The sequence below is a fragment of the Pandoraea sp. ISTKB genome (assembly GCF_001721285.1).
GTDB lineage: Bacteria > Pseudomonadota > Gammaproteobacteria > Burkholderiales > Burkholderiaceae > Pandoraea > Pandoraea capi.
Genome location: NZ_MAOS01000057.1, coordinates 1 through 44273 on the forward strand (window position 1 = coordinate 1; position 44273 = coordinate 44273).

The 44273-nt window shown below is 63.8% G+C and carries 36 protein-coding genes; 22 read left to right on the forward strand and 14 right to left on the reverse strand.

The genetic code is table 11. The features are described 5' to 3' along the window. Positions 1–334 precede the first annotated feature (334 nt). The 3 genes from groL to A9762_RS21065 all read right to left on the reverse strand — a co-directional run bounded on the left by groL (position 335) and on the right by A9762_RS21065 (position 5106). On the reverse strand, positions 335–1981 hold the full coding sequence (groL, locus tag A9762_RS21055; protein ID WP_039396571.1) for a chaperonin GroEL: 1647 nt from the start codon (positions 1979–1981) through the stop codon (positions 335–337). A gap of 48 nt (positions 1982–2029) precedes the next feature. After that, on the reverse strand, positions 2030–2320 hold the full coding sequence (groES, locus tag A9762_RS21060) for a co-chaperone GroES (RefSeq protein ID WP_069343957.1): 291 nt from the start codon (positions 2318–2320) through the stop codon (positions 2030–2032). Positions 2321–2598: 278 nt separating this feature from the next. Continuing rightward, complete coding sequence (locus A9762_RS21065) at positions 2599–5106, reverse strand: DUF4157 domain-containing protein (RefSeq protein ID WP_069343958.1); 2508 nt, start codon at positions 5104–5106, stop codon at positions 2599–2601. A gap of 757 nt (positions 5107–5863) precedes the next feature. Here A9762_RS21065 and A9762_RS21070 point away from each other — a divergent pair. Beyond that, positions 5864–7243 carry a DASS family sodium-coupled anion symporter gene (locus tag A9762_RS21070; RefSeq protein ID WP_069343959.1) on the forward strand — a complete coding sequence of 460 codons (1380 nt, stop codon included), beginning with the start codon at positions 5864–5866 and terminating at the stop codon, positions 7241–7243. A gap of 166 nt (positions 7244–7409) precedes the next feature. Then, positions 7410–8597, forward strand: coding sequence for a hypothetical protein (locus A9762_RS21075; RefSeq protein WP_139133332.1), 1188 nt, complete (start codon positions 7410–7412; stop codon positions 8595–8597). On the opposite strand, the gene A9762_RS21080 is transcribed toward A9762_RS21075, so the two are convergent. Then, positions 8581–10095 carry a HAMP domain-containing sensor histidine kinase gene (locus A9762_RS21080; protein WP_069343961.1) on the reverse strand — a complete coding sequence of 505 codons (1515 nt, stop codon included), beginning with the start codon at positions 10093–10095 and terminating at the stop codon, positions 8581–8583. The two genes, A9762_RS21075 and A9762_RS21080, sit on opposite strands and share 17 nt — an antisense overlap. Then, complete coding sequence (locus tag A9762_RS21085; RefSeq protein WP_069343962.1) at positions 10092–10844, reverse strand: response regulator transcription factor; 753 nt, start codon at positions 10842–10844, stop codon at positions 10092–10094. Before A9762_RS21085 ends, A9762_RS21080 begins: the two co-directional genes overlap by 4 nt. Positions 10845–11357: 513 nt before the next feature. Here A9762_RS21085 and msrB point away from each other — a divergent pair. From msrB to msrA, 3 genes are all read left to right on the forward strand, one after another. Beyond that, positions 11358–11801: a peptide-methionine (R)-S-oxide reductase MsrB gene (msrB, locus tag A9762_RS21090; protein ID WP_371443128.1), complete on the forward strand. Its 444-nt coding sequence runs from the start codon at positions 11358–11360 to the stop codon at positions 11799–11801. A gap of 168 nt (positions 11802–11969) precedes the next feature. Further along, on the forward strand, positions 11970–13856 hold the full coding sequence (locus tag A9762_RS21095) for a cytochrome c biogenesis protein DipZ (protein ID WP_069343963.1): 1887 nt from the start codon (positions 11970–11972) through the stop codon (positions 13854–13856). A gap of 112 nt (positions 13857–13968) precedes the next feature. Further along, positions 13969–14778 (forward strand): peptide-methionine (S)-S-oxide reductase MsrA, encoded by an 810-nt coding sequence (msrA, locus tag A9762_RS21100; RefSeq protein ID WP_083254159.1) that lies wholly within the window; start codon positions 13969–13971, stop codon positions 14776–14778. 329 nt (positions 14779–15107) lie between these two features. Here msrA and A9762_RS21105 read toward each other — a convergent pair whose 3' ends face one another. The 6 genes from A9762_RS21105 to A9762_RS21130 form a co-directional block, all read right to left on the reverse strand. After that, positions 15108–15482, reverse strand: a complete 375-nt coding sequence (locus tag A9762_RS21105; RefSeq protein WP_069343983.1) for a VOC family protein — start codon at positions 15480–15482, stop codon at positions 15108–15110. A gap of 215 nt (positions 15483–15697) precedes the next feature. Continuing rightward, positions 15698–16381, reverse strand: a complete 684-nt coding sequence (locus A9762_RS21110) for a YafY family protein (RefSeq protein ID WP_069343964.1) — start codon at positions 16379–16381, stop codon at positions 15698–15700. A 77-nt stretch (positions 16382–16458) separates the two neighbouring features. After that, positions 16459–17751, reverse strand: coding sequence for a cytochrome c (locus tag A9762_RS21115; RefSeq protein ID WP_371443129.1), 1293 nt, complete (start codon positions 17749–17751; stop codon positions 16459–16461). A 194-nt stretch (positions 17752–17945) separates the two neighbouring features. Beyond that, positions 17946–18665, reverse strand: a complete 720-nt coding sequence (locus A9762_RS21120; RefSeq protein WP_371443127.1) for a (2Fe-2S)-binding protein — start codon at positions 18663–18665, stop codon at positions 17946–17948. Beyond that, the gene (locus tag A9762_RS21125; RefSeq protein ID WP_069343965.1) at positions 18662–21628 is read right to left on the reverse strand and encodes a xanthine dehydrogenase family protein molybdopterin-binding subunit; all 2967 of its coding nucleotides are present in this window, start codon (positions 21626–21628) and stop codon (positions 18662–18664) included. The genes A9762_RS21120 and A9762_RS21125 overlap by 4 nt, the downstream gene beginning before the upstream one ends. Positions 21629–22258: 630 nt before the next feature. Next, complete coding sequence (locus tag A9762_RS21130) at positions 22259–22780, reverse strand: GNAT family N-acetyltransferase (protein WP_069343966.1); 522 nt, start codon at positions 22778–22780, stop codon at positions 22259–22261. 166 nt (positions 22781–22946) lie between these two features. Here A9762_RS21130 and A9762_RS21135 point away from each other — a divergent pair, with 166 nt between their 5' ends. Both A9762_RS21135 and A9762_RS21140 read left to right on the forward strand, forming a co-directional pair. After that, positions 22947–23537: a helix-turn-helix domain-containing protein gene (locus A9762_RS21135; RefSeq protein ID WP_069343967.1), complete on the forward strand. Its 591-nt coding sequence runs from the start codon at positions 22947–22949 to the stop codon at positions 23535–23537. After that, entirely contained in the window at positions 23537–24112 is a 576-nt protein-coding gene (locus A9762_RS21140) for an N-acetyltransferase (RefSeq protein ID WP_069343968.1), read from the forward strand. The genes A9762_RS21135 and A9762_RS21140 overlap by 1 nt, the downstream gene beginning before the upstream one ends. Positions 24113–24190: 78 nt before the next feature. On the opposite strand, the gene A9762_RS21145 is transcribed toward A9762_RS21140, so the two are convergent. After that, positions 24191–25348, reverse strand: coding sequence for an alpha/beta fold hydrolase (locus A9762_RS21145; RefSeq protein WP_083254160.1), 1158 nt, complete (start codon positions 25346–25348; stop codon positions 24191–24193). 703 nt (positions 25349–26051) lie between these two features. Here A9762_RS21145 and A9762_RS21150 point away from each other — a divergent pair. Beyond that, complete coding sequence (locus A9762_RS21150; protein ID WP_170836297.1) at positions 26052–26690, forward strand: GntR family transcriptional regulator; 639 nt, start codon at positions 26052–26054, stop codon at positions 26688–26690. Between the two features lie 123 nt (positions 26691–26813). Here A9762_RS21150 and A9762_RS21155 read toward each other — a convergent pair whose 3' ends face one another. Further along, a complete protein-coding gene (locus A9762_RS21155) occupies positions 26814–27356 on the reverse strand; it encodes a DUF4019 domain-containing protein (RefSeq protein WP_083254162.1) in 543 nt (180 codons plus the stop codon). A 137-nt stretch (positions 27357–27493) separates the two neighbouring features. Between A9762_RS21155 and A9762_RS21160 the strand changes: the two genes are divergently transcribed. Next, entirely contained in the window at positions 27494–28672 is a 1179-nt protein-coding gene (locus tag A9762_RS21160; protein ID WP_069343970.1) for a GGDEF domain-containing protein, read from the forward strand. 95 nt (positions 28673–28767) lie between these two features. On the opposite strand, the gene A9762_RS21165 is transcribed toward A9762_RS21160, so the two are convergent. Continuing rightward, entirely contained in the window at positions 28768–29487 is a 720-nt protein-coding gene (locus tag A9762_RS21165; RefSeq protein WP_069343971.1) for a glutathione S-transferase family protein, read from the reverse strand. A gap of 180 nt (positions 29488–29667) precedes the next feature. Here A9762_RS21165 and A9762_RS21170 point away from each other — a divergent pair, with 180 nt between their 5' ends. The 13 genes from A9762_RS21170 to aac(6') all read left to right on the forward strand — a co-directional run bounded on the left by A9762_RS21170 (position 29668) and on the right by aac(6') (position 43855). After that, positions 29668–30195 (forward strand): DUF2471 family protein, encoded by a 528-nt coding sequence (locus A9762_RS21170; RefSeq protein ID WP_069343972.1) that lies wholly within the window; start codon positions 29668–29670, stop codon positions 30193–30195. Continuing rightward, positions 30189–31910, forward strand: a complete 1722-nt coding sequence (locus A9762_RS21175; protein ID WP_069343973.1) for a 3'-5' exonuclease family protein — start codon at positions 30189–30191, stop codon at positions 31908–31910. Before A9762_RS21170 ends, A9762_RS21175 begins: the two co-directional genes overlap by 7 nt. A gap of 317 nt (positions 31911–32227) precedes the next feature. Beyond that, positions 32228–33208, forward strand: coding sequence for a LysR family transcriptional regulator (locus A9762_RS21180; protein ID WP_069343988.1), 981 nt, complete (start codon positions 32228–32230; stop codon positions 33206–33208). Continuing rightward, the gene (locus tag A9762_RS21185) at positions 33205–34713 is read left to right on the forward strand and encodes an NAD(P)/FAD-dependent oxidoreductase (protein ID WP_069343974.1); all 1509 of its coding nucleotides are present in this window, start codon (positions 33205–33207) and stop codon (positions 34711–34713) included. Before A9762_RS21180 ends, A9762_RS21185 begins: the two co-directional genes overlap by 4 nt. Then, positions 34710–35684: an ABC transporter permease gene (locus A9762_RS21190; protein WP_069343975.1), complete on the forward strand. Its 975-nt coding sequence runs from the start codon at positions 34710–34712 to the stop codon at positions 35682–35684. The genes A9762_RS21185 and A9762_RS21190 overlap by 4 nt, the downstream gene beginning before the upstream one ends. Before the next feature lie 62 nt (positions 35685–35746). Beyond that, positions 35747–36628, forward strand: coding sequence for an ABC transporter permease (locus tag A9762_RS21195; RefSeq protein WP_240493659.1), 882 nt, complete (start codon positions 35747–35749; stop codon positions 36626–36628). After that, the gene (locus A9762_RS21200; protein WP_069343977.1) at positions 36625–37659 is read left to right on the forward strand and encodes an ABC transporter ATP-binding protein; all 1035 of its coding nucleotides are present in this window, start codon (positions 36625–36627) and stop codon (positions 37657–37659) included. Before A9762_RS21195 ends, A9762_RS21200 begins: the two co-directional genes overlap by 4 nt. A gap of 86 nt (positions 37660–37745) precedes the next feature. Next, positions 37746–38744 (forward strand): ABC transporter ATP-binding protein, encoded by a 999-nt coding sequence (locus tag A9762_RS21205; RefSeq protein ID WP_069343989.1) that lies wholly within the window; start codon positions 37746–37748, stop codon positions 38742–38744. A 119-nt stretch (positions 38745–38863) separates the two neighbouring features. Beyond that, the gene (locus A9762_RS21210; RefSeq protein ID WP_069343978.1) at positions 38864–40438 is read left to right on the forward strand and encodes an ABC transporter substrate-binding protein; all 1575 of its coding nucleotides are present in this window, start codon (positions 38864–38866) and stop codon (positions 40436–40438) included. A gap of 15 nt (positions 40439–40453) precedes the next feature. Beyond that, entirely contained in the window at positions 40454–41851 is a 1398-nt protein-coding gene (locus tag A9762_RS21215; protein ID WP_083254164.1) for an acyl-CoA thioester hydrolase/BAAT C-terminal domain-containing protein, read from the forward strand. Then, complete coding sequence (locus A9762_RS21220) at positions 41848–42384, forward strand: CMD domain-containing protein (protein WP_069343979.1); 537 nt, start codon at positions 41848–41850, stop codon at positions 42382–42384. The genes A9762_RS21215 and A9762_RS21220 overlap by 4 nt, the downstream gene beginning before the upstream one ends. Continuing rightward, complete coding sequence (locus A9762_RS21225; protein ID WP_069343980.1) at positions 42381–42980, forward strand: peroxidase-related enzyme; 600 nt, start codon at positions 42381–42383, stop codon at positions 42978–42980. The genes A9762_RS21220 and A9762_RS21225 overlap by 4 nt, the downstream gene beginning before the upstream one ends. 371 nt (positions 42981–43351) lie before the next feature. Continuing rightward, positions 43352–43855, forward strand: coding sequence for an aminoglycoside 6'-N-acetyltransferase (gene aac(6'), locus A9762_RS21230; RefSeq protein ID WP_083254165.1), 504 nt, complete (start codon positions 43352–43354; stop codon positions 43853–43855). Positions 43856–44273: the final 418 nt, after the last annotated feature.

Consider the following 44273-nt stretch of genomic DNA (forward strand, 5'->3'; position numbering starts at 1 on the left):
CGCCTTTTGGGACTGGATGCAGGACGAGATCGCAGCCATGACGCCGCTTGCTGGCTCCCCATTCCCGCTCAGCCGCGACGATGGGGCAACCGAGACCGTCGCACCGCCGGATACCGCCGCCCGCCCGAAAGCATCGAGGAAAGACTGACGGCGAACGCCCGCTTCGTCAGGACTTGAACGTCAGCGCATAAAAAAACGGCAACGCATTCCGGAGAATGTGTTGCCGTTTTGGCGTCGGGCGACGGTACGTAGATCGAGGATCTTGCACCGACGCCCGGAGGCCAGACATTCGAAGCGCCTCGCGGCGCTCCGTGCATGCCGTCTCTTGCGAGACTTACATGCCCATGCCCATGCCGCCCATACCGCCCATGTCGCCCATACCGCCGGCCATCGGAGCATCTTCCTTCGGCAGTTCGGCAACGGCGCAGTCGGTCGTCAGGAGCAGGCCCGACACCGAAGCGGCGTTTTGCAGTGCGGTGCGGGTGACCTTCGTCGGATCCACAACGCCCATTTCCACCAGATCGCCGTACTCGCCCGACGATGCGTTGTAGCCGTAGTTGCCCTTGCCGGCAACCACGTTGGCCACGACGACGCTGGCTTCTTCGCCACCGTTGGTGACGATCTGACGCAGCGGCTCTTCCATCGCGCGCAGCACGATCTTGATACCGGCGTCCTGGTCAGCGTTGGCACCCTTGAGGTCCGACACGGCAACGCGAGCACGCAGCAGCGCAACACCGCCGCCCGGGACGATGCCTTCTTCCACGGCAGCGCGGGTAGCGTGCAGCGCGTCTTCCACGCGTGCCTTCTTTTCCTTCATTTCGACTTCGGTCGCAGCGCCGACCTTGATCACGGCAACACCGCCGGCCAGCTTGGCCACGCGCTCTTGCAGCTTTTCACGGTCGTAGTCGCTGGTGGCTTCTTCGATCTGGGCACGGATCTGCTTGACGCGTGCTTCGATGTTCACGGCTTCACCGGCGCCATCGATGATGATGGTGTTTTCCTTGCCGATTTCGATGCGCTTGGCTTGACCCAGCTCAGCCAGCGTAGCCTTTTCCAGCGTCAGGCCGATTTCTTCGGCGATGACCTGGCCGCCCGTCAGGATGGCGATGTCTTCCAGCATGGCCTTGCGGCGGTCGCCGAAGCCCGGAGCCTTGACGGCGCAGGTCTTCAGGATGCCACGGATGTTGTTGACCACCAGCGTTGCGAGGGCTTCGCCTTCGACGTCTTCGGCGATGATCAGCAGCGGACGGCCAGCCTTGGCGACTTGCTCGAGCACCGGCAGCAGGTCACGGATGTTCGACACCTTCTTGTCGAACAGCAGGACGAACGGGTTCTCCAGGATCGCGACTTGCTTTTCCGGGGTGTTGATGAAGTACGGCGAGAGGTAGCCGCGGTCGAATTGCATACCTTCGACGACGTCCAGCTCGTCTTGCAGCGACTTGCCGTCTTCGACGGTGATCACGCCTTCCTTGCCGACCTTGTCCATCGCCTTGGCGATGTAGTCACCGATCGAGGTGTCGCTGTTGGCCGAGATCGAGCCGACTTGAGCGATTTCCTTGTTCGTGGTGCAGGGCTTGCTGATCTTGCGCAGTTCTTCGATGGCGGCGGCAACGGCCTTGTCGATACCACGCTTCAGGTCCATCGGGTTCATGCCCGAGGCAACGTACTTCATGCCTTCGCGGACGATCGACTGAGCCAGCACCGTGGCGGTGGTGGTGCCGTCACCGGCGTTGTCGCTGGTCTTGGAAGCCACTTCCTTGACCATTTGCGCGCCCATGTTCTGGAGCTTGTCCTTGAGTTCGATTTCCTTGGCGACCGACACACCGTCCTTGGTCACGGTCGGGCCGCCGAAGCTGCGCTCGAGCACGACGTTACGGCCCTTCGGGCCCAGGGTCACCTTGACGGCGTTGGCGAGGATGTTGACACCCTCGACCATCTTGGCACGAGCGGCATCGCCGAAAACGACTTCTTTAGCTGCCATTGCTGTAACTCCTTGAATACTTTACGTAGATGTCTTTGGGGGAAAGACTTACTGGGCCACGACGGCCATGATGTCTTCTTCGCGCATGACCAGCAGTTCCTGGCCATCGACCTTCACGCTTTGGCCGGCGTACTTGCCGAACAGAACGCGGTCGCCCACCTTCACGTCGAGTGCGATCAACTTGCCTTGATCATCGCGCTTGCCCGGGCCGACGGCCAGGATCTCGCCCTGGTCCGGCTTTTCAGCAGCCGCGTCCGGGATCACGATGCCCGATGCGGTCTTCGTTTCGTTGTCCAGGCGCTTGACAATAACGCGGTCATGCAAGGGACGAAGGTTCATTACAAGCTCCTCTTTCTCTCAGTGAGATCGTCAAAACTAAATATGCAATCATTTGCATATTTGGTGAATTCATGGCGTTAGCACTCTGCGCCAACGAGTGCTAATTATAGGGACGGGGTTTTACGATTTCAAGACGCGGGGTTTTCCCGGAGGTGAAGAAAAGTGAAATTACTGACGAGATGCACTGAATTCCGGACTTTGCTCACTCAACTTTGAACTCGCCAGATCGACAGCCGACGCAAACCTTTTGAAATCAATGACATACCTGACCACCACAGTTAGAGGGTGTGGGGGATGCGGGGTACGCCAGGATCCAGCGCCGCCTGGAAGGCGGTCGGATCACCGAACAGCGGCGTGAAGTGATTGCCGGTGTGAAGGATCGTGATCACCGGGCCACCGCCGAGATTGTAGGTCTCGTAGCTCCAAAAACCCCCAGTCGCCGGATTCACGCTGACAACGTGCAGCGTGAACGCGCCAATCTGATTGACGATCATTTGCAGCACCGCCTGCCCACCGCCCTGATTCAGATCGAACATGTCGAGCAGCCCGACCAGACCGAGGTCCATCGCGTTCGCGCGGATATGGTCCACTTGCTGCTGTGTCGGATTACGCCCGGATGCCAGCAGGACCGCATAAATCAGGCAGTTCATGCCACGTCCGGGTGCGCGCCCGACGCCGAAATGGTGCCGGACGTTCTGCAACGAAACATCCATGGCCTGTTGCGCAGCAAAGACGTCGCTGTGTCGATGGCCGAGGTCGTGAAAGGTTAGCTGCTTGCTCGACGGATCTGGCGGTGTGTCGAGTTTTTCGCGTTTGAATCGACTGAGTTCGGGCACCGAGACCTTGCCGGCGTCGCGCGACGCCTTGACGAAATCTTCGGCACCCACGTCAGGCTGCGCTGGCAAATGGCCGCTGCCGAACACGGGAGACGCCAGATCGTAGCGAACGTTCATCCGAACGTTCCTCACGTTGTCGATGCCGAAACGTTGCACATACTCCAGCACGTTTCCTAACACCTGCTCGATTCGGCTCGTAGCGTCTCGGCCTTCCATCCAGGCCTGCCCCAGATTGCTGTTGACGTCGTAATTTCCAAGGTGCCGCAATATGGCGTTCCGATACTCGGTCGCCGATTCCCGGTATCGGACCGATATCTCGGTTAACTGCCCTTCGAGCGTACCCAGCGCCAGGGTCGCATCCTGCAGTTCCTGCGCCAGCGTATCGGGTGATTTTGGCGCCGAGGCGGGCATACGGAATAAGGCGCTGAAACGATTGGAATCGTTAACTTTCGCGAGATAAGCCCCCCGGTTTTCAACGTCAGATCGCTTCTGCGCGACCGACTGCCGTTGCGTATGGCACGCGCTGGCCAGCCGCGCATATTCGTCGCGAAAGCGTCGGAAATTCTCTTGCAGCGTGGCGACGGCTTCTTCTTCGCGGCCCTGCCAAAGAATGGCCATCGGTCCGCCGATACATTGGTCGGGATTGTGAAGCACGGCATTGTGTTCGAGAGCACCGCCGTTGGCTGACGCAAGGTGAATGCCGTCGGCGAATTTGGCACGGAACCACGTGTTGTCGCCTTCGCCCGAATTACGCCCGACGCCGCCTTCCAGACCATTTTTCGCGAGCCAGTCGAGGTACATCTGGCCGTTCATGTTCCGGAAAATCAGGTAGACGTTCTTGCCCACGGCAATGGCCGTTTGCGCGGCCCGCATGATCCCTTGCACCGCCGCGTTGCCTGCATATTCCTTATGCTTGCTCACAATGTCTTCAAGACGCCGCAAGACGGTATTCATGAAGAACAGCGCGAGATCATCGTCCTTGAGCAGATACCCATCGATGGTCTGCGCGACACGCTTGCCGGTATCGGTGGCAAATTTTGACGATACCTGCGTATCTGTGGACTTCATCCGATTCAACAAGACATTGCCTAGCCATTGCTCGACCGACAGTGAGTTGATGCCTTCGATCTGAAGTCGAATCTGCCGTGCATGCTCTTGCCGTACGGGCAGCGGCGTCTCGTGCGGCAGATCGAGCGGATCGACAGTGACTTGCAAGCCCGGCGGGGGACGGCGATTGCGCGCCGTCCACGCGTACCAGGTCTCGAACGTGTCTTCGAGAATCTCAAAGAAATGGTCTTCGCCGTCGAGTGATTTCTCCGTGTACCGCTGATCGATATCTTCGACGACCTCGCGCAGAATCTCGGGCTGCGCGATCAGCGGCCGGAAGCGCGCGTCGATGCGGGGGGAGGGAGTCTCCAGTTCATTCAGCACTGCTGCGATGGCCTGCTCCACCGAGTATTGATGCCCACTAATGTTCACCCGCTGGACGGTGGGGGTGGCCCGTGCACTTTGCAACGAACCCGGTGCGCCGGCGCGGCCGCGAAGTTGCAGCGCCCGCTCGCCCATGATGTCGGCTTCGCGTTCGAGCCCGGCGTCGTCGTTGAGAGCGGTGCCATTCCGGGTTTGCGCGTTGGGCCGGACTCGGCCTTGCTTCTGCTGGACGACGTGCCACGCCTCATGAGCAAGGTGCTTTTCCTGCCCCGGGGCGAGGTGGATCTGAGTGTCCTGCGTGAAGGCATGCGCCTGAAGCTGCGCAGGCTTTGTCGAATTGGCGTGGACGGTGACGTCGTCCATCGTGAATCCCGATAACAGCTCGATAGACGACTTCAACCCGCCCGGCAGACCGCCTTCGGGCGGAGACTCCGGTCCCGCCGATGTGTCGGCCGCCCGTTGCAGCGGCAGCATCGCGCCAAACTTGTCCCCATCGCGGTCCGTGCTGGCGTCTGCCATGCGTTGAATAGCGGCCGAGTGGCGTGTTCGCGGGCTTGCATCGGCCATGTCCTGAATCTGACGTTGGCGTAAGGCGCTGGGGCGATTGTCACTGAGCGCCTGGCCAGCGCGGCCTCCGCCAAGGCCTTGCTGCGGCAAATGGCCGCCGTCCCGTCTCGTTTGATCATCATGGGAATGCATCGCCCGCCCCCCGTATCCGACATGTAGTTGTGCCGTGTTTTGCTCGGCGATTCTCGGGGAGGATCAAAGGATTGTCAAAAGCAGGGGGGGGCGATCTCGCCCGGGCATAAAAAGAGCGCTGCGTACCGACATCTCGCAGCGCCGCTCCATCGCACAACAGAACTAACCCCGTGCTACCTCTTATGAATCGTTGTGGAATCTTGTAACGATGTCGGTTAGGCCATCGAGACCCAATACTTAGGCGGTTGCATGTTCGACGAATTCACGACGCCCGCCACATCGCTATCTCGCCATGCAAATCCATGCCCGCCAACTGTCAACGTTGACAGGCGAAACAGGGCATAGGCCCGAACTATCGCTCCCCACCCCACGTATGAGCGATTTCCTAAGGCACCGCAGCGGCATTCGCGATATCAAAGGCGGGCACGTAACCAATGGAGAGCGATGGACAGTCGTCTCGGAACGCCATCGGTGCCGGACCCCGCCGCTACCGGTCCGGCGTGTGCCCCGCCCCCTCGCTCAGTTTGTTACGACGGGAAACGCCAAGGAAAACTATCGCAACTCGAGGAATCAGGAGATGAATCAACTTGCTGGAACCGTCGCCCGGCAGTGGGCGATGTCCGCCCGCGACGCCTGGATACTGCTCGCCAATCTCGTTCTGATGGTGACGCTGATTGTCGTCCTGCCGTTCGAAGACAAGACCAATCGCGGGCTGGCGCTCGCCGTCTTCATCGCCGTGCTGTGGCTCTCCGAAGCCGTCCATCTGACGGCCACCGCGCTAATGGTGCCGGTGCTCGCCGTGATGCTCGGCATTCTCGATACCCCCGCCGCACTCGGCTCGTTCGCCCATCCCATCGTCTTCCTGTTCTTCGGCGGCTTCGCGCTGGCGACCGCCATGCGAATTCAGGGGCTCGACCGCTTTCTCGCCAACTGGCTCCTCCATCTGGCCGGCGGCCATATGGGGCGCGCCGCCTTGATGCTGTTCGGCGCGACCGCCCTGCTCTCCATGTGGGTGAACAACACCTCGACCACGTCGATGATGCTGCCGCTCGCCCTGGGCATCCTCTCGCAGCTCGACGCCAGCCGCGACCGCAAGACCGTGACGTTTCTGCTGCTCGGCATCGCCTACAGCGCGAACATCGGCGGGTTGGGCACCGTGGTCGGCAGCGTGCCCAACGCCATGGTCGCCACTCACCTAGGCATCGATTTCCTGACGTGGGCGAAGTTCGGCGTGCCGCTGGTCGCCGTGTTGCTCCCGCTCATGATCGCGACGACCTGGCTGGTGCTGCGTCCGCGTCTGGACCAGACGGTCGACATCGAGACCGAGCCGATGACGTGGACCGGCCAGCGCATCGCCGCCGTCGGCATCTTCGGTTTCACGGTCCTGTCATGGATCTTCAGCCAGCACATCTCGGCGTGGCTCGGCGACGTGAAGCAACTCGACACACTGATCGCATTGCTCGCCGCGATCCTCATCGCCACCACAGGCGTCGCCTCATGGAAGCAGATTCAGGCCCATACCGACTGGGGCGTACTGCTGCTCTTCGGCGGCGGTCTCACGCTTAGCGTGGTGCTGCGCGACTCCGGTGCCAGCGTCGTCATGGCACAAGGCGTGTCGAGCGTCTTCGCAACGAGCCCCGTCCTCGTAATTCTGCTCATCACGGCCGCATTCATCGTTTTCCTCACCGAGTTGACGAGCAACACAGCCAGCGCCGCGATTCTGGTGCCGATCTTCGCCGCCATCTCGCTGTCGCTGGGCCTGCCAGAGGCGTTGCTGACAATGGTGATCGGTATCGGCGCATCGTGCGCGTTCATGCTGCCCGTGGCCACCCCGCCCAACGCCATCGTGTTCGGCACCGGCAGCGTGCCGCAAAGCCAGATGGTCCGCGCGGGGCTCGGGATCAACCTCGTCTGCATCCTCGTCATTACCGCGTTTGCGTGGTTTCTCTGGCGCTAATGCGGTCGACCGAAGGCGCGCCGTAGCTCCCCCGTAGACGCGCCTTCGGCCCATCCCGGAACGGGCTGGCGCGGACGCGTCACACGGAGCCGGTACAATTGCGGAAAAACACCTCCGGCAATCCGTTGCGATGATGTCTGCTTCACCTGCCCGAACTGTCCAATCCATGCTTTCTTTACGTCCTGTGCGCGGTGCTCTGGCACTCGCCACACTCACCGCCGTGCTCGCCGGCTGCGCCAGCACACCGCCGGGCACCGCCCCGACCAGCCAGAAAGTGACGAATACGCCGGCATCGGCGCCCGCGAACGCGGCGACCCCGGCCAACGCCGTCGAAGCGGCTCAGCCCGTCACACCGCTGCCGTGGTGCGTGCAAACCTCCCTTCGCGAAGAAGACGACCTGATGCGCAACTTCGGCGGCATTCCCGCCGGCGTTCGCAAAATCGAGGAAACACGCTTCATCGCCAGCTACGACCGCGCGACCGGCAAGGTCGGCTCGCTCGATAACGGCAACCGCATCGTGATGGAGTTCGACCCGCAAGGTCATCTGCTCGCCAGCACCGACCGTGGCCGTTACACCTACGGCGCGGACGGTCGACTGCACAGCATCGACGGCGCAACCGTGGACTGGGACGGGCCCGACGCGTGGATCGTGCACGCGGTGCGCCATCCGGCGTGGAAGGAGCAGGTGCGTCAGGAGGATGGGCACCTGGAATGGACGCGCAGCATCGTCTCCGCGTCGAACAGCCTGCATCGCCGCCGTCCGGGCACCATTCAGGCGCGCCAGTTCGACGACGAGTGCTTCGCATTGTCGCGTCAGTGGGAAGCGCCGAACGAAGCCCGGCGGGTGATCACGGCGGATGGCCGGGCACGTCCCGCGCCGAAGATGGTGTCGTATCGCACCTTTGCCAGCGTCGAGCGCAAACCCGATGGTGGCCGTATCGTGCGTGATAACGGCGCTTCGGCCTTTATCGACGGGCAATGGCTGCCGCTGGCCTGGGACAACGAGGTCTCGGAATATTCACCGAATCATGAACTGATGCGCGTCACCCGCACCGATGCGGCGACCGGCGAGCGTCACGTCTCCGAGTATCACTACAAATACGACAGCCACGGCAACATCGTGCGCATCGTCATCACGTCGCCCGGCGACAGGGTCGACCCGTTTGCCAACGTTTTCGTGCGCAAGCTGACGTATTTCGACGCGGCAACCGGTGTCACACTCAACGGCTCGAATGGCTCGAACGGTGCATCGTCGGCCGCTTCGGCACCGGCTGCAACGTCTCCAGCCGTGACGGTGGCGTTGCCTGCGGCAGCTTCCGCCGCCACCGGCAACGCGCTTACGTCGGCAAAGTAAAGCGGAACGTTGCGCCCTGCCCCGCCTGACCGGTCGTATCCATTAACGTGATGCGCCGGTCGTGCAGTTGCAGGATGCGGTGCACGATCCGCAATCCGAGCCCGCCTTCACGGCGAGCGCCGCCCACCGTAAAGGGACGCTCGAAGAGCCCTTCGCGCGCATTCTCCGGAATGCCCGGTCCCGTGTCGCTCACGCGCACTTCGATTTCCGAGCCGACCGGCGCCACCGCCACCGTGATCTCCCCGCCCGACGGCGTATAGCGCAACGCGTTTTCCAGCAGGTTCGTGAACACGCGCTCGATCAGTCCGAGATCGGCACGGGCGGCCGGAATCTGCGGGGCCAGTTGTGCGCGCAACGCCACGCCGCGCGACTCGGCGCTCAGTTCGAATTTCTGGAAGACGTCCTGGATCAGATCCGTCACCGAGAACGGCTCCGCCTCGGGTTGCACGAACCCGTGCTCCAGACGCGCCAGTTCGAACAGCGACTGCGCCAGCGCGCCCACCTTACGGCTCTGATCTAACGCGATGCCCAGATAGCGCCGCCGCTCGGCGGGCGTGAGCGTGGCGTCCTTGAGCGAGAGCGTCTCCAGATAGCCATGCATCGACGAGAGCGGCGTTCGCAGATCGTGGGAGATGTTGGCGATGAGTTCGCGCCGCTCCTGATCCTGACGCGTCAACGTCCGCCACTGCGTACCCAGCCGTTCGGCCATCTGGCGGAAGGCACGCTCCAGCACCATGATTTCGTCGCTGGGCCGCGACTGCTGTGCCGCCAGTTCCTCGGCCGACATCGACGACATCGACACCATGGGCGCGGGCGCTGCCACCGGCGGCGCGGCGTCGATATCGAATTCGCGCACGGTATCGGTCAGACGACGCAATGGGCGGGTGATGAGCGCGAACGCCGCCAGACCGGCGATCAGGCACAACGCCGCCACCAGTCCGATCGACCACAACGCCGTGTTCAGTGCCGCGCTCGTCGCGCCACGCTCGGCGAAGCGATCGTGCGCCTCACCCAACAGCACCACGTACACGTAGCCGACCTCACGCCCATCCACACGCAACGGGGCCGCGCTGAACACTTTGCGCACATCGTTGTTGCGCGGATCGTCGCCGTAGATCGGCAGCGCTTCGCCGTCGATGAGCTGGTGCACAGGCCCGAGGTCGATCTGCGTGCGTCGCAGGCGTCCTTCCGGCGCGGCGTGTCCGGTGATGCGGCCCTGTTCGTCGAGCAGATAGACCTCGACGCTCGGGTTCACGACCATGAGTTGCCCGAACAGACGCCGCACGGCGTCGGGCTTCATGCCGTTCGCGTCCATCAGTTGTGCGTTCGCGGCGATATGTTCGGCCAGCCCGCGCGACAGCCCCTGAATGACTTCGGCTTCGTGCATGCGGTTCGCCTGCACCTGCATCCATGCGGACGTGCCGCTGCAAATCAGCAGCAGCACTGCGAAAACGACCGACAGACGTTGAGTCAGTGTGAGATTCCAGCGACGCATCATGCTGCTCCTGCTTCGCCACCGGTACTCCCCGAGCCATCGGGTGCGCCGTCGTTCGCGAACTTGTAGCCACGGCCCCACACCGTCAGGATGCGCGTCGGCTGCGCCGGATCGGCCTCGATCTTCGCGCGCAACCGGTTGATGTGCGTGTTGACGGTGTGCTCGTAGCCCTCGTGCTGATACCCCCACACGGCGTTGAGCAGATCCATGCGCGAGAACACCTTGCCGGGCTGGCGAGCGAAGAAATACAGCAGATCGAACTCGCGCGGCGTGAGATCCAGCAGCTTGCCGGCGAGCGACGCCTCGCGGGCGATCGGATCGATGAAGAGACCCGCGATCGCCAGACTGCCCGCTTCCATGCGGGCGTTGCGCGCCAGGGCGTCGACACGGCGCATGAGCGCCTTGACCCGCGCCACCAGCTCCAGGACGGAAAACGGCTTGGCGAGATAGTCGTCCGCGCCCAGTTCCAGCCCGAGAATGCGGTGCACCTCGCTGGAGCGGGCGCTCGTAATGATGATGGGGGTGTAACGAGTCATTTCACGCGCCCGGCGGCAGATTTCAAGCCCGTCGACGCCGGGCAGCATCAGATCGAGAATCAGCGCATCCCATCCGCCTTCGGCCAGACGGCGCAAGCCCTCGTTGCCGTCGGCGCAATGCACGACTTCGAAGCGCTCGTCGCGCAGATGCAGCGTGAGCAGGTCGGCGATATGCACGTCGTCTTCGACGAGCAGAACACGGCGCGGCGATTCCATCGAACGGGTGGCTCCCGAAAAGTGAGGGCTGTGGAGGATAACCGATGCTAGCAGCACTTTAGCGCCCTGATAGCAGCGTATTAGCGGATGCTAACGGCTCCCATTGTGCGCAGAACACGCCAGGAGAGGTATCACGAATTGTTTAATATTACGTGAGGACTTTGCCATGGCTCGCGCACTACCCTTCAGTCATCGATCCGGCGTGGATCCCCTCTGTGCCGTACCACCGCCGTCGCGCTCCCCGTTTTTGCTGCGGCGGGGCCAGCCCACCCCGGATCGTCCCACTGACCGGAGGATGTCATGAGATTGTCCGATTTGTACCCGCCCAAGCCACGTAAGCCGATCAAGACACTTGAGGCACATGGGGCACGTGAGGCGCACCAACCGCCGGCACCGCGCCAGACCGCGCGATCCGGTGCCGCCGACGCCGGGGCTACGCCTGCCCGCCGTCTCTTCCTGCTGAGCGCGAGCGCTGCTGCTGCCGCAGCAGCCGCCGGACTGGTACCGCGTCTGGTGCGTCCGGCCTTTGCCGACGACAGCCGCCGTGCGGGCGCATCGGCACATTTCGAGGTCGCCTTCAGCGACGCCGAATGGCGCAAGCGTCTCTCGCCCGGACAATACGAAATCCTGCGTCAGGAAGGCACCGAACGCCCGTATTCCAGCCCGCTCAACGACGAACACCGCGCCGGCACCTTCGCGTGCGCGGGCTGTGCACAGCCGCTGTTCTCGTCGCGCACCAAGTTCGACAGCCATACCGGCTGGCCGAGCTTCTGGACCCCGCTCGACAAGGCCGTGGGCACCCGCACCGACACCACGTTCGGGATGATTCGTACCGAAGTCCATTGCAGCCGTTGCGGCGGCCATCTGGGTCACGTATTCGACGACGGCCCGAAGCCGACCGGCCTGCGCTACTGCATGAACGGTCTGGCGATGACGTTCCGCCCGCAAGCCGCCTGACAGCCCGCACGGGTCCCGCCAGCCAGCCCGATGGCGAGCGACGAGACCCGCAGCGGCACTCAGACGATGAAGAGAAACACCGTCCCGGCTGAGGCCGGTCCCGATTCACCGCTCATCCTATAAAAACTCGCACCGTCCGAAGATCGGACGTCGCCCAAGGAGCGCTTCATGACTTTGCTCATCCTTGCCTACCTCGGTGGGATTCTGACGATTGTCAGCCCGTGCATTTTGCCGGTGCTGCCGTTCGTGTTCTCGCGTGCCGGCCAGTCGTTCTCGCGCAGCGTGCTGCCGATGCTCGCCGGCATGGTGCTGATGTTCGCAGTCGTCGCCACGCTCGCTGCCGTCGGCGGTAGCTGGGTCGTGCAGGCCAACCAGTACGGACGCTGGCTCGCCCTTGCGCTCGTCGCCATCTTCGGTGCGACGCTGCTGTTCCCGAAACTGGCCGAACGCCTGACGCACCCGCTCGTGTCGCTCGGCAATCGCCTGACACAGTCCGCACAAGGTGACGGCACAACCCCCGATGGCGAATCGAAGGGTGCCGGCCCCGGCGCCTCGTTCCTGCTCGGCATCGCCACCGGTCTGCTGTGGGCGCCCTGCGCCGGCCCGATTCTCGGTCTGGTGCTCACCGGCGCCGCCCTACAAGGCGCGAGCGTCGGCACCACGTTGCTGCTGATCGCTTATGCGGCAGGTGCAGCGACCTCGCTCGCCCTCGCGTTGCTCGTCGGCGGACGCGTCTTCGCCACCATGAAGCGCTCCCTCGGCGCAGGCGAATGGATTCGCCGTGTGCTGGGCGGTCTGATGCTCGCAGGCGTCGGTGCGATTGCGTTGGGTCTCGACACAGGCGTACTCGCCCAGTTGTCGACGGCGTCGACCGGTGGCATCGAACAGCGTCTCGTCGATCAACTGGGCGGCCGCGGCAATGCTGCGAATGCCGGTAACAGCGGCAATAGCACCAATAGCACCGCCACCGAAGCCCCGACGGCAGACGCAGGCAATGGCACGGACAGCACGAACAACGCTGCCGGTGGCCCCGCCATGATGGCCGCGAGCAATGCCATGGTTCGCACCGCAGCGAGCGAGCCCGCACCGCTGCCCGTCGAAGGCCAGTTGCCCTCGCTCGACGGTGCCGTGCAATGGCTCAACTCGCCGCCGCTCACCGCACAGGCACTGCGTGGCAAGGTTGTGCTCATCGACTTCTGGACCTACTCCTGCATCAACTGCCTGCGCACGCTGCCGTACGTGAAGGCTTGGGCACAGAAGTATCGCGATCAGGGGCTCGTCGTCATCGGCGTACATGCACCGGAGTTCGCCTTCGAGCGCGACATCGGCAACGTGAAAGCCGTGCACGATCTCGGCGTCGACTATCCGGTCGCCATCGACAACAACTACGCCATCTGGCGCGGCTTCAACAATCAGTACTGGCCGGCCCATTACTTCGTCGATGCGCAGGGCCGCGTGCGTTACCACCACTTCGGTGAGGGCAACTACGCCGAATCGGAGCGCGTGATCCAGCAGTTGCTGCGCGAAGCCGGCGCCAAGCAGGTCGCCGACAGCATCACGGACGTCAAGGCCAGCGGCGTGCAACAAGCCGCCGACATGGGCGATGTCCAGTCGCCGGAAACGTACGTCGGCTACGAACGCGCCGAGAACTTCGCGTCGCCGGGCGGTGCCGTGAAGGACGCCGTGAACGAGTACCGCGCCCCGTCGATGCCGTCGCTCAACAATTGGGGACTGGCCGGGCAATGGAAGGTCGGTCCCGAGCAGGCGACAGCCACGCAGGTTGGCGCACGCATCGTCTACCGCTTCCATGCACGTGACCTGCACCTCGTGCTTGGCCCTGACGCCAGCGGCAAGCCCGTGCGCTTCCGTGTGACCGTCGACGGCGAAGCCCCGGGCGACGCGCATGGCACCGACGTCGCGGCCGACGGCACCGGCACGGTGACCTCGCAGCGTCTGTACCAACTGGTCCGTCAAAAGGGCGATGTGCGCGACCACACGTTCAGCATCGAGTTTCTCGATGCCGGTGCGTCTGCCTACGCCTTCACGTTCGGGTGATCGAAAAACCGCGACTCACTAAAGCCGTACAAGGCCGCACAAGCCCATACAACGCCCTACAGGCCCTTACAACACCGCAACCGAGGCGTCCGTCGACGCCGGGAGTCTTCAAATGACCAAGTTCGATTCACAACAACGGCAACAACAGCAACAACCGCAGCAAGCGCTCCATCACGATGCCGTCACATCGCGCCGCAAGACGTCCTCGATCTCGCACTTGCGACGTGCCCTGATCGGCACGGCCGCCGTCGCCGCCGGGGTCTTCGTGTGGCAATCGGGGGCGTTCGCCTTCGGCGCCGAGGATGCCGTCGTCATTGCCGCACCGAAGCTCGACGAACCGTCGACGGGCGCCCGCACGGAAACGGCTGTCTTTGCCGGCGGCTGCTTCTGGGGCGTGCAGGGTGTCTTCCAGCATGTGAAAGGCGTGACGAAGGCCGAGTCTGGCTATGCCGGTGGCACTGCCAAGACGGCCGACTATGAGACGGTCAGCACGGGCTCGACCGGACATGCCGAATCGGTGCAGGTGACGTTCGATCCGCAGCAGGTGTCTTACGGCAAGCTGCTGCAAATCTACTTCTCGGTGGCGCATAACCCCACGGAGGTGAACCGCCAAGGCCCGGACAGCGGCACGCAATACCGCTCGGCCGTCTTCCCGATGACCGATGCACAGCGTCAGGTCGCCACCGCCTACATCGCCCAGTTGGACGCCTCGCACGCATACAACAAGCCCATTGCCACGAAGGTCGAGAAGTACACGGGCTTCTACGCTGCGGAGACGTATCACCAGGACTTCCTCACGGAGCACCCGACCTATCCGTACATCGTCATCAACGATCTGCCGAAGGTGAAGGACCTCAAGCGCATTTTCCCCACGCAGTATCGCGATTCGCCGGTGCTCGTGAAAACCGCGTCGACGAAGTAAATGTTGCAGTGGAGGAGAACGGTGGTGATCTCATCACAGAGGTCGCTGCCGTCGATATGGCAGGTGTAGTTGGCGTTGCAGTAGCTGTGTGCAGTTGATGGTGCAGTAGCAGTAGCAGTAGCAGTAGCAGTAGCAGTAGCAGTAGCAGTAGCAGTAGCAGTAGTAAGCGCAGTGCAATAGCGAGAGCAGGAAGGGCCCGGGTGCCGCTCATACAGGGCACCCGGCAGCCCCTGACTCACTGACGCTTTACTCACTGACGCCTGACGCACCGCCCAACTAACGCGACCGCCAACCTCAACGGTCGCTCAACTGAGCAGCGGATCAACGGATCAGCGATTCTCGGCAAGGCGATAGACACGCAGACGATGCCCATCCGGATCGGATGCGACGAACGTGCGACCGAAGTCCATCGTCGTCGGCGCCTGAAGAATCGTGATGCCTCGCGAACTCCAGTCCTCCCACGTCGCATCGACGTGTGCATACGACGCCACCGGGAACACCACCTCGCTGCCGCCGGGCGGCGCAATCGCCGTCGGCGCCACGGAGAAGCGCGCCCACAGGCCGAGCTTCATCCCCGAGGGAAAGGCAAACAACGCAAACCCCGGCGACGCTTCCACCGGTTCCAGATCGAACAGATCCGAATAGAAACCCGCGCTCTCGGGCGGGCTGGCAACGTACAAATTGATCATGTCGGGATGCAGCATGACGAGCTCCTGTCGTTCGTTATCGATGAAGTTTTTATGGACAACGCGGCGTCGATCGCTGGCGAATCGAATGCCGTCCTGCGTTGTCATGAACGTCATCGTACGAAGAGATGCTGTCAGTTTTTGTCAGCAGCAAAACACCGATTTGAAACGCATCAACGAACGGTTTTTTCGCCGTCCGTCACACCGCTGACACAGGCAAAACCGACGACGACTCAGTCCTTGCCCGTCGTCTCGCGCCATGCCTTGAGCAGCGCACGACGCCCGCGCGGGTAACGCGTTCCGGTCACCGCCATCGCTTCGATACGGTCACAGCGGAAGCTGCGAAAATCGTCGCGCAATTCGCACCACGCCAGAATCATGCGAACACGGTCGAAGAAACCGAGCGCGAACGGCCAGACAACGCGCTCCGACAGGCGCCCCGCTTCGTCGCGGTAGGAGAGATGGAGTTTGCGTTCGGCGCGAATGGCCTCACGAATGTCGGTCAGCTCGACGATCATCGGCGGCAACGGATCGCCCGGCCCGATGAGCAATGTCGACGCCTCCAGCGACGTGCGCAGATCCGACGGCAGCACGGCGGCGATCTTCGCCAGCGCGTTCGCGGCGGCGTCCGCCAGCGCCCCGTCGGTGCGCTTCGCGACCCAGCGCGAGCCGAGCACGATCGCCTCGATTTCCTCTTCCGAGAACATCAGCGGCGGCAGCATGAACCCCGGCTTGAGCACGTAGCCCAGCCCCGGCGCGCCTTCGATGTGCGCACCTTGCGACTGCAATTCGGCGATGTCCCGATAGAGCGTGCGCAAGCTCACGCCGAGCGAAGTGGCGAGCGCCGCCCCCGCCACCGGATAGCGGTGACGGCGCAGCAACTGCATCAGGGAAAAGAGACGTTGTGTGCGGGACATGGCGCGTCATTATGCGCCATGTCCTGCCACGTCCGGTATGTTGTGCAGCGTCACACGACGCCCGCACGGCTTGCGATTTACTTCTGACGCAGTTGCTTGACGATCTCCGAATTCACGTCGCCCGCCTGCCCGCCGTACGCCACGCGCAGGTAGTTCGACAGCTCCGAGATCTGCGCGTCAGTGAGCCGCTTGTCGAAGCCCGGCATGTCCTGCATCGCTTCGAGTCCCGGGAATTTCTGCGCCTCGACGCCATCGAGAATCGTGACGATCAGATTGCGCGGATCCTTCTGACGCACCGTCGAATTGCCCAGCATCGACACGGCCACGTGCGGCTTGCCGGTACCATCTGCCGCGTGGCAGCCGGCGCAAACGGCGAGATACAGGTTACGGCCCGCCATCAGCTTGCTCGTATCGGGATGGTCCGGCAGCGGCTTCGGGGCCGGCGGCGCATCGCCGAGCAGGTACGTCGACAATGCACGCAGATCGTCTCCCGTCAGATACTGCGTACTCAGATGCACGACCGGATACATCTCGCCGAACGCCGAGCCTTGCGGCGCGATGCCGGTGCCGAAGAACGTTTGCAGATCCTTCACTGTCCAGCCGCGTGCCGCCAGCGCGTCGGGCGTCAGATCGGGCGCCGCGATACGCGCGAGCGCCGCGCCGCCAAGCGGCTTCGCCTTGTCGAGCTGCCCGAAGGTGCCGCGCGGGGTGTGGCACTCCGCGCAGTGGCCGAGGGCGTTGGCAAGGTAGCGTCCGCGCAGCCAGTCGGCCGACTGGCCTTTCGATGCATCGGGCAACGTGTCCTTCAGGAACATCCAGTCCCACGCGCGCATCGCGAAACGCATGTTGTACGGGAACGAGAGGTCGTGTTTGCGGTTGGGCACGGCGGCCGGCTTCACCGACATCAGATAGGCGTAGATGGCATCGCTGTCCGCACGCGTCATCTGCCGGTATGACGTGTACGGCATGGCGGGATACAGCACCTTGTCCGGCGCCACGCCGTCGTGCAACGCACGGTAGAAGTCGTCTGCCGTCCATCCGCCGATGCCGTTCGTCTTGTCCGGCGTGATGTTGGTCCCGTAGAACGTGCCGAACGGCGACTTGAGCGGCACGCCACCCGCGAACGGCGCACCGTCTGCGCTCGTATGACACGCCGCACAGTCTGCCGCACGCGCCAGATACTTGCCGCGCGTGATCAGCTCGGACGGGGCCTGCGATGCGGGCGCGGACGTCGCGGCAACCATTGCCGACGACGCTTTCGCCGCAGGCTCGCTGGCCGATGCCGCAGGTGCCGACATTGCCGCAGATGCGGCAGACGCCGCCGGTGCGCTCGCCGAGGTCGGGGCGTCCGCTGCCATCGCGTTCGTCACGAGCGACGGGATCATCGACGTCTTCGGCTTCGGCGGTTGCGTCGGCTCGGGCGGCTTCGGCGTGTTCGAGTCGTTGCACGCGGTGACGAGCAACACAGCGGCGAGGCACGCCGCGCGCAGCCCCCATCGGGAGACGCGTGATCCGCGGGAGGCGCGAGTCGGATGCATGATAGTTCTTGTCATTTCGCGCCCCCTCACTTCGCGTCCTTGATGCAACCGGGTGTTTTAAGCACGACGTCGCGCACGGCCTCGTAATAGCGCACGTACCCCGTGCACCGGCAGATCTGATCGTTGAGCCCTTCGGTGATCGCGGCTTCAAGATCCGCCCGTGCAATCGGTTGACGCTTCAGACGCTCGATCAGCACCGTCGCCGCATTCACGAACCCTGGCGTGCAGTAGCCGCACTGGAAGCTGAAATGATCGAGGAACGCCTGCTGGATCGGCGCGAGCGACACTTTGCCGTCGGCGTCGCGCGTAGCGTGCCCTTCCACCGTGCGTACGGTCTTGCCGTCGAAATAGTTCGCGCCGGTGATGCAACTGCGTACCGTCTCGCTGCTGCCGTCGGCATGATCGACGATCACCACGCACGCATGGCAGATGCCCTGCCCGCACCCCAGACGCGAGCCGGTCAGACCCAGCGTCTCGTGCAGGAAGTCGATCATCATCAAGCCGGCGGGCACGTCCATCGGACCGTGCGACACGCCGTTGACCTTCACGGTCACGGGTAACGTTTCCCACGGTTTCTTGCCATTCGACGGCATCGAAATCGGTGCAGCACTCGCGCTGCTCATGGGTTGCGTCGCGGCGGCCGCAGACGCCGCAGACGCCGTAGAAGCCGATGCCGCCATCGCGTTCGCGTCTGACGCCGCCTGTGGTGCGCTCACCGTGGTCGGTGCGTTCGTTGTGTCCGTCATGCCAGTACCTCCTGGATCTTCTCCGGCGTCACCGGCAAATCAGTAAATCGATGGCCGATCGCGTGCGCGAGGCCGTTCACAATGGCGCCCACCACGGGAATCATCACCACTTCGGCGATGCCCTTGGGCACGTCGGTCTCGGAGATCGGCGGCAACACTTCGCCGGTTTGCGTCCAGACAGCGACGTCCACCGCGCGCGGCAGATGGTAACGATTGAAGTTCCACGTGCCGTTGCCGGGGCCGTCTTCGTACAGCGGCAGGTATTCGTGCAACGCGTGGCCAATGCCCATCGCGAGCCCGCCTTGCAGTTGCCCCGAGACGAGTTGCGGCGAAATCTGATTGCCGCACTCCATGATCGAGTGATGCGAAATCAGCTCGACCTTGCCCGACGCTTCATGCACGGACAATTCGACGAGCGTGCCTACCGCGCTGTAGTACGTCACGGCCGCGTTGTTGCGCTGCACCGGCGGGTAATAGACGCGCTTGCGGTCGAAAGTCCGATAGCCGGTAGCGGGCACGGGTGCCGCGACTTGCGCACTCGTGGCGCTCGCGTTGGCCGACGGCGCGCCTTTCGCACCATGCGACGCGGATGCGGCGGCCGACTTCGCTGGCGCGTTGCCGCTGCGATGCGCAGCCTTTGCCGCTGGGGCCTGCGTCGCCTGCGTTTGTGCCACGGCAGTCGGCGGGTTCGCACCGCCCTTGCCGAAGCGCAGCGCAATGCCGTCGACCGGCAGGCGCTGCGTCACACCGTCGCCCAGATCCCAGTCGGCTTCGGCCCACTGCCAGCGGTTGAACACGTGCACCGTCGCGCCCGTCGCGAGACCCAGATCGTGGGCCGTCTTCGCGAGCATGGCGAGCGGCAGCGCTTCGAGCCCGGCCGCAGAAAGCTTGCCCTCGACCCAGCGCGCGTCTTCGGCGCGCACCACGAGCGGTGCGGCCTGACCGCCGCCCAGCCCCCGACGCCAGATCGACAGCGCCGCCGGCCACAGGCCCTGCAAGAACAGCAGACGCGCGGCTTCGCGCGTGCTATGCGTGAAATAGAACGCGGAGTTCGTGGCGCTCGACGGCGACGCATACCCCGGCGACCAGCGCGGGTTCGCCGCGAGTTTGTCCTGATCGCCCTGCGACATCAGATACGGATCGCCACTCGTGACGACCGGCAGTTCCGGCCAGTCGGTGATGGCGATATGCACGTCCGTCGCGGGCATGCCCAGCCATTTCGCCACGGCCACGGCCTGCGACGTCGACGTTCCCGTACCGATCTCCGCCGCCGTGTGGTGCAGCGAAATCTTGCCGGTCTCGTCGAACTCCACGCGCGCAAACGACGTCTCCGCGCCCGTGCCGAAGTCCTTCTGCACGCACGCGAATCCCACGCCGTAGCGACGCCCCGGATGCGCGGCTTCATACTCGGCTTTCTTCTTGTCGCGCTGCGTCCACAACGGATGCGCTTTCGCGCGGGCGAGCACTTCATCGACCCGCACCGCCCCGGCGGGGATCGCACCCTGCGTGTTCTTCATGCCCGAGCGCAACGCGTTCTTCATGCGGAAGTCGATCGCGTCGAGACCGAGTTGCGCGGCCATCTCGTCGATCATCATCTCGGTGGCCGCCATTGACTGCAACGTGCCGTACCCGCGCGCCGAGCCCGCATCGATCGCGCGCGAGGCAATCGCCACACTCGCCAGATCGCTTTGCGGGAAGTAGTAGATCGACTGCGCGGCCGTCGCCCCCACCATCGCCACCGAGGGTGAGAAGTTCATGCGTCCGCCGCCGTTGCACTCCATGTCGGCCGCGAACGCCTGAAGCATGCCGCTCTCTTTGTCGACACCGATGCGATAGCGCATCGTGAAGGCGTGACGCTTGAGCGACGTCTGAAACTGTTCGTAGCGGTCGTTGGCGAGCCGCACCGGCAGACCGTCGCCGTACATCGCGGCGGCCAGTCCGTAGAACGGCATGTTGTAGTGATCCTTCGAGCCATAGCCGACCGTGTAGCACGGATAGACGATCAGGCGCTTCACCGGGAAGTGCCCTTTGGCAACCATCGCTGCCGCGTTCTCCGCCACTTCCGACGGCGACTGTGTGGGCACCACCATGTGCAGCGTTTGCGTCGCAGCGTCGTACCAGCAGTTGGCGTTATCGGGTTCGAGCGCGGCCGTGTCGACCGACTGCGTGCGGTACTCGCGCGACATCACCAGCCAGTTCGCAGGCGGATGCGCGAGCGCGTCGCCGATCTTGCCCGCATGCGCCATGCCCTGCTCGTCGAGTTTGCCGTGGTCGTTGCCGTCCGGCCAGACAGGCAGATGCTTGCGCATCATGCTCGGGAAGATCGGGGCGTCCTTCAGACTGGAGTAGACGTCATCGTCGTAAGCGGTCTTGCCGCCCACACGCACGAAGCGGAAGCTGCCCCACGGATCGCGCTCCAGCGGGCCGGTGACATCGCCATAACGAATGATTTCGTCGTGGAACTTGAGCTTGTCCTTGGCGAAGCGAAAGCGCGTGAAATCCTTGTAGATCAGAATCGCGACCGCGTGCCCGAGATAGGCGGGCGTCTTGCCCGTGGGCAGCAACATGTCGTCGCCATAGAACTCGGGGAATGCGATGCCATCACGCGCAAGATCGTCGGCCGTCACCAGACGGTCGGGTTGCAGACCGTCGTCCAGACGCGAGAGATCGAAGCCGAGATAGGGACGGTCGGCGAGCGTCGTACGCAGCACGAAGGCGTGCGCCTGTTGCGCGGGCCAGCCCGGCATGTCGCGCGAGCGAACGTCGCGCGCGAAGATCTTGCTGCCGGTGACTTTGGCCGTGCCGTCGATACGGAATTTCGCTTGTCCGCTGGCAGCATCCCACGCGACCGGCGTGAGGTTCTTGTCTTCGAAGAGCGCGGCGAATGCCCGGCTGCCCATCGGCGCGATGTACACGGAGATCCCCGCGATGACCGACGCCTTGAGGAACCCGCGACGCGTCAACGCGAATCCGGGCGACGTCTCGGGACTCGTGGTGTTCGATGCACTTGGGGAGGACTGAGGGGATGCGCTGGCGTCATGACGAGCGTCGTCGCTCGACACGGCCGCGGATGGACTGTGTTTTCTTGGCAGGCGCGGCATATGCGTTCCGTCCGTCTTGTTTTGGGGGGACGTGCCACGAACACGAATGCGACCCGCAACTCCCGAACGACAAAACGGCACTGCAACGATTCACGCGGCCACTTCGTCACGCGCGGACATCGCTGACGTCTGACGATATGGACCCACGATGCATGTTCACAATGCGTGACATTCGCGCGCCGTGATGCGCTCAGGAAGTGCGATGAGAACACGCTTCATGAGTGACACCGGACGTTTCAAGGCTACACGCCGACTCCATGAATGACAAGGTTGGGCATGACGCACTGCGTGAGAACGCGCCCGTCGCATCACGCATTGCGCACCGCGCGGCGGGCGCGAGCGGGCGATATTCGCGACGCGTGATGTTCGCTATGCCAAATAAGAAATGCCGCTATATCCGGGCGGACACAGCGGCATCGACAAGTTTGTGCAGCGCATGTTTTTTCGCGTCACATGCGCGTCGGTCGACGTCAGACCGGCATCAGATCAACATCAGGCAATACGCAACTCCATGCACGTCAGATCGAGCCAGCGACCGAACTTCGTGCCGACTTCGCTGAACGTGCCGACCATGCGAAAACCGAGCTTCTCGTGCAGACGAATCGACGGTGCGTTCTGGGCTTCGATGGCCGCGATCATCACGTGCACGTCGAGTGCGCGCGCCCGCTCGATGAGCGCAAGCATGAGCGCCTCACCGAGGCCGCCACCCCGTGCGTTCTTGTCGATGTAGATCGAATGCTCGACGGTGTGCCGATAGCCATCGAAAGCGCGCCAGTCGCCGAAGGAGGCATAGCCCACGGTCTTGCCATCGCGCTCGGCGACGATCACCGGATAGCCGCGCTTCAGACGTGCCGCCAGCCACTCACGACGATTGTCGAGGTCGACGAGGATCTCGTTCCAGATGGCGGTGGTGTGCTCGACGGCGTCGTTGTAGATGTCGCGGATGACCGGGAGGTCGGCGTCGGTGGCGTCGCGAATCGTCAGCGAAGCGGACGATGAGGAGGAAGCAGTCATTTCAGAAATCCCGCAAGCAAGTGGCCGCATGCCAGTGTGTAGTCGCATTTGCCGTATCACCCGCGTACGGCCATGAAAAGACGACAAGCATGACACCCATGGTCACGGTGCCGTCAATTCGTGACATCCATTTTACTAGAAATAAATTTCCAGTAAACTGGACGCCATGGATATCAACGAACGCATCGCCCGCCGTATGCGCGACCTGCGCAGCGAACGCGGCTACTCCCTCGACACGCTGGCTGAGCGCAGCGGCGTGAGCCGTTCGAGCATTTCACTCATCGAGCGAGCGCAGACAAGCCCGACGGCCAACGTGCTGGACAAGCTCGCCACCGCACTCGATGTCACGCTGGCGTCACTCTTCGACGAGCAGGCCGAAGCCGATGCCCCGCCCTCACCGCTCGCCCGCTACGCCGATCAGCCCGTGTGGACCGATCCCGATTCGGGTTACGTGAGACGCAATCTCTCGCCGTCGCAACCGTCACCGCTCCAGTTCGTGGAGGTCCGGTTCCCGGCAGGCGAGCGCGTCGCCTACGACACCGGCGCGAGGGACAACGAAGTCTGGCAACAGATCTGGGTCATCGAAGGCACCATCGAAATCACGCTCGGCAGTACCACCTGGCGACTCGATACCGGCGATTGCCTCGCCATGCGGCTCGATCAGCCGATCGGTTTTCACAATCCCACGTCGGCCACGGCGCGCTACCTCGTCGGGCTCGTTACGTTGCCGTTTCATGCGGCCAGGAGAATGCCCTGATGTCTTCCGCTTCCCCCGTCTCCGACATTGTCGTGACATCGCTCGACGGCGAGCAGGCGCTTGCGGCCGTCGACGCCCTCGCCGACGTGCTCATCGATTGCGTGGAAGGTGGCGCATCGGTGAGCTTCATGCTGCCGCTCACCCGAGAGCGCGCGACGGCGTTCTGGCGCAAGGTCGCCGACGGTGTTGCCCGGGGTGAGCGCGTGTTGCTCGTGGCGCGACGCGCCGCCGATACGACCGGCGGCGGCGGGATCTGTGGCATCAGCGGCATCGTCGGCACCGTGCAACTGATTCTCGATCTGCCGGAGAACCAGCCGCACCGCGCCGACGTTGCCAAGATGCTCGTGCACCGTTCTGTCAGGCGTCAGGGCGTAGCCCAGCGCTTGATGGCTGCGCTCGACGATGCCGCGCGGGCCCATGCACGTCACGTGCTGGTGCTCGACACCGTCACGGGCGGCGATGCGGAACGGCTCTACCAGCGTAGCGGCTGGCAACGCGCGGGGGACGTCCCGAAGTTCGCGCTCATGCCGGACGGTGAATACTGCGCCACGACCTTCTACTACAAGCACCTCTGATACTTTCGGCACGATGCTCGCCCGGCGCTGGTGCATGGATGCGTCATGGCCAGTCATGCCGGACCCCACGTCGTTAGATCAACGCAGCGCCGCCAATCCGGCGAGCAACGCCTTGTGGAACGCTGCCGGGTCTTGCATCTGTGGGGCGTGCCCCAGATCGGGAAATTCGACGAGCGTCGAATCCGGAATCGTGGCATGCGTGGTCTTGGCCAGTTCCGCATAGTGGCCGATGCGCGCCTGCACGTCAGGCGGCGAGAAGTCCTTGCCGATCGCGGTGGTGTCCTTGTCGCCGATCATCAATAGCGTGGGCACGCGAATTTCCCCCAGTTCGTAGACGACCGGCTGCGTATAGATCATGTCGTAGAGCAACGCCGAATTCCACGCCACGATCCGCTTGCCCGGTCCCCGGTACATGCCTGCGAGCATCTGCACCCACGGCTCGTAGCGCTCGCTCCATTGCCCGGCGTAATACGTCGACTGTTCGTATCGACGAATGCCGGGCGCGCTCGTGCGCAATTCCCGATCGAACCACTGGTCCACCGTCCTGGACGGCACACCCAACGCCTTCCAGTCCTCAAGACCGATCGGATTGACCAGCACCAGTTGCTGCGTCTCGTTCGGATACATCAGCGCATAACGTGCGGCCAGCATGCCGCCCGTCGAGTGGCCGATGATCGTCGCCGACGAGATGCCCAGCGAGGCGAGCAACGCATGCGTGTTATTGGCCAGTTGCTGAAAGCTGTACTGATACTGCGCCGGCTTGCTCGACTTGCAGAAACCGATCTGGTCCGGGGCAATCACGCGATAGCCCGCGCCGGCGAGCGTGTCGATCGTCTCCTGCCACGTGGCGGCGCAGAAGTTCTTGCCGTGCAGCAGCACGACGGTGCGGCCGTTCGCTTGCGCCGGTTTGACGTCGATGTACGCCATATGCAACGGCAAGCGCTGCGACGTGAAGTCGAAACGATTGACCGGATACGGGTAGTCGAAGCCCTGCAACTCCGGGCCGTAGGCCGGTCCGGCGTTGGAATCCGGACCTATGGCGGGACTGATCGTGGGACTGGCGCCAGGACTGGTCACGGCACTCCCCGGCACCGCGTCGGCGCCACGTGCGGGGGCTGCGATCAGCGCAGCGCTCAGCGTCACGAGGGAGGCAAGACTGACAAAGGCTGTGGTGCGCAACGTCGCGGCAGCGTGTTGCGACAGGTGGCGCACGCGCCGGTAGAGCGATGACGGCATGGGAGGGGGCGTGCAATCGCACGCGAAGTGGCACAAGGCAGGATGCTCCGATTCTGCCACGCTGGCCCTTTTTTCGAATGGCAGGCGCGACGGCCCTCGGCCGACAGTTCACGCAACGGGTTTGCACCGATTTCATTAACAATCGAGCCGAATTACCATCATTTGCAAAAATTCACGAACAAATCATCGGCATCGCCTTCCTTCGGGGCCTGTGAAATCCCGTTTGCCGGGAAAACGGTCAGCATTTCCGTCGAAAGCCCCTTATAAATAAGGGGTTATTCACCGGACTTTCTTCACATCTTCAGCAATTTTCCGAAGCGCTCGCGCGCCTCATGTTTCGGTACCCGCAACGCTATGACGGTGGGCACTCACATTACATGTAAGTGAGCGCGAACCCCGATAAGTCAGGGGTTGTGGTATTTTTCTGGCGCTTCAAACGCTCGTATAAGCGAGTCCTCGCTTCGGAAACCGAAAGAATTGCGTAAAACCGGACCCCATTGATGCGTGGCGCGCATGGCTGCCACAACTTTGCCGTTTTGGGAATGGTTTTCGGGGGGCCGAAAGAAACTCGGTAAAATCCGCAGCGGCACAGGTATCCCTACATAGCGCATGCCTGTGCATGAGAGGCCCGGCAACACCTGCGGCCTCTCGCCGAAGTCGAAGTAAACGGCGTTCTCGCCGCTCAATGGAAGACAAGCATCAGATGAAAGCGCCCAGCAACCTGATTACTGGTGAAGTGCGGACCAAAATCCGCGGCATGATTCTCGCCTCGGAACTCAAGCCGGGGCAGCGCCTCATCGAGGACGATCTGATTCAATTACTTGGCGTGGGCCGCACGCCCGTGCGTGAAGCGTTGCTGATCCTTCAGGGCGAAGGTTTCATCGCCCGCAATCGCGGCTGGGAAGTGCAAGGGGCCGACCATCTGCCCGTGCGAGCGATCTTCGAGAGCCGCATGGCGATCGAATCCGAAACAGCCCGGCTGGCGGCGCGCAAGATCACGCCGGACGTCTGCAACGCGCTCGAAGCCCTCATCGAACAGATGGAGCCGAGTCCGGATCTGCCGCGTCTGGCCCTGAACCGTCTCAATACGGAATTTCACGATCTGATCGTGAAGGCGGCAGATAACGTGGTGATCGCACAGTTTCACGAACGTACGCAGTTTTACTACCGGGCGCTGCGCGTACCGGTCATGTTCTCCGACGAACAACTGCGTGCCACCAATGCGCAGCACCGCGAACTGCTCGCCGCGTTGCGCGCGCACGACGAAGCGCTCGCGGAGCAGATTGCCCGTGACCACGTCGAGACGACGATGCACATCGTCGAGCCCGCCCTGCCGCGCTGAGCGGGCATTCGCGCATCGGGCGGCACGAGCCTGATTCAAGTCCGCCCGCCGCCCTCACCTGCCCCCGCATCACCACCCGACATGCCGACGGGCAGCACCAACATCGGGCACAGACCGCTCTCGTCAACGCACCAGATAGCCTGCGACACGCCAACGCGCGTCGATCCCGTAGACCATCGTCACCATCTCATGCGCCTCGGCCTTGTTCTCGAACACCGTGTCGTACTGAATCACCACGTACTCACCATCCGGTTGCCCCGCGAGCGAGCGGGTAAATACCGCGTCGTGCATCTTTCTGGACTTCACCTTGCCTAGCGGCGAGCGCGCGCCTTGCAGGCTGCGCGCCCAGTCGTCGGCGGAGACCGCACGCTGAAACACCGGTGCGGCCTGCTCCCAGCTCTGCTGCCCGCGATTGACGTCGACCAATCCCAACCAAAGACCGGCGGCTTCGAGCGCCGGACGCATATCACGATTGATGTCCGCTGCCGGTGCCGTGGCGTTACTGGCCGGGCTGGCAAACAGCGGCGGTTGCGCCGAGCGGCGTTGCATCGGCTCTTGCTGTGCCAGCGCAGGCAGGGCGCTCAGACCGGCGGCCACGCCCAGCGCGAGCGCCGCCAAGCGGGTGAAACGAAAAGGATGTGACGCATGGCGTCGGGTCGTCTGCATTGACGAAAGCTCCTTCAGGCAGAAATGCTGAACCCGGCCATTCTACTGGTATGACACGCGAAGGAATGTAACGCGCGTCGCGCCGTACATTACAATGCTCAACACATACATGTCAGCCTTCCCCCTTGGCCATTGCCATGTTGACGACGTCCCTCCTCGCGATTACCTCACTGCTCAGCTTCATGATGTTGCTGATCGTGGGGTCTCTCGTACGTTCGCGCGTAGCCGGCGTTCGTGAGTGGTGCTTCGCCAACGTCGCCGTTCTGGCGTCTTTGCCGCTCTTCGCGCTTCGGGGCGTCATCCCCGACTTTCTGTCGATTCCCATCGCCAACCTCGCTCTGGCCGGCGGCTTGCTGCTCTATTACGCCGGCTGCGCGCGCTTTCTCGGCCGTTCACCGCACTGGCACGTGCTGGGCGCGTCGCTCGGCGTGCTCGCGGCGGCGATCCTGTTCTGGCATTACGGCATCGACAACCCGTCGCTGCGCGTGGTCGCGGTCTCGGCGTTTCACGCCACGTTCCTGCTCGCAACCTCGGTCCTGATCCTTCGGCATATCCCGCCGCGCCGTCATCGCTATAACTATTGGCTGACGGCTGGCATGGCCGCGGTATTCGCCATTGCGCACACGGTGCGCGGCGTGACGTTCGCGTGGGCCCCCGCGCCCGGTCTCGAAGTCTTCGCGCCGACGATGTTCAATCTGGTCATGCTCACGATCGGCGCCGTTGTCATGCCCGCCATGACCATGGGGTCGGTCCTCATGATTCACGACGCGATGCTCGCCACGGCCGAAGAAGCGGCCAATCGCGACTATCTGACAGGGGCGATCTCGCGCAAGCATTTCGATCTGCTCGCGCGTCAGGAGATGGCGCGCGCCGTGGCACGGGGCTGGCCGCTGTCGATCATCGTCATCGACCTCGATCACTTCAAGGCGATCAACGACACGCATGGTCACGCGGGTGGCGACACGGTGCTGCGCGAATTCGTGAAGCTCGTTCGCGACAGTCTGCGCGAGGGCGATGTTTTCGGACGATTGGGCGGCGAGGAGTTTGCGGTGTTGCTGCCCGGCACCGATACGCCGGGGGCGATCCGCATTGCCGAGCGCCTGCGAACGCAGGCGAGCCGGCATCTGGTCGCCGGGCCGTTCGGCGTGTGCCACTACACGCTGAGCGGCGGTGTGGCGACGTGGATCGAGCACGAAAGCCTCGAAGCGCTGTGCATTCGCGCAGACCGCGCGCTCTATGCGGCCAAGATCTCCGGGCGCAATCTCGTGCTCTCCGACGTACTCTCCAGCGACGAAACGGCCTCCGAAGCCGGCTGACGACCTCCGTCGGCCGTCAGTCATCAGCCCTCGGTCGTCAGCCCTCGGTCGTCAGCCTCGGCGACCTTGATCGCCTCGCGCGTCGTCCCTTCGACTTATGTCGTCGCGCCATCTCCCGCATCGGGGAAGAATTCGCGACGCATGCGTGCCACATAGGCCGTCAGGTTCGGATGGTTTTCGATCTCGTCGCGCAACGGCTGACGAAAATCGGGCGACATCGCACCCGAGATGAAACCGAAGGCCGTGGCGTCGGCTCCGCACGGCCGGTCACCGAAGAAGTACGGCTGATCGCCGAGCAACTGGGCGGCAGCCTGCGCTCCACGTGCGAGCAACTGGCGCTGCTCCTCCGGCTGGTAACGGCCGGTGCCCTGCCCGTGCAGCGTGTTGCGCACCTTGCGACGGATCAGTGCCTGCGCCAGCGGGCGCACCGGCCACGGGATCGATCGGAAGAACGACGCCGGGCCTTTCTCGAAATTCTCGTCGTCGCACCAGCGCGCCTGCACGACGTGCCAGTAGAAATGATCCTCCAGCGCCTTCTCGAACATCCACGCCGCGCCGCGTTGCACCGGCGTGAGCCCCGCATCGAAGTCGAACCCGTATTTGCGCTCGATATGCAGACGGATCAACGTCGAGTCCGCCACGATCTCGCCGTCGTCGTCGATGTAAGGCAGCTTGCCCTTGGGCGCGCGACGGAATCCGCCTCGATTGGTCTGGTACGGCGGTCCGGCCAGCTTGAGCAGCATTTCCGCCTTGACGACGAACGGACTGGCGTCCGGCAGCCCGAATGCCGGGCCGAAGGTATACAGGGTCAACATCTTGAGGCGCGCTCCTGTGCGAAAAGGTTGGCGCAGAGTATTACACGCCGTCATGCCCGCGGCGAGCCCTTCGAAGCGGGGAGGTATCCGGCGTCAATCGGGCATCGATCAGGCGTCGGCTACGTGGATCGCGCACTGTGATTTTATACAGTATCATATCCCTCAATCGAGGAACATCTCATGGAAACCATCGACTGGGATCAACTGGCGCTAAGCGCCGCCGAGCGCGATCTTGCGGGCATCGTGCGCGAGATTGCCGCACGTTATTTGCAGCATCATGTGTCACATCGCCCGTCTGCGATCGTGCCTGCGAAAGACATCGTCGCGCAAAATCAGGACGCCTCACCGGCCATGCCGCTGGACTGGCGCACGCTCGTGGCCATCGCCGACGAAGCGGAGGCGGACATCGGCCTTCACGCGCGGCATGAGCCCTGGGTGCTTGCGCGTCTGTTGCGGCTACCGGGTGACGAAGCGCTGCGACGCGCCGGCGAGTTGCCGTCGCTCGACGCCGCCGTCGACCTGCAATGGCCGGATGCCCCGGCCCCGGCCGTATTTCGTGCCATCGTCAGTGCATTCGCCGACGGCGGGCTGTTTGCCGACACGCCCGACGCTGACGATGCCGACAATGGGGATGCCCCGGCATCGGCGCAACCGTTTGTCGTCGGATCGGCGACGCTGTCGTCCTCGGGGTCTGCTGCCGCATGCTGATCGATCCGGACGCGCTTGCGCGTTCTCTGCCCGCCCCGATGGTCTTCGTCGATCTGGAAACGACGGGCGGCAATGCGCTGGACGACCGCATCACGGAAATCGGCGTGGTCGAAGTCGGGCCACACGGTGTCGAGCAATGGAGCACACTGCTCGATCCGGCCGAGCCGATACCGCCATTCATCCAGAAACTCACCGGCATCACCAACGAGATGGTGAAGGGCCAGCCGTCGTTCGGCACGCTGGCGCAAGGGCTGGCGGAACGCCTGCACGGCAAGCTGTTCGTCGCCCACAACGCGCGCTTCGATTACGGCTTTCTCAAGAACGAATTCCGGCGGGCGGGCATCGGGTTTCAGGCCGACGTGCTGTGCACCGTACGGCTGTCGCGGCTGCTGTTTCCGTCGGCGGCGCGTCACGGACTCGATGCGCTGATCGCCCGGTTCGGCCTCACGCCGCAGGGACGTCACCGCGCCCTCGCCGATGCCGATCTGCTCTGGCAGTTCTGGCAAAAGCTCCACACGATCTACGAATCAGACCTGATCGGGCAAGCCGTGCAACGCGTGACGAAGCGTTCGAGCCAGCCGCCCCAATTGCCGGATGAAGCCATCGACGCGCTGCCCGACAGTCCCGGCGTGTATCTCTTTTACGGCGAGGGCGACACGCTGCTGTATGTCGGCAAGAGCGTCGATATCCGCTCGCGCGTGCGATCTCACTTCTCCAGCGACCATCAAGTCGCCAAGGACTTGCGCATCTCGCAGGAGATCCGCCGTGTGGAAGTGCGTCGCACGGTCGGCGAGCTGGGCGCGTTGCTGCTCGAATCACAACTCGTCAAGCAATTGCAGCCCGTGCATAACCGCATGCTGCGTCGTGCCGCCAGCCTCTACAGTTGGCAACTCCCGCAGGGCAGCGATACACCGCAGCTTGTCAGCGCGAAGACCGTCGACTTCGCCAGCGCCGAGTCGCTGTACGGTACGTTCTCGTCGCGCACCGGGGCGGAAAGCGCGCTGCGTGCGCTGGCAGACGAGCATCGTTTGTGTTGTGCGCAGTTGGGGCTCGAGAAAGCCGCGAAGGGACGTCCGTGCTTCGGTTATCAGGTGAAGCGCTGCGACGGTGTCTGCGTGGGTGATGCCCCCGTCGACGCCCACACCGAACGCACACGCGAAGCCCTGGCGACACTGCAACTGGACACCTGGCCGTATGACGGCCCCATCGCCATCGAGGAACATGGCAGTGATCCCGGTGAAGTGGAATATCACGTCATCGATCGCTGGCAGTATCTGGGCACGGTGGCGTCGCGCGACGCACTGGATGTGCTCGTCGACAATATGCCCGCCGCAACGGGCTTCGATCCGGACATCTACCGGTTGCTTGGACGACGCCTTGCCGCCAGCGCGAAGCGTACACCGGACGACGGCGCTACGCCTGCCTGCGCGGACGCTGCCGACACGACCGGTGCGTCGACGACAACGCTGGGAACCCCCCCCCGCTCCGCCGCGCCGCGCACCGGCCCCGCTGAGCGTGCTCCACCTCACACGCCCCGCGTTTCGCTTGAGTCATATCGAGCCGCCAGTCGCCGCGCCGAAAAAACCTCGCAGTGTTGCGTTGTTGCGTCGCCGCCAACCGCACCCCGAAGATCCGAATCAGCTTCGACTGCCGCTCGACGGGCATTAGTGCGACGGGCGCGACGGGCGCGACGGCGGCAACCGCCCACGCCCTGAACGCCAGCGCCGCCCGCCCCTTCCACCCGTCCCCCCCCGTTTCGCCCCCCTCGCCAATCTCACCCCGCGAGAAGCCGCTGCACGCGCAAATCCCCGCCTAAATTTCTTTCCGCCTTATGCCACCTAGGCAAAACCCTCCTTTGCACTTCGGGTCATGAGCATATAAATATTAAGTATTTGCAAGACGCATGCTTGAGGTCGAAGAATACGCAATCCGAATACAAGGCATTGCGACATCGACGGCCATGGCGTCGTCGATGACCGGGGCGCTGGCGCGTAGGGGTACGCGCCAGCGCTTCGTCCCCACACCGAGCCAGATGGAATTACGCCAACTCGAAGCCTTCGCGGCTGTCATGTCGACCGGTAGCGTCACGGCTGCCGGGCGTTTGCTCGGGCGCTCGCAGCCTGCCATCACCCGCATGATTCAGGAGCTTGAAGCCGAGATCGGCTACGCCCTGTTTACTCGCAGCGGTCCGCGCGTCACACCGACCGAGCAAGGTTTCCTGCTCTTCGAAGACGTCGAGCATGTGCTCGCCGGACTACAGCAGATTCGCGCCCGCGCCGACGAAATCGCGCGCGGCCAGACCCGCCCGCTGCATATCGCCGCCACCTCGGCGCTGGCCGCCGGCCTCGTGCCTGCCGCCCTCGCACTGCCGGGGCTCGCCCGCGACAGCCATCAGATTCAGATGCGCAGCACGTCGCCCGAACAGGTCGTGCACGCCGTACTGACGGGTGCCGCCGACATCGGCGTGACGAGTCTGCCGCTGGAGCATCGCGGCATCGTGGTGCACTGGATCGGCGAGGCGGCCTGTGTCGCCGCCGTGCGTGCCGACGATCCGCTGGCCGCTCACGACCGTCTGCCGCTCGCCGCATGTGCCGGGCGTCGTATCGTCACCATGCAGAACCCCTACCGCCTGCGCCGACGTCTTGACCAGGCGTTTGCACAGGCGGGCGTCGCACCGGCCGGACTCATCGAGACGAACGCGTCGATCAATGCGATGACGGCCGTGCGTGCCGGACTCGGCGTCGCGGTGCTCGAACCGGTCACGGCGTACGGGTTGCCGCTCGCCGATGTCGCCGTGCGTCCCATCGACGCCGACATCCCGTTTTTCTTCGGCGTCATTACCCGCGACGCCCGAGCCCCCTCACCCGCCGCGCTCGCCTTCGTCGATGCGCTGGCCGAGGCGGCCCGCGACCTGCTGCCCGGCTTCGTGCAGCGCGCCGCCACCGAACACGCTCAAGTCCTGCAATCGCTCTACGGCGATTTGCCCGCTCCCAAGGAAGCTCAGTCGTCATGACCACGTCCCCGACCTCCGCCACCGGCCTGTCCGCGCTCGAAGCGCGTCTGCGCCAGGACCTCGCCTGGCTCGAACTGCCCGCCAGACGCTGGGTGCCCGAGCGCACGCACAACGGCCAGCCCGTACTCGACGTCGCCATCATCGGCGGCGGCATGGCTGGACTGGCCGCGGCCGCGTCGCTCACGCATCTCGGCGTGGGCGCCGTGATCTTCGATCAGTCGCCGCGTGGCTACGAAGGTCCGTGGGCAACGACCGCACGCATGGAAACCCTGCGCTCGCCCAAGCAGCTCACCGGCCCGGCGCTGGGCTTGCCCGCGCTCACATTCCGTGCGTGGTTCGAAGCGCAATTCGGTCTGGAAGCATGGGAAGCGCTCGACAAGATTCCGCGTCTGCAATGGATGGATTACCTGCGTTGGTATCGCGACGTGCTCGGCATCGACGTACGTAACGAGCATCGCATCGACCATGTCACGCCGCGTGGCGAAGACGGCCTCGTCGAACTGTCCGTGACGTCGCCCGAAGGCACGCGTACCGTCTACGCGCGCCATGTCGTGCTGGCCACGGGACGCGACGGCCTCGGTGGCCCAACCGTCCCCGCGTTCGCCCGAGATTTGCCGCGCCGCTTCTGGGCGCACTCGTCGGATGTGATGGACTACGCTACGCTGCGCGGCAAGCGCGTCGGCGTCATCGGTGCCGGCGCATCGGCGATGGACAGCGCCGCCACCGCGCTCGAAGCCGGTGCCGCCAGCGTCGATCTGCTGATCCGCCGCGCAGACATTCCGCGTATCAACAAGGGCAAGGGCGCGGGCAATCCGGGCCTCACACACGGTCACATCCATTTGCCGGACGAGTGGAAGTGGCGCATCCGTCATTACGTGAACGTGCAGCAAGTGCCGCCGCCGCGTGGCAGCACGTTGCGCGTATCGCGTCACGACAATGCACGCTTCAATCTTGGCGCACCGATCCTCGACGTCACACCGGTCGGCGACGCACTGCACGTGCGCACCGCCAAGGGCACGTTCGTCCTCGACTTCCTCGTCTTCGCGACGGGCTTCCGCATCGACATCGAGGGACGCCCCGAATTCGCCGCGTTCTCGAAGTCCGTGCGCAAGTGGAGCGATCGCTACACCCCGGCCGCTGGCGACGAAGACATGGAACTGTCGGATTCGCCGGATCTCGGCCCGACGTTCGAATTCCAGGAAAAGACACCGGGCCTCTGCCCCGGGCTGGAACGCATTCACTGCTTCTGCGCCCCGGCAACGCTCTCGCACGGCGCCGTCTCCGGCGACATCCCTGCGGTGAGTGAAGGCGCGAAGCGTCTGGCGCAAGGGCTGGCGGGCACGTTCTATCGGGAAGACGTCGCGCATCACTACGCCAACATGGAGACGTACGCCGAGCCGGAAGTCTATGGCGACGAATGGACGCCTGCGCCGCCCCCGCCCGCTGTGGCCGCGATCGCCGCATCCCACGTCGCCGGCAAGGACAAGGAACCTCTCGCATCATGACCGCCTGGATTCTGCGCCGCCTGCTGCAAGCGGTACTCGTGGTGTGGCTGATGACGCTGATCGTGTTCATCGGTCTGCACGCGATCGGCAACCCGGTCGACATTCTCATCGGCCAGGACGTCGATCAGGTCGATCGCGCGCGCATCATCGCGCAATTGGGCCTCGATCAACCGCTGTGGCGACAGTACCTGTCGTTCCTCGACGGCGCGCTGCATGGCAATCTGGGCAACAGCTTCGTGTACAACGTCCCGGCCATCCAGTTGATTCTGCAACGTCTGCCGGCCACGCTGGAGCTGGCGTTCGCCGCGCTCATCCTGGCGGTGTTCATCGGCATTCCGCTGGGACTGTTCGCAGGCCTCTATCCGCGCAACCCGATCTCCAAACTGCTCATGACGGGCAGCATCGTGGGCTTCTCGCTGCCGACGTTCTGGGTCGGCCTGATGCTCATCATGTTCTTCTCGGTGCATCTTGGCGTGCTGCCCGCAAGCGGCCGTGGCGAGACGGCGAGTCTGTTTGGCGTGGAGTGGTCGTTCCTCACGATCGACGGCTTGCGTCACCTGATTCTGCCGGCGTTCAATCTGGCGCTGTTCAAGATGTCGCTGGTACTGCGTCTGACGCGCGCCGGGGTCTCCGAAGTGCTGCCGCAGGACTTCGTGAAGTTCGCGCGCGCCAAGGGGTTGTCGCCGCTGCGGGTCGTGCTCGTGCACGTGCTGCGCAATACGCTGATTCCGCTGGTGACGGTGCTGGGTCTCGAATTCGGTTCGACCATCGCATTCGCCGTCGTCACCGAGAGCGTGTTCGCATGGCCCGGCGCCGGCAAACTCATTCTCGACAGCATCAACGCGCTCGACCGCCCCGTGATCGTGGCGTATCTCATCGTCGTGGTGTGCCTGTTCGTGTCGATCAATCTGATCGTGGACGTGCTCTATAAGTGGCTCGATCCGCGTGTGCGCGTGGAGGCCGCTGCCTGATGTCGCTCAACGTCTCCCCCAACGGCAACCCCGCACCGGCGCTCACCCCCGAGCCGGTGCCGATGCGTCGTGAATCGCCGTGGCAGCAAGGGCTGCGCGAGTTTCTGCGCTCGAAGAGTGCCGTGCTCGGTCTCGTGGTGCTGGCGATCCTGATCGTGGCGGCACTCGCCGCGCCGTGGATCTCGCCGCAGAACCCGTACGACCTGAGCCAGCTCGACGTCATGGACGCACGCCTGCCTCCCGCCACCGCCAACGGCGCCGCCACGTACACCTACTGGCTCGGCACCGACGGTCAGGGCCGCGATCTGCTCTCCGGCATCATCTACGGGCTGCGAATCAGTCTCGGCGTGGGCGTCGGCTCGGCGCTCATCGCGGGTATTCTCGGCACGATCCTCGGTCTGGTCGCCGCCTACGCGGGCGGACGCGTCGACGCCTTCATCATGCGTCTCGTCGACCTGCTGCTGTCGTTCCCGTCAATCCTCGTCGCGCTGATGATCCTGGCGTACGTCGGCAAAGGCATCGGCAACGTGGTGCTCACCCTCGTCGTGCTCGAATGGGCGTACTTCGCGCGTACGGCACGCGGACAGGCGCTGGTCGAATCGCGCCGCGAGTATGTGGAAGCCGCGCGCTGCCAGGCGATACCGAACTGGCGCATCGTGCTGGGCCACATTCTGCCGAACTGCCTGCCGCCGCTGATCGTCGTCGGCTCACTTCAGGTCGCGCGTGCGATCACGCTCGAAGCCACCCTGTCGTTCCTCGGACTCGGTGTGCCGGTGACGGAGCCCTCGCTCGGCCTGCTCATCGCCAACGGCTATCAGACGATGCTCTCGGGCGAGTACTGGATCAGCCTCTACCCGGGCCTCGCGCTACTCGTCACCGTCGTCGCCATCAATCTCGTGGGCGATCGCCTGCGCGACGTGTTCAATCCAAGGTTGCAGAAATGAGCGGCGCCGTGTCACCCCCTTCATCCCCTTCATCCTCGACTTCGACGTCCCCGCTCACGCTGGAAGTGCGCAATCTGCGCACGCAGTTCGTCACGCGCGCCGGCACATTGCCCGCCGTGGACGACGTCTCGTTCTCGCTGCCGCCGGGTCACATCATGGGGCTCGTTGGCGAGTCCGGCTCGGGCAAGTCGGTGACCGGCTTCTCGATCATGGGACTGGTCGACGCACCGGGCCGCATCGTCGGCGGCGAAGTGCTGTTCCGGGGGCGCGATCTGACGAAGATGTCGCCGGGCGAGTTGCGTCACCTGCAAGGCAATCGCATCGCGATGATCTTTCAGGACCCGATGATGACGCTCAACCCGGTGCTTCGCGTCGACGTGCAGATGATCGAAGCCGTGCGTGCGCACCAGAAGGTGTCGAAGTCGCAGGCGCGTGACCTCGCGCGCGACACGCTCGGCATGATGGGCATTCCTAGCCCGGACGAGCGTCTGCGCGCCTATCCGCATCAGCTCTCGGGCGGCATGCGTCAGCGCGTGGCGATTGCCATCGCCATGCTGCATCGCCCGGACCTGATCATTGCCGACGAGCCGACGACCGCGCTCGACGTCACGATTCAGGCGCAGATTCTTTCGGAAGTGCAGAAGCTCGCGCGCCAGAACGGCACCGCGCTCATCTGGATCACGCACGATCTGTCGGTGGTGGCCGGACTGGCCGACACGCTGGCCGTGATGTACGCCGGACGCATCGTCGAACAAGGCACGGTCGACGCGGTGCTCGACGCGCCGCAACACCCCTACACCGCAGGACTCATCGGCAGCCTGCCGAGCCTGAACAAGCGCGGGCAGCGTCTGCGCCAGATTCCCGGCATGACGCCGAACCTGCTGAACATGCCCGCCGGCTGCGCGTTCGCGTCGCGCTGCGCCTATGCGACGGCGGTCTGCGGCGAGCGTCCCGAGATGACGCAGACGTCGCCGGGTCGCCTCGTGCGTTGCTTCCATCCGGGTGCGGCGCTGCAAAAGGAGATGGTATGAACACGCCGCAGCCGCAAGGTCAGCCGGCCAATCCCGCCAACCCGGGCAGTACCGGTTACGGCAAGTCGAACAGCCCGAGCGCCACGCTGCCGGCGCCCATCGTGTCGCTGCGCGGCGTGAGCAAGCGCTTCGGCGAGCGTCACGTCGGTCCGGCCGGACGTCTGCTGGAACGCGCCGGTCTCGCGCATCCGCCCGCCGTCGTGCATGCGGTGGATAACGTCGACCTCATCGTCAAGCCGGGCGAGGTCGTCGGTCTCGTGGGCGAGTCCGGCTGCGGCAAGTCCACGCTTGGACGCATGCTCGCAGGTCTGCTCAAACCGTCATCGGGCGAGGTGCAGATTCACGGACGTCCCGCGCAATCGCTGAGCGCGCAGGAACAGCGCGACGCGCGACTGAAGATCCAGATGATCTTTCAGGATCCGTACGCAAGCCTGAACCCGCGACTTCGCATCGACCGCATCGTCGGCGAAGGCGCGCTCGTGCATGGACTGACCGATCGCGCCGGGTTCGACGATTACGTGAGCGCACAGTTGCAGCGTGCGGGGCTCGATCCGGCATTACGCCATCGTTACCCGCACCAGTTCAGCGGCGGACAGCGTCAGCGTATCGGCATCGCCCGCGCGCTCGCCGTGAATCCCGATCTGCTGGTGTGCGACGAAGCCGTCGCCGCGCTCGACGTCTCGATTCAGGCGCAGATTCTGAATCTGTTCATGGATCTGCGTGAGCAACTGCGTTTGACGTACGTCTTCATCAGCCATGACCTCGGCGTGGTCGAGCATCTGTCGGATCGCGTGGTGATCATGTATCTGGGGCGCGTCGTCGAGAGTGCGCCGGTCGAGGAAGTCTTCCGTCGCCCGAATCATCCGTACACGCAGGCGCTGCTTGCCGAGATTCCGCGCATCGATGTGCGTCACAAGACGTTCTCCTCGATTCGCGGCGAAATCCCGAGCCCGATTGCGCCGCCCAGCGGCTGTCACTTCCATCCGCGATGTCCGCACGCCATGCCGCGGTGCCGCACGGAAGTGCCGACGCTGCGCGGTGTGGCGATCAACCACGTGAGTGCTTGCCATCTGAACGATGCGTGATCCGCGTGATCCGCGTGATCCCTGACAGGTTTGTCCGAATTTCCGCCGATCGGCCCGCACGAATTTTGCGACCGTCCCGGCATTGACTCCGAATCACCAACGACCAGGATCGATTGATAATGAAACGCTTCTTGTTGTCCTCTCTCGCTGCGGCGCTGCTCGTCACGAGCGCAGCCGCATCCGCCCAATCCAGCACGCTTCGTATCGCGTTTGCCGACCCGCTCTCGTCGCTCGACCCGCAGTTGAACAACCACGCGGGCGACCGCTCGGTCGATCTGCACTTCTGGGATCTGCTCGTCGAGAACAAGTGGAACAAGCTTCAGCCGGGCCTTGCCGTGTCGTGGAAGGCGCTCGACTCGAAGACGTGGGAATTCAAGCTGCGCCCGAACGTCAAGTGGCACGACGGTCAGGCCTTCACGGCGGCCGACGTCATCTACTCGTACCAGCGTGCACGTAACGTGCCGGGCAGCGTGGCCACGTTCGCCGGCTATCTGCGCACCATCGACACGATGACCTCGCCGGACCCGCTCACGCTCGTCGTCAAGACCAAGATCCCGAACCCGGATCTGCCGCTGAACCTCGCCTCGGTGCATATCGTGAGCAAGCACGTCGGCGAGAAGTCGAATACGGACGATTACAACGCCGGACGCGCAATGGTCGGCACTGGTCCGTTCAAGTACGTCTCGTACACGCCGGGCGACCGCGTGGAGATGGTGCGTAACGACGGCTACTGGGGTGGCAAGTCGGAGTGGGAGAAGGTCGACTATCGCTACATCAACAACGGCGCGGCACGTACTGCGGCGCTGCTCGCCGGTGACGTCGACGTGATCGACAAGGTGTCGGCCTCGGACATTCCGCGTCTGAAGAAGGCGCCGAACGTCACGGTCTTCCCGTACCCGGGTCTGCGCGTGATGCTGCTTCAGCCGTCGTTCCGCGAAGGCACGAATCAGTACATCACCGATAACGCCGGCAAGCCGCTCGCAAAGAACCCGCTGCTCGACGTGCGCGTGCGTCGCGCCCTGTCGCTCGCCATCAACCGTGAAGCGATCGTCTCGCGCATCATGCAGGGCACGGCCAGCGTGGCCAACCAGTGGATGCCGAAGGACACGTTCGGCTACAACCCCGACGTGAAGGACATTGCGTTCGACGCGGCACAAGCCAAGAAGCTGCTGGCCGACGCGGGCTTCCCGGAAGGCTTCAAGCTGACGATGCACGTGCCGAACGACCGCTATCCGCAAGGGCCGGAAACGGCACAGGCCGTGGCGCAGTTCTGGACGCGTATCGGCGTGAAGACGCAAGTGGAAGTGGTGCCTTGGGCGGTGTATTCGAGCCGTGCCAACAAGAACGAGTACGCCATGACCATGCTGGCATGGGGTAACGGCACGGGCGAAGCGAGCTATGCGCTCGTGAACGTGCTGGCGACGGTCGACGCGAAGAAGGGTCTCGGTGCCTCGAACTGGGGTCACTACAGCAACCCGGCCATCGACAAGGCGCTCGACGCTTCGACTGCCGAGTTCGACGAAGGCAAGCGTGAAGCGATCCTGCGTCAGTCGGTCAAGGTGGAGACGGACGACGTCGGCACGATCCCGCTGTACCACTACCAGAACATCTGGGCCGCGCGTAAGGGCCTGAAGGTCACGCCGTTCACGAGCGATCGCACCGTCGCGATGCAAGTGACCAAGGCGGCGAAGTAAACCGGTCGCCACGCTATGACGTCATCGCACGTTTCATCGTCGGCGGCTTCGTCCACGGCGTCCGCTGTATCGTCGGATACGACGCTTACCTCGTCGTTGATCCTGACGGCCACGCCTGCCGATGCGCTGATCGACGTGCCGCGCCACCTCGTGGTGCGCGGTGCGGCGCCGGGCGCCCATATCACGCTGACCGCCCGCACCGCGCGGGCGGGCGGCGTGGTGTGGCACGCACAGGCTACGTTCGTGGCCGACACGGAGGGTGTCGTCGACGTCTCGCGCGACGCCCCGGTGAGCGGCAGCTATCGCGGCGTGTCCGCCATGGGCCTCATCTGGTCGCAGGTGCCGGAAGACGGCAAGAGCCGCGACGTCTTCCCGCAACCGGTCATCGCCCCCCTCGTGACAACGGTCCTCGCACAGGTCGTTGGCGACGAGGGGGCGGTGGCGGCGTCCGTGTCCTTCACTCAGCGGCTCGCGGCGGAAGGCGTGACACGCCGCGACGTTCGTGAAGACGGGCTCGTCGGCACGTTGTATCTCCCGCCGGGCGACGGCCCTCATCCTGCGGTGATGATCCTTAACGGGTCCGGTGGCGGGATCAATGAGCCACGTGCTGCGTTGTACGCGTCGCACGGTTACGCCGCCTTCGCGTTGGGTTACTTCAAAGGCCCGGGCTTGCCGGACTACATCTCCAACACGCCGCTGGAGTATTTCGCGAAGGGGATGGACTGGCTGCGCCGCACGGTGCACCCGGCCCATGACTTCGTGGCGCTCTCCGGGCAATCGCGTGGCGGCGAGTTGGTGCTGCTGCTTGGCGCGACGTTCCCGGATGCCGTCTCGGCAGTCGTCGGCTACGTGCCGAGCGCGTTGATCCACAGTGCGCAGAATGCATGCGATCCGGCGCTCGGTCGGGAAGGTCCGACGTGGTTGCTCGATGGCAAGCCGTTGCCGCACATCTGGGAGAACAACCGGACAGCGTCGTGGGCGCCGTTCGACGAAGGCCCGCCGCCGCATCGTCACGCCAAGGCAATGCTGACGGCGCTGGACGATCCGGACGCAGTCGAGCGCGCCCGCATTCCCGTCGAGAAGATTCGCGGGCCGGTGATGTTGCTGTCCGCCGAAGATGATGGCTCATGGCCGTCGAGCCTCTACTCGCGCATGGTGACGGCGCGACTCGCAGCACACGAGCACCCGCACGCGGTCGAGCATCTCGATTTCGACGGTGCGGGACATGCCATCGTGTTCCCCTACGTGCCGACCACGCAACTCGTGTACGCCCATCCCGTCTCCGGCAAGATCAGCACCGGCGGTGGAGCGCCGGAAGCCAATGCGTTCGCGGACGAGCGATCTTGGGCTGCTGTACAGGCATTCCTCGCGCAGGCCGTGGCCGAGTGCGCCCAATCACAAGGACAATCATGACCGTCAATACTGAGTACGACATCGCTAACGATCTCGTCGACCGCGTCGCCGGTCTGACGCCGGGATCGGCTACGCATACCCTGCGTCACGCACGCGACAAGGTTGCCGTCGCAACGCAGGGTAGCTATGAAGGGCTGTTCGATCCGAAGCTGGAAGGCATCTCGCTCGTGGAGCGTCTGCTCGTCGCGCTTTATGCAAGCCGTCTGACGCCTTCGGCGTCGCTCGCTGCACATTATCGGGCGGAGCTGGGCAAGTACGACGTCGAGGCCTCGCAACTGAAGGCCGTGGAATCCGGTTCGCCGGAGGATGTTGCGGATGCGCGTCTGCGTGCCATGCTGACGTTCACGAAGACGCTGATCGAAAACCCCGTCGCCGGGGATAAGGAAGCGTTGCACAAGCTGCCGGCAGCGGGGCTGACAACACCCGCCGTCGTCGCGCTGGCACAACTGATTGCATTCCTGTCGTATCAGACGCGTCTGGTCGCGGGGCTGCAAGCGCTGAAACAACTGGCACCGCAGGAGAAGACAGCATGAGCGACATCATCCGTTCGCATGGATTCACCAACGAGTCGCTCGACTGGGACGCGTGGCTCGACGTAGTCGAACTGGACAAGGCGACGCCGGAGCAGGTCGCCGTGCTGGAGGAAAGTCATCCGAAAGCGAAGACGTCGGATTATTACCTCTTCCTCGTACATCAACCGGAGATCCTCCGTCAACGCTCTGCGGCGTTCAACGCCATCATGTACGCGCCGGGTGGCATGCCGCGAGCCGAACGTGAATTGTCGACGACGGTCGTCTCACGTATCAACGGGTGCGTGTACTGTGCGTCGGTGCATGCGCAGCGATTCGAGCAGTTGGCGAAGCGCAACGACGTAATTCGCGAAGTGTTCGACGAGCCGCGTACCGCAGGCACGACGGACCGCGAAAAAGCCATCTCGCAGTTTTCGATTGCGCTGACGGAGACGCCTGGCGACGTCCGGCCGGAGCAGTTGCAGGCATTGCGCGACGTAGGCCTGACGGACGCCGAGATTCTGGACCTGATCCACTCGATCGCGATCTTCGCGTGGGCCAACCGGCTGATGCTCAACCTGGGCGAACCGGTGTTCCCGGAATCCGCTGCAACCGCCTGATGCTTAACCTGGGCGAGCCCGGTATTTCCGGAATCCGCTGCAACCGCCTGATGATTAACCTGGGCGAGCCGGTATTTCCGGAATCCGCTGCAACCGCCTGATGCCATGATGCCGTACGAAGACGGGGCACCTTAGCGTCCCAGCATCGTCGGCAACGTCATGAACGCGCTGTCCCACTGTCCTGGTGGGCAGCGCGTTTTTTTACGCATGTCGAACTCAAGCCGATCAAATTTTCGCTTATCGAATTGCGGAGTTGGGCAACGAGAATTTACTGGCCCGTTGCTGACTCATCGGGTGCATTAGTTGCTTCCTGAAGCAGCAGGGAAAACCGTGTAGGCTGGTGAGACGTCCCTCTCAAGCGAGCGCCCAGAATGTCACCACGCCCGTTTCTCATCAAGCGCGTTCACGCCGACGCTGTGGCATCGCTAGGAAAAGTGAGAGCGAAACTCTGGCCCGACGCGAGTGCATCCGAGCACGAACGTGATGGAATGGATTTGTTATCGCAACCGGATCGATACGTGGCATTCCTCGCCATGTCTCAAACCGATGAGTGCTTAGGCTTCGCAGAAGCATCGATAAGACGCGATTACGTCAACGGTTGCGACACGTCACCGGTCTTGTTCCTCGAAGGAATTTATGTTGAAGCGTCCATGAGACGCTCCGGTATTGCCAGAACGCTATGCGTACAGATCGAGCAATGGGGCATGGAGCGAGGCTGCACAGAATTTGCCTCCGACACCGCGCTATCCAACATCGATGCCCAAGCGATCCACCGAGCATTGGGTTTCAACGAAACAGAGCGCGTCGTCTTCTTTCGGAAGTTGTGTGGCAACGCCTCTGAGGCCAGCCGGCAGTCAGTGCGCGCCAAGCGCTGAAGTCATCGAGTCATTCAGGCCAGCAGGACTTTAACGCTGAGGGGACCTTGATACACAACCCACGTCGAGCGAGACGATATCAAGTGATTAAGTGCAGCATCGTCGAAGTGTGCACACCCCAAACGTTGATGAGCTCCTGGTACACAAGCGGCACTAAACGGGGCGACATCAAGCGATCGAGTGCGCAAAACCCACGAACGTGACGGACGGGATCTGTCATCCCAGCCGGATCGACGCACGCATTTCTCGCCATGTCTCAAACCGATGAGTGCGTAGGCAGAAGCGTCGATAAGACGCGACTACGTCAACGGACGCGACACGTCATCGGTCCTGTTTCGCCAAGGATTCTACTCACGCAAAGCATCGCCATCGAGGCACCCGACGCGCCTCAGAAGCGGCGATCAACACGAGTTAAACG

What these genes read in the sequence shown, in the direction of transcription:
- A9762_RS21145 (WP_083254160.1), bottom strand. Translation starts at nt 25,348, where the DNA reads ATGCCGTCATCGCTCTACCGGCGCGTGCGCCACCTGTCGCAACACGCT.
- groL (WP_039396571.1), bottom strand. Translation starts at nt 1,981, where the DNA reads ATGGCAGCTAAAGAAGTCGTTTTCGGCGATGCCGCTCGTGCCAAGATG.
- A9762_RS21215 (WP_083254164.1), top strand. Translation starts at nt 40,454, where the DNA reads ATGACGTCATCGCACGTTTCATCGTCGGCGGCTTCGTCCACGGCGTCC.
- A9762_RS21180 (WP_069343988.1), top strand. Translation starts at nt 32,228, where the DNA reads ATGGAATTACGCCAACTCGAAGCCTTCGCGGCTGTCATGTCGACCGGT.
- A9762_RS21130 (WP_069343966.1), bottom strand. Translation starts at nt 22,780, where the DNA reads ATGACTGCTTCCTCCTCATCGTCCGCTTCGCTGACGATTCGCGACGCC.
- A9762_RS21105 (WP_069343983.1), bottom strand. Translation starts at nt 15,482, where the DNA reads ATGCTGCATCCCGACATGATCAATTTGTACGTTGCCAGCCCGCCCGAG.
- A9762_RS21155 (WP_083254162.1), bottom strand. Translation starts at nt 27,356, where the DNA reads ATGCAGACGACCCGACGCCATGCGTCACATCCTTTTCGTTTCACCCGC.
- A9762_RS21195 (WP_240493659.1), top strand. Translation starts at nt 35,747, where the DNA reads ATGCGTCGTGAATCGCCGTGGCAGCAAGGGCTGCGCGAGTTTCTGCGC.
- A9762_RS21200 (WP_069343977.1), top strand. Translation starts at nt 36,625, where the DNA reads ATGAGCGGCGCCGTGTCACCCCCTTCATCCCCTTCATCCTCGACTTCG.
- A9762_RS21185 (WP_069343974.1), top strand. Translation starts at nt 33,205, where the DNA reads ATGACCACGTCCCCGACCTCCGCCACCGGCCTGTCCGCGCTCGAAGCG.
- groES (WP_069343957.1), bottom strand. Translation starts at nt 2,320, where the DNA reads ATGAACCTTCGTCCCTTGCATGACCGCGTTATTGTCAAGCGCCTGGAC.
- A9762_RS21150 (WP_170836297.1), top strand. Translation starts at nt 26,052, where the DNA reads ATGAAAGCGCCCAGCAACCTGATTACTGGTGAAGTGCGGACCAAAATC.
- A9762_RS21065 (WP_069343958.1), bottom strand. Translation starts at nt 5,106, where the DNA reads ATGGCAGACGCCAGCACGGACCGCGATGGGGACAAGTTTGGCGCGATG.
- A9762_RS21120 (WP_371443127.1), bottom strand. Translation starts at nt 18,665, where the DNA reads ATGACGGACACAACGAACGCACCGACCACGGTGAGCGCACCACAGGCG.
- A9762_RS21095 (WP_069343963.1), top strand. Translation starts at nt 11,970, where the DNA reads ATGACTTTGCTCATCCTTGCCTACCTCGGTGGGATTCTGACGATTGTC.
- A9762_RS21220 (WP_069343979.1), top strand. Translation starts at nt 41,848, where the DNA reads ATGACCGTCAATACTGAGTACGACATCGCTAACGATCTCGTCGACCGC.
- A9762_RS21225 (WP_069343980.1), top strand. Translation starts at nt 42,381, where the DNA reads ATGAGCGACATCATCCGTTCGCATGGATTCACCAACGAGTCGCTCGAC.
- A9762_RS21110 (WP_069343964.1), bottom strand. Translation starts at nt 16,381, where the DNA reads ATGTCCCGCACACAACGTCTCTTTTCCCTGATGCAGTTGCTGCGCCGT.
- A9762_RS21135 (WP_069343967.1), top strand. Translation starts at nt 22,947, where the DNA reads ATGGATATCAACGAACGCATCGCCCGCCGTATGCGCGACCTGCGCAGC.
- A9762_RS21170 (WP_069343972.1), top strand. Translation starts at nt 29,668, where the DNA reads ATGGAAACCATCGACTGGGATCAACTGGCGCTAAGCGCCGCCGAGCGC.
- A9762_RS21075 (WP_139133332.1), top strand. Translation starts at nt 7,410, where the DNA reads ATGCTTTCTTTACGTCCTGTGCGCGGTGCTCTGGCACTCGCCACACTC.
- A9762_RS21165 (WP_069343971.1), bottom strand. Translation starts at nt 29,487, where the DNA reads ATGTTGACCCTGTATACCTTCGGCCCGGCATTCGGGCTGCCGGACGCC.
- msrA (WP_083254159.1), top strand. Translation starts at nt 13,969, where the DNA reads ATGACCAAGTTCGATTCACAACAACGGCAACAACAGCAACAACCGCAG.
- A9762_RS21160 (WP_069343970.1), top strand. Translation starts at nt 27,494, where the DNA reads ATGTTGACGACGTCCCTCCTCGCGATTACCTCACTGCTCAGCTTCATG.
- A9762_RS21070 (WP_069343959.1), top strand. Translation starts at nt 5,864, where the DNA reads ATGAATCAACTTGCTGGAACCGTCGCCCGGCAGTGGGCGATGTCCGCC.
- A9762_RS21085 (WP_069343962.1), bottom strand. Translation starts at nt 10,844, where the DNA reads ATGGAATCGCCGCGCCGTGTTCTGCTCGTCGAAGACGACGTGCATATC.
- A9762_RS21175 (WP_069343973.1), top strand. Translation starts at nt 30,189, where the DNA reads ATGCTGATCGATCCGGACGCGCTTGCGCGTTCTCTGCCCGCCCCGATG.
- A9762_RS21080 (WP_069343961.1), bottom strand. Translation starts at nt 10,095, where the DNA reads ATGATGCGTCGCTGGAATCTCACACTGACTCAACGTCTGTCGGTCGTT.
- A9762_RS21210 (WP_069343978.1), top strand. Translation starts at nt 38,864, where the DNA reads ATGAAACGCTTCTTGTTGTCCTCTCTCGCTGCGGCGCTGCTCGTCACG.
- A9762_RS21190 (WP_069343975.1), top strand. Translation starts at nt 34,710, where the DNA reads ATGACCGCCTGGATTCTGCGCCGCCTGCTGCAAGCGGTACTCGTGGTG.
- A9762_RS21140 (WP_069343968.1), top strand. Translation starts at nt 23,537, where the DNA reads ATGTCTTCCGCTTCCCCCGTCTCCGACATTGTCGTGACATCGCTCGAC.